At 56.9% G+C, this 57,003-nt stretch carries 59 protein-coding genes and 3 pseudogenes (1 of these 62 cut by a window edge); 22 read left to right on the top strand and 40 right to left on the bottom strand.

Features of this window, described 5'->3' with window-relative positions; genetic code table 11:
- On the bottom strand, window positions 1-556 hold the beginning of the coding sequence (locus IPM58_08275) for an efflux RND transporter periplasmic adaptor subunit (protein ID MBK9307068.1). Its footprint begins 656 nt before the window's first position; only the first 556 of its 1,212 coding nucleotides appear in the window; its start codon is at window positions 554-556; its stop codon lies beyond the left edge, outside the window.
- Window positions 557-796: 240 nt separating this feature from the next.
- Between IPM58_08275 and IPM58_08270 the strand changes: the two genes are divergently transcribed.
- Window positions 797-1,741 carry a glutathione S-transferase family protein gene (locus IPM58_08270; protein MBK9307067.1) on the top strand — a complete coding sequence of 315 codons (945 nt, stop codon included), beginning with the start codon at window positions 797-799 and terminating at the stop codon, window positions 1,739-1,741.
- A 574-nt stretch (window positions 1,742-2,315) separates the two neighbouring features.
- Here IPM58_08270 and IPM58_08265 read toward each other — a convergent pair.
- Complete coding sequence (locus IPM58_08265) at window positions 2,316-2,600, bottom strand: universal stress protein (protein MBK9307066.1); 285 nt, start codon at window positions 2,598-2,600, stop codon at window positions 2,316-2,318.
- Between the two features lie 361 nt (window positions 2,601-2,961).
- Here IPM58_08265 and IPM58_08260 point away from each other — a divergent pair, with 361 nt between their 5' ends.
- Window positions 2,962-3,822 carry a VacJ family lipoprotein gene (locus IPM58_08260; protein ID MBK9307065.1) on the top strand — a complete coding sequence of 287 codons (861 nt, stop codon included), beginning with the start codon at window positions 2,962-2,964 and terminating at the stop codon, window positions 3,820-3,822.
- Between the two features lie 681 nt (window positions 3,823-4,503).
- Here IPM58_08260 and IPM58_08255 read toward each other — a convergent pair.
- The 7 genes from IPM58_08255 to IPM58_08225 form a co-directional block, all read right to left on the bottom strand.
- Entirely contained in the window at window positions 4,504-4,764 is a 261-nt protein-coding gene (locus tag IPM58_08255) for a hypothetical protein (GenBank protein MBK9307064.1), read from the bottom strand.
- A gap of 214 nt (window positions 4,765-4,978) precedes the next feature.
- Window positions 4,979-5,632, bottom strand: a complete 654-nt coding sequence (locus IPM58_08250) for a response regulator transcription factor (GenBank protein ID MBK9307063.1) — start codon at window positions 5,630-5,632, stop codon at window positions 4,979-4,981.
- A complete protein-coding gene (locus IPM58_08245; protein ID MBK9307062.1) occupies window positions 5,629-8,709 on the bottom strand; it encodes a PAS domain S-box protein in 3,081 nt (1,026 codons plus the stop codon). Before IPM58_08245 ends, IPM58_08250 begins: the two co-directional genes overlap by 4 nt.
- A gap of 245 nt (window positions 8,710-8,954) precedes the next feature.
- Window positions 8,955-10,058 (bottom strand): molecular chaperone DnaJ, encoded by a 1,104-nt coding sequence (gene dnaJ / locus IPM58_08240; protein ID MBK9307061.1) that lies wholly within the window; start codon window positions 10,056-10,058, stop codon window positions 8,955-8,957.
- Between the two features lie 66 nt (window positions 10,059-10,124).
- Window positions 10,125-10,697, bottom strand: coding sequence for a Slp family lipoprotein (locus IPM58_08235; GenBank protein MBK9307060.1), 573 nt, complete (start codon window positions 10,695-10,697; stop codon window positions 10,125-10,127).
- 339 nt (window positions 10,698-11,036) lie between these two features.
- Window positions 11,037-11,273, bottom strand: coding sequence for a hypothetical protein (locus IPM58_08230; GenBank protein ID MBK9307059.1), 237 nt, complete (start codon window positions 11,271-11,273; stop codon window positions 11,037-11,039).
- A gap of 21 nt (window positions 11,274-11,294) precedes the next feature.
- Window positions 11,295-11,792 (bottom strand): Hsp20/alpha crystallin family protein, encoded by a 498-nt coding sequence (locus tag IPM58_08225; GenBank protein MBK9307058.1) that lies wholly within the window; start codon window positions 11,790-11,792, stop codon window positions 11,295-11,297.
- Window positions 11,793-12,123: 331 nt separating this feature from the next.
- Between IPM58_08225 and IPM58_08220 the strand changes: the two genes are divergently transcribed.
- Window positions 12,124-12,852 carry an ATP-binding cassette domain-containing protein gene (locus IPM58_08220; protein ID MBK9307057.1) on the top strand — a complete coding sequence of 243 codons (729 nt, stop codon included), beginning with the start codon at window positions 12,124-12,126 and terminating at the stop codon, window positions 12,850-12,852.
- Entirely contained in the window at window positions 12,839-13,774 is a 936-nt protein-coding gene (locus IPM58_08215) for a SufD family Fe-S cluster assembly protein (GenBank protein MBK9307056.1), read from the top strand. Before IPM58_08220 ends, IPM58_08215 begins: the two co-directional genes overlap by 14 nt.
- Before the next feature lie 62 nt (window positions 13,775-13,836).
- On the opposite strand, the gene IPM58_08210 is transcribed toward IPM58_08215, so the two are convergent.
- Window positions 13,837-14,943 (bottom strand): fructose 1,6-bisphosphatase, encoded by a 1,107-nt coding sequence (locus IPM58_08210; GenBank protein ID MBK9307055.1) that lies wholly within the window; start codon window positions 14,941-14,943, stop codon window positions 13,837-13,839.
- A gap of 368 nt (window positions 14,944-15,311) precedes the next feature.
- On the opposite strand from IPM58_08210, the gene IPM58_08205 reads away from it, so the two are divergent.
- The 3 genes from IPM58_08205 to IPM58_08195 all read left to right on the top strand — a co-directional run bounded on the left by IPM58_08205 (window position 15,312) and on the right by IPM58_08195 (window position 17,046).
- The gene (locus tag IPM58_08205; GenBank protein MBK9307054.1) at window positions 15,312-15,836 is read left to right on the top strand and encodes a hypothetical protein; all 525 of its coding nucleotides are present in this window, start codon (window positions 15,312-15,314) and stop codon (window positions 15,834-15,836) included.
- A 237-nt stretch (window positions 15,837-16,073) separates the two neighbouring features.
- Window positions 16,074-16,274: a dodecin domain-containing protein gene (locus IPM58_08200; protein ID MBK9307053.1), complete on the top strand. Its 201-nt coding sequence runs from the start codon at window positions 16,074-16,076 to the stop codon at window positions 16,272-16,274.
- A gap of 145 nt (window positions 16,275-16,419) precedes the next feature.
- Entirely contained in the window at window positions 16,420-17,046 is a 627-nt protein-coding gene (locus IPM58_08195; protein ID MBK9307052.1) for an ABC transporter substrate-binding protein, read from the top strand.
- A 63-nt stretch (window positions 17,047-17,109) separates the two neighbouring features.
- Here the strand turns inward: IPM58_08195 and IPM58_08190 are convergent, their stop codons facing one another.
- A complete protein-coding gene (locus IPM58_08190; protein ID MBK9307051.1) occupies window positions 17,110-17,388 on the bottom strand; it encodes a hypothetical protein in 279 nt (92 codons plus the stop codon).
- Window positions 17,327-17,626 (bottom strand): hypothetical protein, encoded by a 300-nt coding sequence (locus IPM58_08185; protein MBK9307050.1) that lies wholly within the window; start codon window positions 17,624-17,626, stop codon window positions 17,327-17,329. The genes IPM58_08190 and IPM58_08185 overlap by 62 nt, the downstream gene beginning before the upstream one ends.
- A gap of 303 nt (window positions 17,627-17,929) precedes the next feature.
- On the opposite strand from IPM58_08185, the gene IPM58_08180 reads away from it, so the two are divergent.
- The 6 genes and pseudogenes from IPM58_08180 (at window position 17,930) to IPM58_08155 (ending at window position 26,457) form a co-directional block, all read left to right on the top strand.
- Window positions 17,930-18,268, top strand: coding sequence for a hypothetical protein (locus IPM58_08180; protein ID MBK9307049.1), 339 nt, complete (start codon window positions 17,930-17,932; stop codon window positions 18,266-18,268).
- 52 nt (window positions 18,269-18,320) lie between these two features.
- Window positions 18,321-19,490: pseudogene (locus IPM58_08175) on the top strand (IS3 family transposase).
- Window positions 19,491-20,582: 1,092 nt separating this feature from the next.
- Window positions 20,583-21,695 carry a hypothetical protein gene (locus IPM58_08170; protein MBK9307048.1) on the top strand — a complete coding sequence of 371 codons (1,113 nt, stop codon included), beginning with the start codon at window positions 20,583-20,585 and terminating at the stop codon, window positions 21,693-21,695.
- Window positions 21,696-21,966: 271 nt separating this feature from the next.
- Window positions 21,967-23,758, top strand: a pseudogene (locus IPM58_08165) (type I secretion system permease/ATPase).
- 10 nt (window positions 23,759-23,768) lie between these two features.
- A complete protein-coding gene (locus IPM58_08160; protein ID MBK9307047.1) occupies window positions 23,769-25,100 on the top strand; it encodes an HlyD family type I secretion periplasmic adaptor subunit in 1,332 nt (443 codons plus the stop codon).
- Between the two features lie 13 nt (window positions 25,101-25,113).
- Window positions 25,114-26,457 (top strand): TolC family protein, encoded by a 1,344-nt coding sequence (locus tag IPM58_08155; GenBank protein MBK9307046.1) that lies wholly within the window; start codon window positions 25,114-25,116, stop codon window positions 26,455-26,457.
- Between the two features lie 68 nt (window positions 26,458-26,525).
- On the opposite strand, the gene IPM58_08150 is transcribed toward IPM58_08155, so the two are convergent.
- From IPM58_08150 to IPM58_08040, 23 genes and pseudogenes are all read right to left on the bottom strand, one after another.
- Window positions 26,526-27,167 carry a DUF2459 domain-containing protein gene (locus IPM58_08150; GenBank protein MBK9307045.1) on the bottom strand — a complete coding sequence of 214 codons (642 nt, stop codon included), beginning with the start codon at window positions 27,165-27,167 and terminating at the stop codon, window positions 26,526-26,528.
- Window positions 27,168-27,238: 71 nt separating this feature from the next.
- Window positions 27,239-28,096 (bottom strand): prohibitin family protein, encoded by an 858-nt coding sequence (locus IPM58_08145; protein ID MBK9307044.1) that lies wholly within the window; start codon window positions 28,094-28,096, stop codon window positions 27,239-27,241.
- 47 nt (window positions 28,097-28,143) lie between these two features.
- On the bottom strand, window positions 28,144-28,548 hold the full coding sequence (locus tag IPM58_08140; GenBank protein MBK9307043.1) for a hypothetical protein: 405 nt from the start codon (window positions 28,546-28,548) through the stop codon (window positions 28,144-28,146).
- Window positions 28,549-28,672: 124 nt separating this feature from the next.
- Entirely contained in the window at window positions 28,673-28,972 is a 300-nt protein-coding gene (locus tag IPM58_08135; protein ID MBK9307042.1) for a hypothetical protein, read from the bottom strand.
- 63 nt (window positions 28,973-29,035) lie between these two features.
- The gene (locus IPM58_08130; protein MBK9307041.1) at window positions 29,036-29,404 is read right to left on the bottom strand and encodes a cytochrome c; all 369 of its coding nucleotides are present in this window, start codon (window positions 29,402-29,404) and stop codon (window positions 29,036-29,038) included.
- A gap of 249 nt (window positions 29,405-29,653) precedes the next feature.
- Window positions 29,654-30,709 (bottom strand): hydrogenase expression/formation protein HypE, encoded by a 1,056-nt coding sequence (gene hypE / locus IPM58_08125; protein ID MBK9307040.1) that lies wholly within the window; start codon window positions 30,707-30,709, stop codon window positions 29,654-29,656.
- 133 nt (window positions 30,710-30,842) lie between these two features.
- On the bottom strand, window positions 30,843-31,952 hold the full coding sequence (gene hypD, locus IPM58_08120) for a hydrogenase formation protein HypD (GenBank protein ID MBK9307039.1): 1,110 nt from the start codon (window positions 31,950-31,952) through the stop codon (window positions 30,843-30,845).
- A gap of 1,600 nt (window positions 31,953-33,552) precedes the next feature.
- On the bottom strand, window positions 33,553-33,759 hold the full coding sequence (locus IPM58_08115; GenBank protein MBK9307038.1) for a type II toxin-antitoxin system HicA family toxin: 207 nt from the start codon (window positions 33,757-33,759) through the stop codon (window positions 33,553-33,555).
- On the bottom strand, window positions 33,759-33,965 hold the full coding sequence (locus IPM58_08110; GenBank protein MBK9307037.1) for a type II toxin-antitoxin system HicB family antitoxin: 207 nt from the start codon (window positions 33,963-33,965) through the stop codon (window positions 33,759-33,761). The genes IPM58_08115 and IPM58_08110 overlap by 1 nt, the downstream gene beginning before the upstream one ends.
- Before the next feature lie 93 nt (window positions 33,966-34,058).
- Window positions 34,059-34,208, bottom strand: a complete 150-nt coding sequence (locus IPM58_08105) for an addiction module protein (protein ID MBK9307036.1) — start codon at window positions 34,206-34,208, stop codon at window positions 34,059-34,061.
- Window positions 34,201-34,581 carry a cupin domain-containing protein gene (locus tag IPM58_08100; protein ID MBK9307035.1) on the bottom strand — a complete coding sequence of 127 codons (381 nt, stop codon included), beginning with the start codon at window positions 34,579-34,581 and terminating at the stop codon, window positions 34,201-34,203. Before IPM58_08100 ends, IPM58_08105 begins: the two co-directional genes overlap by 8 nt.
- Window positions 34,582-34,618: 37 nt before the next feature.
- Window positions 34,619-35,101 carry a thermonuclease family protein gene (locus IPM58_08095; protein MBK9307034.1) on the bottom strand — a complete coding sequence of 161 codons (483 nt, stop codon included), beginning with the start codon at window positions 35,099-35,101 and terminating at the stop codon, window positions 34,619-34,621.
- Window positions 35,102-35,297: 196 nt separating this feature from the next.
- On the bottom strand, window positions 35,298-35,546 hold the full coding sequence (locus IPM58_08090; protein MBK9307033.1) for a HypC/HybG/HupF family hydrogenase formation chaperone: 249 nt from the start codon (window positions 35,544-35,546) through the stop codon (window positions 35,298-35,300).
- A 123-nt stretch (window positions 35,547-35,669) separates the two neighbouring features.
- Entirely contained in the window at window positions 35,670-38,033 is a 2,364-nt protein-coding gene (gene hypF / locus IPM58_08085) for a carbamoyltransferase HypF (GenBank protein MBK9307032.1), read from the bottom strand.
- Complete coding sequence (locus IPM58_08080) at window positions 38,030-38,383, bottom strand: hydrogenase maturation nickel metallochaperone HypA (GenBank protein MBK9307031.1); 354 nt, start codon at window positions 38,381-38,383, stop codon at window positions 38,030-38,032. Before IPM58_08080 ends, hypF begins: the two co-directional genes overlap by 4 nt.
- Entirely contained in the window at window positions 38,376-38,801 is a 426-nt protein-coding gene (locus tag IPM58_08075; GenBank protein ID MBK9307030.1) for a hydrogenase maturation protease, read from the bottom strand. The genes IPM58_08080 and IPM58_08075 overlap by 8 nt, the downstream gene beginning before the upstream one ends.
- Before the next feature lie 50 nt (window positions 38,802-38,851).
- Window positions 38,852-40,162, bottom strand: coding sequence for a Ni/Fe hydrogenase subunit alpha (locus tag IPM58_08070; GenBank protein MBK9307029.1), 1,311 nt, complete (start codon window positions 40,160-40,162; stop codon window positions 38,852-38,854).
- Between the two features lie 30 nt (window positions 40,163-40,192).
- Window positions 40,193-41,017, bottom strand: coding sequence for a hypothetical protein (locus IPM58_08065; GenBank protein MBK9307028.1), 825 nt, complete (start codon window positions 41,015-41,017; stop codon window positions 40,193-40,195).
- A gap of 9 nt (window positions 41,018-41,026) precedes the next feature.
- On the bottom strand, window positions 41,027-41,860 hold the full coding sequence (locus IPM58_08060; protein ID MBK9307027.1) for an FAD/NAD(P)-binding protein: 834 nt from the start codon (window positions 41,858-41,860) through the stop codon (window positions 41,027-41,029).
- Window positions 41,861-41,883: 23 nt separating this feature from the next.
- Window positions 41,884-43,032, bottom strand: a complete 1,149-nt coding sequence (locus IPM58_08055) for a 4Fe-4S dicluster domain-containing protein (GenBank protein MBK9307026.1) — start codon at window positions 43,030-43,032, stop codon at window positions 41,884-41,886.
- 33 nt (window positions 43,033-43,065) lie between these two features.
- Window positions 43,066-44,495 (bottom strand): annotated as a pseudogene (locus tag IPM58_08050) (RtcB family protein).
- Window positions 44,496-44,568: 73 nt separating this feature from the next.
- Window positions 44,569-45,015 carry an archease gene (locus tag IPM58_08045; protein MBK9307025.1) on the bottom strand — a complete coding sequence of 149 codons (447 nt, stop codon included), beginning with the start codon at window positions 45,013-45,015 and terminating at the stop codon, window positions 44,569-44,571.
- A 160-nt stretch (window positions 45,016-45,175) separates the two neighbouring features.
- On the bottom strand, window positions 45,176-45,667 hold the full coding sequence (locus IPM58_08040; GenBank protein ID MBK9307024.1) for a PH domain-containing protein: 492 nt from the start codon (window positions 45,665-45,667) through the stop codon (window positions 45,176-45,178).
- Between the two features lie 471 nt (window positions 45,668-46,138).
- Between IPM58_08040 and IPM58_08035 the strand changes: the two genes are divergently transcribed.
- The 3 genes from IPM58_08035 to IPM58_08025 are packed head-to-tail and all read left to right on the top strand — an operon-like array spanning window position 46,139 to window position 47,333.
- Window positions 46,139-46,477 carry a hypothetical protein gene (locus tag IPM58_08035; protein MBK9307023.1) on the top strand — a complete coding sequence of 113 codons (339 nt, stop codon included), beginning with the start codon at window positions 46,139-46,141 and terminating at the stop codon, window positions 46,475-46,477.
- Between the two features lie 12 nt (window positions 46,478-46,489).
- Window positions 46,490-47,080, top strand: a complete 591-nt coding sequence (gene pal, locus IPM58_08030; protein MBK9307022.1) for a peptidoglycan-associated lipoprotein Pal — start codon at window positions 46,490-46,492, stop codon at window positions 47,078-47,080.
- Between the two features lie 58 nt (window positions 47,081-47,138).
- Complete coding sequence (locus IPM58_08025) at window positions 47,139-47,333, top strand: hypothetical protein (protein ID MBK9307021.1); 195 nt, start codon at window positions 47,139-47,141, stop codon at window positions 47,331-47,333.
- A gap of 219 nt (window positions 47,334-47,552) precedes the next feature.
- On the opposite strand, the gene IPM58_08020 is transcribed toward IPM58_08025, so the two are convergent.
- The 5 genes from IPM58_08020 to polX form a co-directional block, all read right to left on the bottom strand.
- A complete protein-coding gene (locus IPM58_08020; GenBank protein ID MBK9307020.1) occupies window positions 47,553-47,729 on the bottom strand; it encodes a hypothetical protein in 177 nt (58 codons plus the stop codon).
- A gap of 367 nt (window positions 47,730-48,096) precedes the next feature.
- Entirely contained in the window at window positions 48,097-48,588 is a 492-nt protein-coding gene (locus IPM58_08015; GenBank protein MBK9307019.1) for a hypothetical protein, read from the bottom strand.
- Window positions 48,589-49,456: 868 nt separating this feature from the next.
- Window positions 49,457-49,633: a hypothetical protein gene (locus IPM58_08010; GenBank protein MBK9307018.1), complete on the bottom strand. Its 177-nt coding sequence runs from the start codon at window positions 49,631-49,633 to the stop codon at window positions 49,457-49,459.
- Between the two features lie 183 nt (window positions 49,634-49,816).
- The gene (locus tag IPM58_08005; protein MBK9307017.1) at window positions 49,817-50,071 is read right to left on the bottom strand and encodes a hypothetical protein; all 255 of its coding nucleotides are present in this window, start codon (window positions 50,069-50,071) and stop codon (window positions 49,817-49,819) included.
- 167 nt (window positions 50,072-50,238) lie between these two features.
- On the bottom strand, window positions 50,239-51,972 hold the full coding sequence (gene polX / locus IPM58_08000; protein MBK9307016.1) for a DNA polymerase/3'-5' exonuclease PolX: 1,734 nt from the start codon (window positions 51,970-51,972) through the stop codon (window positions 50,239-50,241).
- 593 nt (window positions 51,973-52,565) lie between these two features.
- On the opposite strand from polX, the gene IPM58_07995 reads away from it, so the two are divergent.
- The 6 genes from IPM58_07995 to IPM58_07970 all read left to right on the top strand — a co-directional run bounded on the left by IPM58_07995 (window position 52,566) and on the right by IPM58_07970 (window position 56,731).
- Window positions 52,566-53,039 carry an Hsp20/alpha crystallin family protein gene (locus IPM58_07995; protein ID MBK9307015.1) on the top strand — a complete coding sequence of 158 codons (474 nt, stop codon included), beginning with the start codon at window positions 52,566-52,568 and terminating at the stop codon, window positions 53,037-53,039.
- 70 nt (window positions 53,040-53,109) lie between these two features.
- Window positions 53,110-53,763, top strand: a complete 654-nt coding sequence (locus tag IPM58_07990; protein ID MBK9307014.1) for a phosphoribosyltransferase — start codon at window positions 53,110-53,112, stop codon at window positions 53,761-53,763.
- Between the two features lie 12 nt (window positions 53,764-53,775).
- Window positions 53,776-54,321 (top strand): hypothetical protein, encoded by a 546-nt coding sequence (locus IPM58_07985; GenBank protein MBK9307013.1) that lies wholly within the window; start codon window positions 53,776-53,778, stop codon window positions 54,319-54,321.
- Window positions 54,322-54,345: 24 nt separating this feature from the next.
- Window positions 54,346-55,203 carry a universal stress protein gene (locus IPM58_07980; protein ID MBK9307012.1) on the top strand — a complete coding sequence of 286 codons (858 nt, stop codon included), beginning with the start codon at window positions 54,346-54,348 and terminating at the stop codon, window positions 55,201-55,203.
- 11 nt (window positions 55,204-55,214) lie between these two features.
- Window positions 55,215-55,571, top strand: coding sequence for a cytochrome c (locus tag IPM58_07975; protein ID MBK9307011.1), 357 nt, complete (start codon window positions 55,215-55,217; stop codon window positions 55,569-55,571).
- A 20-nt stretch (window positions 55,572-55,591) separates the two neighbouring features.
- Window positions 55,592-56,731, top strand: a complete 1,140-nt coding sequence (locus tag IPM58_07970) for an NrdH-redoxin (GenBank protein ID MBK9307010.1) — start codon at window positions 55,592-55,594, stop codon at window positions 56,729-56,731.
- Window positions 56,732-57,003: the final 272 nt, after the last annotated feature.

Here is a 57,003-nt window from a genome sequence, read left to right as displayed (position 1 = left end):
GCGCTTCCCGCACTTCAGCTCGCGCGGTCTTCATCGCGGCCTCACGGCGCTGAAGTTCAGCCAGACTCACCGCCTTGTTGTCATATAGTTCCTTGGCCCGTGCGTACGATCGTTCCGCCTCTTCCAGCCGAGCCTTAGCCTTCAAGTATTCCCCCTCAGCGACGCCAAGGTCCACGCTGTGGAGCATCGCCAAGAGAGTGCCCTTTTTCACATCCTGCCCGACATCGACGTGGACTTTTACAACCCGGCCACGGATCAACGTGGTGACCTCGGCCAATTCGTTTTGGTTGGCCTGGACGGTTGCGGGAAACTGACGGTGCGAACGAATCTGCCCTTCCGCCACCGATGCAAATTCCAGCTGGACTCTAGCTAACTCTTCTGGTGTCAGGCTCACTCGCCCTGATTGTGTAGGTGATAGCTTCTGCTTGGCGACCGCAGTATCGACTGGCTTGCTCTCGCAGGCCATGCTCACCACGACGACCACGCAGGCTGCCAGACTGCGCATCAATCGAACGAGCAATCCGGTTGCGTCTTGATTCAGCCGGCTGTATCTCACGAATCACAACCCCTTGGCATTACTCATCGAGTTCAGGGTGCATTCACCCTCTGTTGATCTCCTCGCACGGGGCATGCCCTCCCGATAACACCGTTTTCGTCGTGCAAGCCTGAATATTCGTTGCATTTTGCTACGATGCGGGTTTGATGGCGTGGCGAAATGCTACAGTCGCTCTCTACGACTTCCTCACACCATCGATTGTCGATATGAGATACTGATACCGTAACGGACCAGTTTTGTATGAAGATTCAGGCGCAGTTTCCGGACGAACAATCGCCGGCTGGTGAGTTTACCCGCCAGGCAGATGCATTCCGCAAATGGGTCACGGCCGACGGCAGCTCTGGCTATCCGGCCGAAACAGGTCGCTACCATCTCTACGTCTCATGGGCCTGCCCCTGGGCTCATCGTACGATCATCGTACGCAAGCTGAAAAAACTGGAGACGGTGATCGGTATGACCGTCGTGGACCCTGTTCGTGATGATCGGGGATGGGCCTTTCGCGAAGGTTCTGGCCATTCCCTCGACTTCATCAATGGATTTCAGTTTCTCCACCAAGCCTATGTGGCCACGAATCCGAACTATGTTGGCCGCGTCACGGTCCCGGTCTTATGGGATTGTGCCACGAAACGCATCGTCACCAATTCCGACGATGATCTGATGAGGATCTTCAACGTTGAGTTCAATCGATTCACTGATAGTCCGATTGATTTGTATCCGGCTCAGTTGAGGCAGGAGATCGACGAGCTCAATCGGTTCATCTATGAGAACGTGAACGACGGGGTCTATCGAACGGGATTTGCGACATCCCAACATGCGTATGAACGAGCGGCACGGGCCTTGTTTGCGGCACTGGATCAACTTGATGCGAGACTTGCAACCCGCCGTTATCTATACGGATCTGAGATCGTTGAAACCGACTGGAGGCTCTTTGTCACCTTGGTACGATTCGACGTCGTGTACTATGGGCATTTCAAATGTAACCTTCGACGAATCGCTGACTACCCCAACCTCTTCGGCTATCTCAAAGACCTCTACCAAACCGATGGAGTTGCCGACACTGTGAATTTTGACCATATCAAGCGGCACTACTACGTCACCCACGACGACATCAATCCTACTCGCATAGTCCCGATCGGACCTGAACAGGATTTGTCCACGCCCCATGGTCGGGAATGCCTGGGCTAGCGTCTAGGCCAAAGTCTTATCAAGAAGATGTTCTTTCTCCAAATTTGTCTAGTGAACTGGACGGCGATGGGGACATTCTCCACAATTCCCCAAACCATGCGTACCGGTACCGCTCAGACACACTTATTATCGCAACGTTATGGCTAGGCTCCCTCTCTTGTTGCTCGCACAGGAGTTGCTACTCCCTGTCCAGTAGTCACTATCATCGTTACTAGCCGAAAGGAGCGTTTTATGGATATGTTGTGGATGTTTGCGGGAGTGATGGGAGTGCTTCTCATCGCCGGGCTCGTCGTGTACAAAAAGAGTGCATAACACGCCATACGAGGAGCTACCAGACTTCGTCAAGGAAAGAGCCTCCAAATCTCGTAGGATTGCCTTTCTGCGGAAGCTGAAGACTCTAAGGCGAATGGTTCTTCCTCTGGTTGCTGGTGTTTTTCACCTATTCTTCGTCCCTCCGGTGAGTATGCTGCCTGCCTTGCGTGGCAGAGTCGCAACGCTGACGGCTGTAAGCACATACTGCGCTGGAGGGACTCCCTTTACCGAATAATGAGAGTCGAGCAGGCGCTCTGATGGATCAGTTTTGTTGAGACGCTTCCTGGAGAAAACGGGCCACCGCACTCCGTCCTTTTGCTCCGGTCACAATCAGATCAGGCCGCTCAAGGCTCACCACCCGCAAGATTTCTTTAGCCGCCGCTCCTACCCGTGGGATTTGCCTGACCAGATAGCGTATCCGAGCAGAATTCAAATCTATGGTATGAATCGCCATGACCTGAGGTGCGACACGAAAGGGAATCCGCCCCAGCCATCCCTGCGCCCACTCCGAATATTTTGAGCCATCGACTCCGATCACGGCATTCATCGGCATCCTCCTGGTCCAGTGTCATGAGGTGTTCCGGAGCTTACAGGCAATCCATGCAGATGCCTGGTTCCAGACGTCAGACTCGGCTGCGAACGTGGTCCGTGTTGTCCAACGCATGGTCGAGCCATCATCATGCCATGACGACAAAAGAGCGTGTGGCTTCTGTGTTCTTCTTCGGATCAAGGGATCAGAAATTTAGAGATTGGCGCACGACTTGACTTTTGGTACAGTGCGAGGCCGCACTGCTACAGTGAGTTAATTGATTCCTAGGAGGATCACGTTACGTATGCGAATACAGACTGGTTGTAGGCCGGCCCGGTCGATTGGAAGTAGAGGTGGACTTGTCCTTGGCGGTATATGCGTGCTACTTGCTGGTTGTGCGGTACAGACCGGTTCAACACGCTCCGAGGTTCCAGGCGTGGAGCACAACTCCTCGGCAGGTCTTATCGCGGATGCCTCCTCAACTTCTTCCTCCACCCCTCCACCCTTTGTAACCGCTGACGATCAATCTTCAGATGAGCCGTTTGATCCATTTGCCGAACCGGGTGAAGGGACGGTTGAGGAGTATGACCCTTGGGAACCTCTCAATACCAAGTTCTTTGAGTTCAACCGGCAGCTCGATCGTTGGGTGCTGAAGCCGGTTGCCAAGGGATACAACGTTGTCGTTCCGGATAGCATCCAGATTGGGGTCAGCAACGTCTTCTATAATAGTCGTGTAACGCCACGATTCCTGAACAATATATTTCAAGGTAAATTCAAGGGCGCAGGGATAGAGGCTGGGCGATTCCTCATTAATACGACCGTTGGGATCGGGGGGTTCTTCGATGTGGCAGGGCGCTTCAACCTCACCACACCGGAAGAGGATACGGGACAGACTCTAGGATTTTACGGAGTTAAACCAGGGCCCTATCTGATGGTGCCGCTATTGGGACCCTATACGGTTCGGGATCTTATCGGCTATGCCGGAGACATCGCCCTCAACCCGATTTACTGGCTGATCCTCCCGACCATGCATAGCATTGATTCGATCCCTACAGTAGTTGATATCGATGAGCGAGCAGCCACTTATGCGATTTCGATTGGTGCGCGTGCGCTAGAGATCGTCAACGATCGCTCTCTAAACTTGGAGAAGTTTCAGGGTGTTGAAGAATCAACCCTTGACCTCTACGCTGCGGTCCGTAATGCCTATCTTCAAAAGCGAGCCAAGGCAATCCGAGACTAGCGGATAAGAGCCTTCCTCTCTGTGATGTCTTTCTTGTGAATTTCTCTTGGTGTGCCTCGCGGACACACTCGTACGAGCGTGTCGAGCAGCTGGCCGGCATTCCTGCTCTTGGTGTGTTAACACAGAGACCGTGCCTGGCTCCCTCTGTGATCAGGCAGAAATGGAATTGGCGCACCGCTCAATTGACGCTCAACACACCCAATAGGCAACCGGCAAAGGGCATCAGGTGTTGAGCCACTGACGAACGACGGTACGTGGTAGAACGATGTCTAGACGCTCTTCTTGTACAGGATGATACCGCCGATGAAGATCACGAGCATCACGACCGCAAACATTATGAAGGTACTATCCATAGCTACTCCTTTCGTCCGGACCCCTCACGGAATGAAGTAGTACACCACAGCACACTTCCCAAGTCTGAGACCGATAGACATCCTCCCTGAAACACACTGCTGCATCTGACACCACAGCGTCGGATGCCAAACGCCAACCCGGCCCCATGGACGCCTGGGAACCAATATCGACCGTAAATTTAGTCTGAGGAAGAGGTACTGTCAACTGGCTTAGACACAGGGGCCAGCATGAGTCGCTTCGAATAGGTTGGTGCAGCCTGAACGGGATACGCTAACAAGAAAAAATATTCCCTTGCCGAACCGAGTCGGACGGAGTCTTGTACGATTGCTAGACAGTGGTCTGAACGCGACCTTGTCTCGAAGACACGTGGGATGGTTCGGTGGTGACTGGGTAAGCCTGGACTGAGTAGGTTCTATCCGGATCGAGTGTCACACGAACTCTTCCTGTCTTATTCAAATAATCGATGGCGAGATACACCTGATTCCAGGTCAATTCTGGACAAAGCCCAACAACGTCCTCCATCGAGCAACTGGCACCAAATTCTTCTAATGCACGATGGACACGGTCAATGATCGCTGAAACTCGCATGGAACCCTCTTCGGAACTGACTGGCTCTTCCTTTTCGATCATTCTCATTCCTTAACGGGCACGCCCCCTCCACTCAACTCTCTTCGCTAGGATCTTAGCGAGCAAGTACGATCTTTGTGAACTAGGGAAGTTTCTAGAAAGAGGAGGGTATCTTACTAGTGACGACGTGAGCTTCTCAATGACCCTACAGACCCGTCCAGCCTCCGGCCGATGCCTAGGTCGACACGCTCACGAGGCCTTCAGCGATGGCATACTTGATGAGCTCGGCGGTGGAATGCAGATTAAGCTCTCCCATGATTCGAAACTTGTGGAATTCCACGGTTTTCACGGAAATATTCAGAATGGAGGCGATCGTTTTGGTTCCCTTTCCCTCCGCCACAAGCTGGAGCACTTCACGTTGCCGCTGGGTCAGAGACGTCACGAGCGGCTTACTAGGTTGCCCATCCGGGGATTGCAGTGTGGCCGCCAACACATCCTTCGTGATCAGCGGCGTCATGTAGTGTTGACCTCGCATCACCGCCTGGATCGCTTGCTTCAGTTCTACCGCCGCTGAGCGCTTAATCAGATACCCGGCGGCTCCAGCCTTAAAGGCTTCCGTGGCATAGGTAGGGGTCGCATGCATGGTGAGAAAAATGAGCTTGCTTTCCGGCACCAGCTTGGTCAGCTGACGTGCCGCATCCAGCCCATTCAGCAATGGCATCGAGATATCGAGCAAGACAATGTCAGGGCGGAGCTGCTGCGCCATATCGACCAACGCCCGCCCGTCTTCCACCATCCCAACGACCTCGCCCTCGGCTTCAACCAGCTTCCGTAACCCGGCCAGAACAATGGCGTGATCGTCTGCCATCAAAATACGCGGCCGCTTCATGTGACCTCCACTTCAAAGGGTACCCACGCACAGACCTTCGTCCCTTGGGACGGTCTCGACTGAATTCTGAAAACCCCGTGCAATTGCCGCAATCGTTCCTCCATGCTGCTCAACCCTAGACCTTGTTCATGGACGCTCAAACCATCCACGTTAAACCCGTTCCCATTGTCTAGGACGGACAGCCCAAGCCCTTTAGAAGACCCACGAAGCCGGACGGTCGCCTGCGTAGCCTGCGCATGTTTGACGATGTTCTGGACACTCTCCTGCATCACCCGGAAGAGACAGGTGGCGTGATCGAGTGGCACAGCCGTTGGAACCCCGGCAATCTTGAGCCGGATCGGCAGGCCCGTGCGCCGAGCAACCTGCTCGATATGGTCTTCGACAGCCGGGCGCAGTCCGGCATGCTCCAAGAGCGAGGGATGGAGACGATAGGCCAGGCTGTGCACGTCGTCGGAAACCTGTTCTAATCCTTGCCGCAACGTTATCAACGCTTGCGTCAGTTGTGCCGGTACGATCGAAGAATGATTCTCGAACGACGCGACCTCCAGGACCAAAGCCGCCAGTCGCTGACTCACATCATCATGCAGATCCCGGGCGATTCGTCGCCGCTCCTGTTCTTGCGCTGTCAGGAGCTTCGACGTCAGCTCCTCCAGCTGCACTTGCTGGCGATGAAGCGCCTCTTCCGCCTGCTTACGTTCAGTGATGTCACGATTGGACTCCAGCGCGTATTCCTGGCCACCGTACATGACTCGCACATGCCGACTCTCGACCATCAACCGCCGACCATCCTTGGCGATGTGAGTAATCTCACCGTACCACCGACCCTCGTGCGCAAGGTGAGCTTCCATCTCTTTGGTCGTCGTCGAAGGGCTCGTATTGAGCAGCGCGTGACTACTGCGCCCAATCACCTCGTCCGATCGCCATCCATAGAGTTCTTCTGCCCCGCGGTTCCAGTACACGATGCCTCCTCCGATCTTCCATGCAAAAATGGCATCGTGGGATTGATTCAATAAGTCTGCTTGCTGCCGCAGCAACTCCTCCGCTTGCTGGCGCTCAGTGATATCGACCGCCACGCCACCCAACAGGGCAGGGGACCCTTTGTGATCAACAATGGGAAACTTGCTGACAAGCGCATGCCGAACCTCTCCATCTTGCAGGAACGGCGCCACCGTGTGCAGTGGCATCCGCGTCTCCCATACTTTCTCAAAAATTTGCTCGTGCTGCTCGGCAATCTCTTCCGGCCACAACTCACGGGCGGTTTTTTCTTTCCAATCTACTGCTCCCATCAGAGATTCTTGGAAGAGTCGATTGACGTACAGATATTTACCTTGACCGTCTTTGATCCACGCAAAGCCAGGCAAATTATCCATGAAGGAAGCAAATTGACGCTCGCTGAGCTTCAGTGCCTCCTCAGCTTGTTTGCGTTTCGTAATGTCGATCATCGCTCCCAGGGTTCGTGTGGGGCGACGATCTGTTCCCTCATCGTCAAACAGCGTCCATGATCGCAAGCTCAACCAACGGATACTACCGTCGGGCCGCACCACACGATGCTCCACCAAGTTCAGATCGTCACCGACTGAATGATTCGTCACCGTCATCGCCGTCACCACCGCTTCTCGGTCATCCGGATGGACGAGCGCGAGATACCCTTCGACGGAAGCCGGCTCATCGGGCCCAACTCCATACATTTCTCTCATCACCGGCGACCAGTAGACGGTCCCGGCGCGGTGGTCATGATCAAGAATCCCAAAGTTAGCCAGGCGAATGACCTGATCCGATCGTTCCTCGCTCTCGTGAAGGGCACGCTTCGCTTCCACACGGGCCGTCACGTCTTCGGTGGCAACCACGATACCGCCGACCGTATCCCCGCTGTACCACGGGCGAACACTCCAGGTGACCCACTGGATGGTGCCATCGGATCGGACGAAGCGGTCTTCATCCGAACTGAGGATTTCTCCCGTCAGACCTCGCCGATGGACTTCCTTCCACCATGACGGAAAATCGGGAGTCAGGTCATAGTGGGACCGACCCAGAATATCTCCGTAGAGCCCATAATCCTCCAACCAGCGCCGGCTCGCTCCCAAATAACGCATGTCCCGGTCAAACATAGCGATCGCAGCAGGGGCGTGTTCGATAAACAACCGAAATTGTTCTTCGCCTTCGCGCAGTGCTTCGTTCGCCCGTTTCTGGTCGGACACGTCGATCTGGAACCCGATGAGTTCGAGCGGCGTACCCGCCTCATCGCGGAGCAGGCGGACTTCATCGCGAAGCCAGCGATAGGCTCCATCCTTATGCAGGAACCGGTATTCGTGGATATGACGGCCATGTTTAAAGGTTCTCGAAAGGCCAGCCAACACATACGCACGATCATCGGGATGGATATGACTCATCCAAAAGTCCGAGTGACTCGTGAAGTCTTTCGGGCTATGCCCGAGCTGCGCCACCACGTTCTCACTGACGAATGTGGCGGCATAATCCCCGTCTGCCTTACAGGCGTAGAGCACCACCGGAGCGGACGTCAGCAGAAGTTGTTGCCTGGCTTGCACCGTCCTCAATGCCGTCGTGCGCTCGTCGACACGCTGTTCAAGCGTCTCGTTCAACCGGCGAAGCACCTCCTCGGCCTGCTTGCGTTCGGTGATGTCATTGCCGACCGTGAGGATGCACGCTTTCCCTGTGAGGGTGATCATGCTCGTGGAGATGAGGAACTGTCGGCATTCTCCGTTCCTCATCCGCATGGAGACTTCATGATTCCTGACCGCCCCTTCAGCACGAAGTCGATCGACGAGTCTTGCACGGTCGAGAGGGTCGGGCCAGATTCCCAACATCAAGGTGGTCTTTCCAATGACTTCGTCTCGACGAAACCCGAAGATCTCGAGACACGCGTCATTGATCTCCAGACAGCGTCCGGTCTCGAGTTCCGTGATACCGATCGGGTGAGGACTCAGGCGGAAGGCTTCGGCAAAGACCTCGTCCTTTGCTGATCTGGCCCAACGTTCCTGCCGATCTCCTGGGTGAAGGACCGGCGAAGGTGGCCTTGCCCTTACCCAACGCTTTTTCTTGATGGCCTTGGGTTTCATGGCGAGAGAATTTAATTCTAGTCTTCTTACGTAGGTCCCGCAAGCCCACAATTTTGATCGCGGACGTGTACCTTCAGGCACATGTGAGACCGATCGGAGATCAGCATGCCCCTATGAAACTGTACGGCTCGGCTATCCCAATGAGTTTCCCTGAGATCATCACTATGGGCAGTACGGACCAGAGAAAAGCGCAAGCGCGGTAAAGAGAGACTGGTTGCTTGATGGCTCGTCGATGCCTCCAGCCTTCAGAACATGGACGGACCGAGCTTCTTGACCTTGAGAGACTCATGGTGCGTCGAAGACTGTTGCAGCTCAGCCAATTGTTGCATGAGTGCGCGTTCACGATCCGACATCTCGGTAGGCGTCCGCACCTCCACCACGACAAAGAGATCGCCCTTGCCTTTCTCTACGACCTTGGGCATGCCTTTCCCATTCAGCCGAAGCGCAGTGCCGCTCTGAGTTCCAGCCGGAACCGCGACTTGCAGTGTCTCTCCTCCCAACCCCGTCACACACAACTTTCTGCCGAGCGCCGCATCAGGGAAGCTGATCGATTGAACCATATAGAGATCGTCGCCACGACGTTCGAACGAGGGATGGCGCCGGATATGAGGACTGATGAGAAGATCGCCTGGAGGCCCACCGTTGGCGTTCGCCTCACCTTGGCCAGGCAACCGAATGAGCATACCGTCGTCAATTCCAGGCGGAACCTTCACTTTCAACGTGTGTGGAAGAAATCGATAGCCGCTGCCCTGGCAGAGTGGACAGGGAGATTCGACGATCTGCCCCCGTCCTTGGCAATGCGCACATGTCGTCAGCGTCACCAGCCGCACATCTTTCCTTAGTTTCACATCTTGCTTCTGTCCGCTTCCTCGGCAATCGGGACAGGACAAGGGCTTCGTGCCGGCCTTGGCCCCACTGCCTCCACAATCCGTACATTTCTCTGAGCGCGTGAGATGGATCTCCCGCTCTCCTCCGCGGGCGGCCTCTTCCAACGTCAGTTCCACGTCGTAGCGAAGATCCGCCCCTCTCGCCGCATCCGGTCCGGGCCTCATGCGCCTTCCAAACAAATCCCCGAACTGGAAATCCCGCATGAGGTCGTCTGCCGACCACCGTTCACTGACGCCGGCATGGCCGGTCGTATCGTATTCATTTCGCTTCGTATCATCGGACAGCACGGCATAGGCTTCCGCAAGTTCACGGAACTTTGCCGCCGCGTCGGGATCCTTATTCTTGTCAGGATGGTATTGCAAGGCCAACTGCCGATAGGCATGCTTGATCTCATCGCGCGTCGCGGTTCGATTCACACCAAGCACTTCGTAATAATCCCTCTTCGTGTTGACCTCGGGCACTGGGATGGCTCCTCAACCTCTTAGATGAGATACACGATCGTCATGCCGTAGCCTCGTTCTTCAATGTCATCTTCTCCTTAATCCATAGGGACTCCAATGCGAAGGCCCCCAGTACGGTCCCCAATAGGCACCGAAGTATGGATAGGGATGGAACCAGAAGGCCTGCAGTTTGGGAGGCCAAATCGTCAACGAGGCAATATCGATCGTCGGGTAGGCATACTCGACCTCGTCTAACATCTGCGTCGTCGAACCGGTCACTTCGCCCACCACCGTGACTCGTGTCCCGGTAGGAATCGTCGCCGGATCGAGGAACTCTTTGTGGAACGCGAGGAAGCGCCCACCGGATTTCGTCAACGGACCATGGGGTTCGTCGTCACTCGAGAGCGGAAGCTGGAGAACCTGGATTTGCGTGCCGTTTTGTTTGAGCGGCTTGACGGAAAGCACGGTTCCTCCAACCACGACGAACTGACCTTTGTAGGAGAGCGGTGAGTCTTGTATCTGCTGAAATGACACATCTCGCTCGATTTTTTGCTGAAGATCGGGTGGCACAACCGGCACACCGCCGCATCCCACAACCCATAAGATCGAGAGAACAGCCGCAATTACTTTCGTGACGCTCGTCGCACGTCGAAGATCCATGCAACCTTAGTTCAGCAAGAGGAATGCCTGACCGAAACACGAGCGAGCTCGCAAGCGGAATCTCATGTGTCACCGGCAGAAGTTTGAGGGAACGCCGCTCGTACCATGATGGATGGCCTGGACGGGAATTGGGGGAGATTGCCCCAAGTTCAGACAACGACTGCGGCGCGATGGGGCAGGGTTCCCCGACTAGTTGGATTTCCCTCTGCACCAGAAAATCCAACACAGCACAATGGCGACCACGACCGCGAGAATCGTTTCAAACGAGTACTCAGACATTGAGTCACGCAGGAGGTGTGAGCCTAGTCCCTTGCGCCGTTCCGAGTGCTTGAGTCTGTGCTAGCGCAAGCGCCTCGAGAAGTTCGAAAGCCGGCCATCCAGATCTCGTACCTGGTCGGCTGACTTCGCGGATCCGAAGACGATGAGGATGTCCTCAGTTGTGGCATTGATGGACGACGCAACCACATCTGCGGGTCGTTCGCCTTCGGCAATTCTGGGGGTCGGCGGCTGACAGAGACTCACACTCAATACTCCTATCACCAACGCGCACAACCCAATCATGAATCGAAGATTCATACGCTCCGACCTCACACAGTACTAATCGATCTTCACTGAGACGGATTTCCTCTTCGCTTCTTCCGTCTTCGGCATCCGGATTTCCAATACACCGTCCTTGAAGGAAGCCTTGATTTCGTCGCTCTTCACTTCACCAGGCAAACCCACGCTCCGCAAGAACGACCCGTAAGACCGCTCACGGCGATAGTAATTGTCCTCTTTCACTTCTTTGTCATCTTTTTTCTCGCCTTTAATGGTCAAGGTTTCCCCTGCGAGATTGACTTCGACATCTTCCTTCTTCATCCCGGGAAGTTCGGTCTTGACCACCACGGAGTCTCCTTCCTCGTACACGTCGAGCGAAGGCATACGCACCGACGACGGACGGAGAGGCAACCAGCGGTCCCGTCCGCACAGATTGGGAAATGGACGCCGCCACATGTCGTCCATGAAGCGCTCCATCCAATGCTCGATGTCCTCCACTCGCGACGCGATTTCACCCGGTTTCTTAGTGGCGACAGCTTTTTCTTCTGCTTTGGCCATGACACATCCTCCTGGCTAGGGGTTCGTTGTGGTTTCTACCCTCAGGCGCACTGATGCGCGCTGGCTCTTTGCCCTTTGTCTGCCTCAGCAACGACGATGCCATCGTGATTCACGTTGCCAAGTTGTTGATGAATCGTGCTGAGCCCTAGTCGCACGTGCGGCCGCTGATCTCGATGGGGCGGGACAGTGGGGACTAATTCCCCACACAAGTTCGTTCCCTTGCTGCAGAACGCCACGTTTGTGTTGACTGACTCCTAGAGGAATCGCCTACTGACTGTGCCGCCTCACGGCACGCACGATGCACAAGAAATTAAGAGGCGTGGTGTAGACTATGACTCTTCCTCTCTTGGACATTCGCAATCTGACCTTCACCGCGGGCGATCAGAGGATTCTCGATCGACTCGGTCTTACCATCGACCCGGGAGAAATCCATGCTCTCCTTGGAGCGAACGGATCCGGCAAGACCACCCTTGCCTATCTCCTCATGGGTTGCGACGGGTATGTGCCGACGGCGGGAACCGCGATGTTCAAAGGCGCAGACCTTCTCTCACTTAAGATGTATGAACGGGCGAAGTTGGGCGTGACCCTCGCCTGGCAAGAGCCCGCTCGGTTCGAAGGCATCACAGTCCGCGAGTACCTGACCTTAGGCCGTGCCTCGCTCGATCCAGAACCGGCGCTGCTCCAAGTCGGCCTGGACCCCGATCGCTACCTGAATCGGCGAGTTGATAAAGCCCTCAGTGGAGGCGAGCGTCATCGAGTGGAGCTCGCCTCCGTCCTGTCGATGAAGCCGACGCTGGCCATCCTTGATGAGCCCACCGCCGGCATCGACATGCTCTCGATTAACCACATCATCGACATCATTCACGCACTGAAGGCAGCGGGGGGATCGGTCCTCGTGATCACCCACCAGGAAGAGGTTGCACTCATTGCCGACCGAGCCTCGCAGCTCTGCGCCGGACGCATCATCTTCTCCGGCAGTCCACGGAAAGCTGTCGATCATTTCCGCGGACGAACCTGCGTTCGTTGCGACGGGGAGGTATGTAACTATGTCCGACCTTGAGGACCTGAGACGCACCCTCCCGATGGTCGGAGCTGAGCCCTCGATTCTCGATGATACGAGCATCGCGCATGTCATCGGACACGGCCATCGCATCCTGAGCCGACGGTCTGTACCAGGTCTCCAACTGGATGTGGAAGAAACTCCAGACGCGCTCGTCGGGAAAATGACCATTCAAGCAGGCGTGACCATCGCGCAGCCCATCCACATGTGTTTCGGCCTGGCCCATCCGACGGGCCGTCAACGCATTCAGATCGACGTCTTCGTGGAAGAGAGGGCGACGGCGCACGTGCTCTCCCATTGCCTTTTCCCTGTCGCCACCGCTGCAGAGCATCGCATGCAGGCCACGATTGCCGTCGGCCCAGGCGCGTCGCTCACGTACACCGAAGGCCACTATCACGGCCCTCACGGCGGCATGCTGGTCATTCCCCACGCGACGGTGAAGATCGGGAAAGGGGCGCGGTATTTTTCTGACTTCTCATTGCTCTCTGGTTCAGTGGGTAGTCTCGACATCGATTATCTTGTCGAAGTGGAAGAAGACGGGATCGCCGAACTCACCGCAAAGATTTTTGCGCACAGGACCGATCAGATCATGCTCAAGGAAGCCGTCATACTTCGAGGGGAACGCTCACGGGGTCTGATCAAGACACGCGTGGTGCTCGAAGACGAAGCCCGTGCGGAAATCACCGGCATCACTGAAGCCCATGCACAAGGAGCCCGCGGTCACGTGGATTGCATGGAAGTCGTGCAGGGCCGGGCACAGGCCAGCGCGATCCCCATCGTGCGAGTGTTTCACCCGGAAGCCAAGGTCACCCACGAAGCAGCCATCGGGAGTGTGAACAAGAAAGAATTGGAAACGTTGATGGCGCGTGGGCTCACGCCGGAGCAAGCGGTGGAGATGATCGTGAGCGGAATTCTTCGCTGACAAGTCGTCTCACTCAACGCCATGATCTTGCTGGCGACGCAGAAAATGTCAGTCGTGTCTGATCACGAATCCGTTCGCACACGGAATCGTGGTTCCAATGCCTTCAGATTTTCCATGATGCCGGTATACTCCAGTTCCGCCATGGGCAGCATCGCAGCACCAAAGAAACCTTGGCGTCGCATGCCGATGGCTTTCTCAGACACGGTGTCCCGTACCCGGTTCCAGAACGGATGGGCGAACGCGTCCGCTGGTTCGGTGAACCGGCCTTCGTGCATGGCGAAGGCGGCACAGGTGATCACCGGAGGGCCATCGAAGTAGCTGATACCCGACTGAAGCGGGACCGGCATCAAGGGCATCTGGTGAGAGCCACGCATACCACCTGCCACATACGGACCGACGGCATAGGGCGCTAAGACCTCGCCCGTCGCCGGGAAATCCTTCTGAACCCGCACTAGCATCACCGGGTCGTCCTTGCCGGTATACTTCCCGGCAATGTTATGCAACCGTGAGGTGGATGCCACCACCGCTTGGTCGCCGCTGGCAACGGACCAAATCGATTCCACGACATACCGTTCGGTGTCCCGCAACAGCGCGGCAATCTTGTACAATTCTTTCGGGGCATCGAGCTCGATGAGCTTGTCACCTTCCGTATGATTCACGTCCATGATGACGAAGCGAAAGCCTTGCGCCATGTTGGGCGCCAGTATTAAACCCGGTGTGTTCATGGGGTCGGCGAAGGCCAGATAGAGCGGGAGATTAAAGGCCCCGGGATCTGTTTTGTCGGCCGCGAAGAACAGAAAAGGCTCATTCGGCCGCTCGTTGAATTCCATCTCCGCCACGGCCGGTCCCATCCCGCGCACATTGCCCGAAAAGGCGTCTTTCAACAAATCCTGACCGGCCCCGTACAGCCCCTGCTGTTTGGCCACTGCTGTCCCGGCGAGAAACGCGTCCCACGCCAGTTTATGGACGGCTTCATGTCCTGCGCCATGTTTGTGGCTCATCAAGATCGCGATATCATCACCAGTACTACTGACATAGTGGTCGATCAACAGAGCGGAGCCGTGTTTGGCGATATGATTCCGAACGCTTTCCAGCACTTGTCGCGAGGGACAGATATGGCCGCCGATAGAACCGATATCAGCTTTGATGATGCTGAGGGTGACTTTCATGGTGATACTCCTCTTCCGGAGGACAATGAGCGCAGTTCTTGCCTGAACATAAACTGAGCAATCCCGATGCCACAACGTTCATAGACGATTCGTTCACGGATTCCCATAATTGGTGTATGGAGATTCGAAGCACGGGCATCGAATAGTTGGGGTAGGCGTCTACAGGGAAGTAGGGTTCGATGGGGCAAGATGCAACAGTGGACAGGGTCCTTTCCTAATCATGAATGAGTATGAGGAAAGCTGTGAGAAGCAGAAGCACATGCCTGTGACTAATCGTTTCGATGACGAGAGACGATGGCACCCCCTTCCTAGCTCAGCTTGTCCGTTCCATCGGGCCTTTGTTACGATGTTGTATCCGCGAGATGTGCATGCCTCAGATTTTCGCTCCCGGCCTTCTTCTCGTTATTCTGCTCGCGCTCACCTCGTGCGGAGACTCTGGTTACCAGCTCCGTCAACCCCTGGGTTATGGCGTGATGCCTCCTGGAGAAGCCTGGGTGGCCGTTGACAGCGCCTACCAATCCCCGGCACGGAACATGGTGTATTTCGATCCAACGACGATTCGTCGAGACGGAGCGCTTGTCACACTGTGGCAGTTAACCGACTATAAGGTAATGCAAGGGAACGCGCCGTTTGGGCGGTTCATGATGGGTCCCCACCGGTTTTTCTCGACGAAGTCGCACAAAGAATTTGACTGCATCAATCAACGTGTTCAGCTGTTGGCGTCCTCTGAGCACTCTCAGCACATGGGCACCGGTGTGCAGCATTCGGTCGCGGTTGCCCAAGATTCCGGACTTCCCATCGAGTCAGGCAGCATCAACGAGGCGCTGTGGAACGTGGCCTGTGACAAAGAAGGAGAAGGTTCCGGTTATTCTTCTCCGGAGCGGTCTCGATAGGCATGCCAGCTTGCGACCTGTACCCTCTTGCTACAGGTCATCGTCGCTCCTTGTAGCAGAGTTCCCCAATCCTTGAGTCCGTCATTTCTCCCCTCCCGTCTAACCCTCCGAGATATGGCATAAAGATCAAGCTTCCTCCTGAACGAAACTGGCCTCGCCCTTGCTGAATGTCTAGTCAGATATCGGTTGAGGAACTATCATGAGCGCTTATGCGCATGACGAGAAGGGAGGAATCTTATGTCCGTTGCCAAAATCATCGAGATCAGCTCCGATTCGCCCACGAGTTTTGAGGATGCCATCGCCCAAGGAATCGCCCGAGCATCCAAGACCCTCCACGGGATCAAGTCGGCGTGGGTGGCAGAGCAACATGTCGTGGTCGAAAACAACAAGGTCACCTTGTATCGCGTCGATCTGAAGGTCACGTTCGTCATGGATTAACGACGAGCCGAAAGTTTATCGCCTCGCGTCACCGCCTGATCAGGAGACACTTCGACGGTGCCGTGGCGATATCGACAGACGAAGGGATGAGTGGAGAGGTTGTGTGCTTGGCGAGTGGCCACAACGAGAGGTAATCCGAGAGAGGGTGCGCGCAGTTGTGTGGGGCTTCGTCCTTCATACTGTAGTGCAGCTTGTTCTCGTCTGGCCCGTCGTCCTTGCGGCGGCACCCAGATCTGAATCACCCACCGAAGCTGTTCGTGGGACGATCACCCAGGTCATCCGAATCCTCGAAGACCCGGCACTGAAGGACCCGGCCAAACTCATACCGCGTCGCCACATGCTGGCGGAGGCTATCGCCAGCAGATTCGACTATGCGGAAATGTCAAGACGCGCGCTCGCCGTCGAGTGGAAACCTCTCACCACGGCCGAGCGTGCGGAGTTTGTCGAGGCCTTCAAAGGTTTTCTGATCGACCGGTACGCCGAGCGGATCGAAGGCTATAGCGGAGAGCAAGTGGAATATCTATCGGAACGGATCGAAGGAACCTATGCGGAAGTCAGAACGGAGCTCGTTTCTGACAAGACAACCGTTCCCGTCGACTACCGTCTCCTCATGAATGAAGGCCGGTGGCATGCCTACGACCTCGTCGTAGACGGAATAAGTCTGGTAAAGAATTATCGGAGTCAGTTCCAGAAGATCATTCGTGAGACTTCCTATCAGGAATTGATCAAGAAATTGCGCGAACGAACGGTAGTAGACGAACCGACTTCGTAAGACTGATGCGTGGCGTTCCCATGTCTCAATGTCATGCCTGTGCCGTCGGATTCCTTCCTTCTCTCAGTAGACCGGGTTGACACCCCGCGTCAATGCCTTGCAGAAGGATGTCATGGTCCTGAAAGCCCGCTGGACTTCGCGCTGAATTTGCGGGCGCACGGCCGCGAGCGTCGTCCCGCTTGCCGGAATGACCTCGACGACTACGGATTGCGGCAAGAAAATCGGATGGCCGATCTGGCTTGTCATCCATACGGTCACATCCAGCAGCCCGCGCACTTTCTTATGGATGTCCTCCGCCAACACCTGGGCCAGGACGGTATACATCTTCCCGACATGGGCCACGGGATTCTTCCCCGGTGCGGCCTCGGCGCTGGCCGGCCACCAGCATCCCCTTATCGGCATTAAAATGAAGGACGCGACCGCACCGCTTGAGAGAGGCCTGCGCTAGCTCGACGGCCACGGATTCCATCACGGCGTCGCAAATGGTATCGGGATGCCCTAGCCCCTTCCGCTCCACAATCTCCATCGGTTCTTGTGCGAGCCTAACTCTGGGCGATTCGATGATGAGCGGTTCAATCATGATCGATCGGGATGACACCATCCTCACGCTTGTCACCTGAAACGAAGTCAAGCGAGCAAGGCTGATGCCACTAGACAGATCGAGGAAAAGCTGAATCGCTCCGAAAGGTTGGAGTGGGAGCGCCGATCGAACTTACACGGAGCAGGGATACTGTGCCACAACACCGCAGTCATAGATGTCGTGGAACGCTACAGCTACGCCAACTCGCTATGACCTTCCGCGTTGTTTTCCGGCACAACAAGCATGGCATCGTGATTGCTCCTGTTTAACAGGATGACCTTGACTGCTTAGCGAGGGAAAGCCATGAGACGGTCCGATCAACGTCCCTTGTGCTGTACACTCACTTGCATCGCGCTCATCAGTCTGCTGGTCTGGATCTCCTCCTGTAGCCGAGCAACGGACTCTTCTTCCATGGATTCCAACCGCGAGACAGAACGCAACCGGATGGTCGATCAATACATTGTCCCTCGCGGCATTAAGAATCCTGCCGTCATTGCCGCGATGAGGCATGTGCCACGCCATCGCCTCGTGCCGGGGAAGTATGCTCTGTTTGCCTACCTCGACGGCCCCTTGTCCATAGGTCACGGCCAGACCATTTCGCAACCCTCTTTGGTCGCCGAGATGACGGATGTACTGAGCTAGGCTCGAAAAAGTGGACGCCTTCAACCTACAATCAGAGGTCTGGAGGTGTGAGATGGAACAGATACCGCGGCAGCAGTATACGAAGGAGTTCCGAGAGCAGGCCGTGCGGCTAGTCCTGGAACAGCAGGTGACGATTCCGGAGGCAGCCAGGCGCCTGAGCATGTCGGGCAAAACGCTCAAGAACTGGGTCGGGCGAGCTCGGCACGGCCAGCTTGCGACAGTGGGCGCGAGCCGACGGCCCGTGACGGAGCTAGAAGCAGAGCTGTCCCGGCTCAAACGTGATCTTGCGGAAGCACGGATGGAGCGCGACATCTTAAAAAAGCCACCGCGTACTTTGCGAAGGCGCAGCTGCCCGGTACGCGCTGATGAGGACGCTGCGTGCCCACTATCCGCTGAGTCTGTTGTGCCGGGTGCTGGAGGTGTCTCGAAGCGGCTACTATGCCTGGCAGTATCGGCGGCCGTCGAAACGCGATCAGGAGAATGCGCGGCTGGAAGTGGCGATCCGCCGCCCATGTGCGCACCCGTCAGACGTACGGCCCGGAACGGCTTCAAGCCGAATTGCATGCCGACGGGTTCCCCGCTGGGATCGGCCGCATCAAGCGACTGCGGAAGAAACTGGGCCTGCGCTGTACCCAGGTCCGCCGGTTCACGACGACCACGGATTCGACGCATGCGCGGCCGGTCGCGGACAACGTATTGGCGCAGACCGTTGCCGCCACACGACCGAACGAGACCTGGGTGACCGACATCACGTACGTGCCGACCGCGGAAGGCTGGCTGTATCCGCGGGCATCAAGGATTTGTTCACCTGCGAGGTCGTCGGACATGCGATGGGGGCTCGGATGACGACGGAGTTGGTGAGCCAGGCGCTGGGCGCGGCGGTATGGGCAAAGCGCCCACACCCGGGACTGATCCACCACTCGATCGTGGCTCACCGTATTGTGCCCAGGCCTATCAAGATCAGGTCCGCCAATGTGGTATGACCGCGTCCATGAGTCGGCGAGGCAACTGCTACGATAATGCTCCGATGGAAAGTTTTTGGGGCACGCTGAAGAACGAACTGGTGCATCACCGGCGCTACGAGACCCGTGAGCAAGCACGGCGCGAGATCGCGGAGTACATCGAGATCTTCTATAACCGACAGCGGCGGCACTCACGCCTCGGGAATCGCTCGCCAGTGGCGTTTGCCCAGCAGTGGGCCCGTCAACAACCGGCGGTGTGAGGCTGTCATTCATGGCGTCCACTATTGACAACCGAGGTCAGAGTTCTGTCGGGCAGCACCGATGGAGATGCGGCCCCGGAATTCCAGATTCAGCTGCTAGGCGCTCCACCGCTCGTCGTCAATCCGGCATCGGCCGGTAGCGACATTCTCCTGTAAGACTTGCGGCTCCATGGCGGGCGTCCCCATCCGGGGATGTCCGCCGTGGCCGATTCAGGAGTCACCGGGGAATCCTGTCTCGAAACGTCTCCCGCCCCTGTTTCTCGAACATGAACCTATGAGGAAATGTTAACTCCATTTTTAGCTCCATCACAACATTCATGTAACACCTTCCCATAACCATACACATCTCCTGGTACCCGCACCTTCACGGAGGAAGTGTGGGCTATGGTTCCACACGCATCTGAGGCTCAGCCCGGTCGCCCACCCATGTTCCTGGTTCCCTCAGCGGACCGGAGACGACCCGTGCGTGTCCGTAGCCTGCCCGTTGCGCCATCAGGCTATGAACACGGTCGCCCGGCTTGGATAGTGGAGATGATGCCCCACCGGACAGTCACCCCTGTATCTGATTGGATTCATCGCCGTATCTCTTCCGATACATTCGCCGCTCATCGGCAGAAGTATCCGCCTACGTATGACTTCATAGATTGCGTTCATATTGTAGTAATTACGTACGCTTGGCAGGCCATCTACCACCGTCCACGTCGTCCCCTGAGGTCGGCATCGAGCTTGCTCTACACACGCCCGAGCCTCTTGCCCCAACAGCGAACGTAACGTGTTGTGGCCGGCTCTGCAGAGGCAGCCTGAAGGCTGCACGAATCTCTCGGCGGAGGGATTCCCGACGAAAGCAGACGCTCGTGGCATAGCACGTAGGCTCGGTCGGGTGAGAGCGGTCAGTCGGCAGTGTCGTGCGCACAATTCGGAACCCCTCGGAAGGAAAGGAGGGCGGACGCCGAGGTGAGAGGGGCACAGCACCCCGCAGGGAAGTGAGTAGGAATCATGAGGGAGGGGCAGGCCTAGACGAAGACCGTTCTCCCTCATTCACCCTGACCCGGAAGATCCGGGCAGGAGACCACACCAACTTAGGAGGTTGTAATGGCGATCATATTCGGAAATAACTCAAATAATACTCTCATAGGCACAAACGTCGCTGACAGTATTTTTGGATTTGGTGGAAACGATCAATTGTTTGGGCGTGCTGGTAACGATATCCTCAACGGGGGTATCGGCAATGACACTCTCAACGGGGAAGCCGGTAATGACACGCTTAATGGTGAGGCCGGCAATGACACCCTCAACGGGGGCTCCGGCACTGACACCCTCAACGGGGGGCTCGGGACCGATACCGCCTCGTATATTGGTGCAGGTCCTGTCTCCGTCAACCTGAATCTGGCGGGGTTCCAGAACACGGGAGGGGCCGGCTTGGACCGTCTCGTGAGCATTGAGAATCTCACCGGCTCGAACTTCAACGATACCCTTACCGGCAATGGCCTGAACAACGTGCTCAACGGCCAGGCTGGCAATGACACCCTCAACGGCCTGGGAGGCAACGACCGCCTGGACGGCTGGACAGGCGACGATATTCTCAACGGTGGCGACGGCAATGACACACTCCTCGGGTGGACCGGCAACGACCGGCTCAACGGCGGCACCGGCAATGACACCCTCAACGGGGAGGCCGGCAACGACCGCCTGGACGGCTGGACGGGCGACGATATCCTCAACGGTGGATCTGGTAATGACACGCTCCTCGGGTTTACCGGCAACGACCGGCTCAACGGCGGCACCGGCAATGACACCCTCAACGGGGAGACCGGCAACGACCATCTGACCGGTGCGGCCGGTCGCGATGTCCTGACCGGAGGTGGTGGGACATTGGCGTTCGATACCTTCGATTACAATGCGGTCAACGAAAGCGGACCTGGTGTCCTAAGTCGGGATGTCATCACCGACTTTAACGGACGAGGAGTGCTTGCAGGCGACCGGATTGACCTCTCCACAATCGATGCCAATCCCTTCATAGCCGGCAACCAGGCTTTCATCTGGAACGGCGCAGCGCCAGGCGGGCTTGGTCGGGCCTGGTATTCGGGAGGGATCCTGCGGGTCAACACCGATCTGGATGCAGCGGCGGAAATGGAGATTCAGTTGACCGGTGCTCCGGCGCTTTTCGTCCAAGCGGGGCATCCTGGCAGCGACATTCTCCTCTAAGACTCGTGACACCACAAAGGGCGTTCCTGTCCGGGGCGCCCTGCGTGGGCCGAGGCGGGAACATGGAAATGTCTGTCAGGAGGGACGGCGTGCATGCCTGATCCAAATGGACCGACCAAAAGATCCGGCCATATGGCTTGAAAGCTCCAGTACGATGAGCTACATAGGTAGCCAAATTTGCGACGTTGTGACTAATGGATTTATGCGTCTTCATCAGACATGAGAGGTCATTGTTGCTTCTCCATAGCTTCATGCACCGGCGATAACCATGATGAAACCAAACACCGCCACACCAGCCATACCTGTAACGAGCGACTCCTCCGATCTACGCCAGGCCCTGGCGGCCTGTCGCGGGTCTTTTCTGAGTACCGCGTTCTTTAGCCTGTTCGTCAATCTCCTGATGCTCGTGCCGGCGATTTACATGCTGGCGGTGTACGACCGGGTGTTGCAGAGCGGGAGCGAGTCGACGCTGCTGATGCTCACCCTGATCACCGTCTTTCTCTTTCTCGTGCTGGGCGGACTCGAAATGGATCCGCTCCCGAATCATGGTGGCGACCAGTGCCCGGCTCGACGAACAGCTGGGGGAACGGGTGTTCGACGCCATCTTTGCCCAGTCGCTCACCAGCAGCCGGCAGGTGTCGACGGCCCAACCGCTGAGCGATGTCGTGCAACTCCGCCAATTCTTGACCGGCCCTGGGTTGCTGGCCTTTTTCGATGCCCCCTGGATCCCGATCTATGTGGGATTCATGTTCTTGTTTCATCCGTACTTTGGGATCGTGGCGGTCGTGTCCGTGCTCCTGTTACTGGGCTTGACGTTCTGGAACGAGCTGGCGACGCGCACCGATCTGGCGGAGGCGAACCGGGACGCGCTCGAGGCCACCCAGTTTACGCAGCGGAATCTTCGCAATGCCGAAGTGGTGGAGGCCATGGGGATGCTGCCCCGCTTGCGGGCTCGCTGGCACATGAAACAACGACAGGTGTTGGCGCTGCAGAGTCGGGCCAGCACCAAGGCGAGCTTGATCAACGCGTTGTCACGCACCTACCGGTTGACGATTCAATCCTTGGCGTTGGGCTTGGGGGCCTATCTCGCGATTCAGAAGCAGATCACGCCAGGGCTGGTCATCTCCGGGTCCATTCTTTTGGGGCGCGCGCTGGCGCCGTTGGACCAAATGATTGCGGGCTGGCGCGGATTCCTCGGGGCACGTGAGGCCTCGCAACGGCTCGAGACCCTGCTGCGCGCCATTCCAGCCGAAGAACCCCGCATGACACTCCCCCCGTTACGGGGACAGATCACACTGGATGATCTCGTCATCACGGTGCCGGGGCGGCAAGAGCCCATCCTCAACGGAGTCACCCTCACCATCGAGCCGGGAACGACCGTGGCGCTGATCGGGCCGAGCGCGGCCGGCAAATCCACCGTCGCGCGGGCGATGCTCGGCCTGTACCCTCCGGCGCGCGGGCGGGCCTGCCTAGATGGCGCCGACGTGCAGAACTGGGATCGGACCCAGCTCGGCCAGTCTATTGGGTACCTTCCCCAAGATGTGGAATTGCTCGACGGCACCGTGGCGGAGAACATCGCCCGCTTCGGGGTGGTCGACCCGACACAGGTCGTTGACGCGGCGCAGTTGGCAGGAATCCACGAGATGGTGCTGACCTTCCCGCAGGCCTATGACACGCCGTTGATCGGCGGAGGCGTAGCGCTGTCGGCGGGGCAACAACAACGGATCGGCATTGCCCGAGCGATCTACGGACGCCCGCGCCTGGTGGTGCTGGATGAACCCAATGCCAATCTCGACATGGCCGGGGAAGCCGCGCTCCAGATGACGTTACACCAATTACAGCAGCACGGGTGTACGGTGGTGGTGGTCACGCATCGGACGACGATCCTGAAGGCCGTGCATCGGATCGCGCTGATCACCCACGGCAAACTGGCCCTGTACGGGCCCCGAGACAAGGTGTTGGCGGCCATGACTCAACCACACGCCGTGGCGGCTTCGCCACGACCGACCGCAGTGGTACCGGAAGGCCAGGCCATGTCGGTTGTATCAGGACTGAACCCATAAGGAGTGTCCCATGGCTAAACTATTACTCGCTGCGCCACAGTCTGCCTTGAGTGATGATCGTGCGATCCGTCGGCAGGGACTGGTCCTCGTGCTGGTGGTCTTTGGCGGATTCGGCACCTGGGCTTCCCTCGCGCCGCTCCAGAGTGCCGCCTTGGCACCCGGTGTGATTGCGGTCGAACACTACCGGAAAACCGTGCAGCATTTGGAGGGGGGCATCATTCGAAGCCTGGCGGTGCATGATGGAGATGCCGTGCAAGCTGACCAGGTCATCGCGACACTGGACGATACCCAGTCTCGCGCCCAACTCGAAGTCTTCCGTGGGCAGCTCTATCTGCGACTCGCACAGGAAGCCCGCCTGGCGGCGCAACGCGACGGCCTCCCAAGCGTGCCTTACCCTCAGGACCTGCTCGCACAGCGGGACGACCCGCGCGTCCAAGACGCCATCCGGTTGCAGGATCAAACATTCAACGTGCGCCAGGCGGCGACCGACGGAGCACGTGCGGTGTATCGGCGACAGATCGAGCAACTGCACGCGAAAGTGACAGGCCTGCGCGCGCAGACGCGCAGTCGAAATCGACTCGTAGAATCCTACCGAGCCGACCTCCACGACTTCAAGAGCCTCTTACAAGAGGGGTTTACTGAGAAACAGAAGGTCGAGGAATTAGAGCGCGCCCTGGCGCAGAGTGAAGGCCAGCGCGGGCAACTCCTGTCCGATATGGCCGCGAGCGAGTTGCAGATCGCAGAGATCGAACTAAAAATTCTCCAACTGCACAAAGACCTCCAACGGGAAGTCGCCAAAGAGCTGAGCGACGTCCAGGCCGATTTGTTCCAACTCCGCGAGAAAGTACAATCAATTGAGAGCACGGTTAACCGCTCCGTCATCAAGGCTCCTGTCTCAGGGATGGTGTTGGGGTTGACCGTACATACCATCGGGGCCGTCATTCAACCAGGTGGACGGTTGCTCGACATTGTCCCGCAAGATCAGAACCTGATCATCGAAGCGCAAGTCGATCCCATCGACATTGATCGGGTCAAGGTCGGCCAGCGTGCGGAGGTGCGGTTCAGCGCGTTCAAGACCCGAGATCTCCCGACGATCGAGGGCACGCTGATCAGTGTGTCGGCGGATCGTCTTATCGGGGACCATCAAGACGGCGAGACCGCCTACTATCTGGCGAGAGTCGCGGTCTCTCCCGAAGGCCTTGAGGCCTTGAGTACGGCCGAGCTCGCACTGGTGCCGGGGATGCCGGCGGAGGTGCTCATCCAGACCGGGGCCCGGACGCTGGTCCAGTATGTGATGAAACCCCTGACCGATAGTTTCAAGCGTGCCTTAATCGAGGATTGAGCGGAGCACGACGATGCATACCCGAAGCGTGCTCATGGTGATCCTGATAGTCCTCAGCTCGGCTGTCGAAGCGGCCGAACGATCACCGGCCAATTTACTCCAACTCTACGATCTGGCCCTCACCACGAATCCGGTGGTCGAGAGCCGGAAGTATTCCATCATGCAGGCGGAGGCCCAGAAGGAGCAGGCGCGCAGCAAGCTCTTGCCCCAGGTGTCGGCCATCGGCAACGTCACGTGGAACGAATTCACCCAGGAAGTCCCTACCCGCTTCACGGGGCAGACGGTGGATATCACCACGCAATATCAGGGATTACGCGGCATCGTCCAGGCCCGGCAAGCGCTCTTCGATCTGGCGTCGTATCGCGCCTATGAAGGCGCCGGGTTGACGGTCAAACAGACGGAGCAGGACTTAGACGACGCCCGCATGGGGCTCGCCACAGACCTCGTCGATCGCTACTTGGAGTTCCTGGAAGCCCATGATGAAGCCGGGTACGTACGGAGCGAGCTCGACCTGACCGACCGGGATCTGCAGCGGATGCGTCGCCTGTACGAGCGTGCCATGGCGAAAATCACGGATCTCTACGAGGTGGACGCCTATTACCACACGCTCAAGACGCGCGAGCTCGAAATCGACAATGGCAAGGCCGTCGCCTTGGAGAAGGTCCGCGAGGTAGTCGGGGTGCCGGTGGCTGATCTGGCGCGGCTCACGCGAGAGGAACTGCCACCGGTGCCTGGAGAGTCCGACCAGTGGGTGGCCAACGCCGTGGCGCGTCATCCGGCGATCCGAGCCTTGCAGCACGCGATGGATGCCGCCGCCAAGACTATTGCCAGTCAGTGGGCCAACCATCTCCCCCAGTTGTCTCTGCAGATGGCCGGCATTTATGCCAAGAACGGCGGGTTTGACAACCGTCAGCTGGACCCCTATACCGTCGGCACATTAGGAGTGCAACTCACTGTGCCGTTGTATTCCGGAGGCAGCGTGAGGGCCGGAGAACGCGAAGCCCTCGCCCGCTTTGAAACGACCAAGTATCAGCACCTGCAGAAGCAACGGGAGATCGAACGAGAGACCCGAACCGCGTATCTGCGGGCCCAAACCGGGTACGCGCGGATGGCCTCAACCGCTCGCGAGGTGGAGGCCCGCGTCAAGGCCCGAGATGGGCAGCAACGAGGCTACGAATTGGGGGCGGCCACGATCGTGGCCCTGCTGGAAGCCAAGAAGAATCTCTTGAAATCCCGCTTCGCCCACGCCCGAGCCCGCTACGACTATATCCGGTCCTTGGTGGCGTTACGAGTCTGGGGCGGCACCCTCTCGCGAACAGACATGGAGGAACTCAACAGTTGGCTGGCACGGACCTGATGATCTCCTATCGAGAGAGGACACAGCGCACTGAGCCGTGAGGCAGATATTCATCTTTCTTCTATCCTTCACCCGCGACATTGCTGATGAGGAGGCGAACACGCCCGTGCTGCATGCCGCAGTTGCCACGCGAGGCTCGTTCGGCTGAAGGCCCAGAACGGGGAGACCGGCAAGCCTGCTTCGCGCAAGGCCTGCGCCGCATACTGATGACAGGTATAAAACAGATGGTAGGAACGTTTCGCGGGATAAAACACGGATTGATGGAACGAGGCCACTGGTTCCTCGTTCAACAAGGTTGCATGCAGATGCTGACGCAATCGCTGATGGCCTTCTTCGGTCAGTCGAAAGGTGAAGAGGTCGGAGGGCGGCTGGGGTGTACGCTCCGCCCAGACACGATCATGGAGCCCGACCTCGACGACGCCTTCGGTCGGCCAAAGGAGAGCCCGCACGACACCGCTCACACCCGTCTTTCCCTCCAGGTACCAAGCACGCTCGGCATAACCCCACTCCTCATATGCGTGAGGCGTGAAGCGTGAAACGTCAGGCGTGTCGACCCGAAAGGCGATCATCGCATGCCAGGTGTCGATCGACACGGAGACAGTGTGCTGGACGGGCTCCGGAGGGGGAGGCCACAAGCCATCGACCGGTGACGCGCAAGCCGACAACAGGGTAAGGACTATCGCGGCCCCAGAGCCACCGCAACGCGTCACGGTTCATCCCTGTATGTCTGGGGATGGAGTCACCTTCGCGGCTCCTTCCTGATTCGGTACAAAACCGACTCTCATCTCGCTTGATCGGTACCCGGATTGACAATGAGCGGAACGTTGAGCTTGTCGGGCACAATGATCGTTTTGGCATTGGGGCTATCATAGAGCTTGTACTTCAAATAGTCCGGCGTCAGTGTCTTGGTAATGGTTTCCTGGGCCTGCGACTGTCCCATCGCGCGAATCCTCATGCTGTCGGCCTCACCCTCCGCACGAATTTTCAAGGAATCACCCTCTCCCTTGGCTTGAATCCTCGCAATCTCAGCGTTGCGCTGAGCAATGACCACTTCAAAGTCCTTCTGCTCCTTCTCCTGCTCCTTGGCTTGCTTCTGTTCGATGGCCCGTAGGACCATCTGGGAGAATTCCATTTCGGAAAGCGCCACGTTATAGACATCCAAATGGCGACCTTTCAGGGTTTCGACGACGACGGCTTCGATCTTATTGCCGATTTCGCTGCTGCGCTCCGGAAGCGTTACCATCGAGTAGTTGGCGACGACCCCGCGCACAGCCGACAAGAGTTGAGGATGCACGAGTTGCTTGTACCACTCAGGCCCGACCTCCTGGGCCAGAAAGTAGATTTCATCGGGTATGGGGCGCATGGTAATCGTGGCATAGACGGTGACCGGCAGATCATCCGCAGTCAGCGCATCCACCTTTTCTCGGAAGCTTTTCCATCGCGTGTCGTAGACCAAGACGTCGTTCCACGGCGCCCGCCAGTAGATTCCTTCCTTGAGCGGCTCTTTCGCTAATCCGCTGGTCAGGGGAGACCACTTCAATCCTCGACTTCCTGGATAAACAGTACTACTGCAACTCTGAAGGGTCATCAGGAGCGGGATCAGCATAAGCAGGAGCCGAACGATCGAAGACTGTTTCATAGATCCCTCCTCTTTCTTGTCGTGTGCGTTCCGGCTAATCTCACCATTCACCGAACAGCCGCAGGCGTTCGCTTCTTACGATCAACAGCCTCATGCGCTTGCGCCACTCGTTCTAATTCCTGTGCGGTCTGCTCATAGTAGTGCGCCAATGACTTGGCACCGGAAACCAAGTCGGCCTCTGGTCCAAAGAGTGCTTCATAACGCACAGCAGCCGTCGCTTGTGCGTCGGCCTTCTCGCGCATTGCAAGGGCTTGATTGTGATAGTAATTGGCGATCTCCGTCTGATTGTGTGACGGGTCAAAAGAATCCAGGTCGATCGATTCAGTGGAGGCGCATCCGGTGAATACCCCTACGATGACGCAGCACAGCAGGAGTCCTCTGCGACTCGAGGCAATCGTTTGATCGCCATGACTCTTTCTCTTTTCACATCTATGGCTGGGCGTGTCGATCATCAGTGTCAGACGTTTCCATACTGAAACTGTGCGCTGAGGACCTGTGATGATTGTACTACGCGGAATTCTCCCAATAAGTGGGCTTGGGAGGCTGCTATTAGCAACACGAAGGGTGTCTGTCCCCTTAGTAGATGACCGGGGGCCGTTTCTGATCGATGATCAACATGAGTCGGCGATGTTTCAATGGCCGCTCGGGGTCTCGCGTGTAGTGTCCCAGATCCTCGGAAAGCTCTGTGAGCCTGAGCGGAACTGAAACTCGCTGCTTGATATGCGGCGCCTTGGTTTCAATCGAGAGGTCGACTAATTCTTCCGTCGTCCCCGTCACCTCGGCGTTGAGGTCCTTCTCGTCCAGAAAATGCACGGTCACACGCTCCTCCGGAGCAATCCATGGAATGATTTTCTTTCGCTTCTCATGATTGGTCATATCAGTGACTCCACGTCTTGAACCAAAACTCCATCAGAGCAATCGTTCATTAGCGGCTTTCGATCATCGAGCCAGCCGCCGGATATAGAGCAAGACATTCTGCTTGTCCTTTTCCGATAGCTCCCATTTCCAGGACCCCATCGCCGTACCCCGCTCACCTTCATGAATCGTCCGAGTCAACTCGGCATCGGACTTCTGCTGGACAGCAGCACTGGTGAGATCCGCCGGTGGAGGCGTCACGTCAAAGGCCTTCCCTTTCCCCTGGTCTCCATGGCAAAACCGGCAATATTGCTCATAGAGCCGCTTGCCTTCTTGTAGCTCGTAATGTTCGCGCAACGCGTTCCCACTGCTCTTGTCGCCTGCTACGGCGTACAAAGCGGTCACACCGGAGAGAGCCAAGAACAGGAATAACACCCTAGATAGTGCCAGCATAGCCTCGCCTTTACCTCCTCTAAGACAACCAATGGGGCAACCATTATGCCATCGGATTAGATCGTGAGTTTCTTTCTGAGAAGCAGAACCTTGTTGAAAAAATGAGGGTTTCGCAAAGCGTGCAGAGAAATCGCATCGTGGAGAGCGGGAAAAACTCCACGGGTGAGCGTCAGCCACTGTTGCAGAATGCTACAGCTGAAGAGAAATGACCCAACTTGTGCGAAGAAGTTCCTCAGCTTGATTCGCGACTTAACAAATTCGCGGCAGTTGCTCACCCGATAACAGATCGAGAACACGATGCGTCCCCACAACAGTCCGTAGGACAACCATGAGAGGATCGCTGTCCGTCACAATACCGATGTGAGCCGATTGATTCCCCGCCTTATGTCGCCGCATCACGGCAAGCGCGGCCTCAGCCTGCGGTGCCGGCACCATGGCGACGAAACGTCCTTCATTTGCCACATAGAGTGGATCAAGCCCTAAGAGCTCGCAGGCTCCACGGACCGGCTCGTTCACAGGAATGGCCGTCTCGTCTACGGTCATGCCGATCTTCGCCGCAGCCGCCAGTTCATTCAGCACGCTGGCGAGCCCGCCACGGGTGAGGTCGCGCAGGCAATGGATGTCGATACCACTGTCGATCAGGTCGGCGACGACATGATGCAATGGCGTCGTATCGCTTTCGACATGGCCGTCGAATGTCAGTCCTTCCCGCACGCTGAGCACCGCCACGCCATGGGAGCCAAGATCGCCGCTCACAAGAATCGCATCACCAGGCTGGATCAACGTCGGCAGCACACGAACACCACTCGGGACCAGTCCGACCCCGGACGTATTGATGAAAATCCCATCGCCTTTGCCGCGATCCACAACTTTCGTGTCGCCCGTCACAATCGGCACGCCCGCCGTTCGTGCGGCCTCGGCCATGGAGTTCACGACTCGCTGCAGCACCTCCATGCTGAGCCCCTCTTCCAAGATAAATCCCGCACTCAGATAGAGCGGCTTCGCGCCGCACATGGCTAGATCGTTGATCGTACCATTGACCGCCAGACTCCCGATGTCACCCCCAGGGAAAAACAGCGGGCGCACCACATAGGAATCGGTGGTGAAGGCAAGCGTACCTTTCTCCACTGGCCACGTTGCGCCGTCGTGCAGAGGCGCCAGCATAGGATTATGAAAGGCCCGCACGAAGACGTCTTGAATCAACTCCTGCATGAGCCGACCACCACCGCCATGGGCAAGCTGAATAATGTTCTTCGTTGAGTGCGGCAGTGGGCAAGTCGGCTCGAAGGCTTTATTGCTGGTCATCATCATTCTCTCGTCGTTCGTGAAGCGTCGTTCATATCTCGATTCTGAGTTTCAGGTTTCAAGTTCAAAGTTTCAAGTCGTGCAGAAGCCAAAAACCTCAAACATGAAACTTGAAACCGTAGACCGATACGCTTCACCCTTCACCCTTCACGTTCCGTCGGTACCGATAATACGCGGCGCAGGCCCCTTCGCTCGATACCATCGGCGCGCCCAACGGTCGCTCCGGAGTGCAACGAACTCCGAAGGCTGAACAGTCCATCGGCTTGAGCAAGCCCTGGAGAACCAGCCCACTTTGGCACTCTGGATCCTCTTTCCCTTCAGCAAGCTGTGCAAGTTCGCGGTGAAACTTCAGCTCGGCGTCGTAGTCACTGTAGGTAGACTTGAGGCGTAAGCCACTCGAAGGAATTTCGCCGATTCCTCGCCAAGTTCGTGGCGCCGGTTCAAAGACTTCACTGACGATGCTCCTCGCCTGTCGGTTCCCCTCCCGGCTGACGGATCGTGCATACTGATTCTCGACCTTGACTCGTCCCTCTTCCAACTGACTGACCAACATGGCCACACCTTCAAGCACATCGAGCGGTTCAAACCCGGTCACGACGATTGGTACGCGATACTTCTGTGCGATCGCCTCGTACTCCTCATAGCCCATCACCGTGCAGACATGGCCGGCAGCCAGAAACCCTTGGATCCGATTCTGTGGAGAAGACAAGATTGCTTCCATCGCCGGCGGCACCAATACATGAGCGATCAGCAGACTGAAGTTCGTGATGCCCGACTGCTTTGCTTGCGCGACCGCCATGGCCCAGGCGGGGGCAGTGGTCTCGAATCCCACAGCGAAACAGACGACTTCGCGATCAGGATTCTTGCGAGCCAGTTCGAGCGCATCCAATGGTGAATAGATGATCCGCACATCTCCGTCCGCCGCCTTCACGCCGAACAGATCTCCATGGGAACCAGGCACACGCAACATATCGCCAAATGAGCAGAAGATCACGCCTGGCGCTGAGGCGAGACAGACGGCTTGGTCAATCAGCGACACCGACGTCACACAGACCGGACAGCCTGGTCCATGAACAAGCTCAAGGTTTTTCGGCAACAGGCTATCGAGACCGAACCGGACGATCGCATGGGTCTGCCCTCCGCAGACCTCCATGATCGTCCAAGGCCGTTGCGCCGTTTTCTTGATCCGCTCCGTTAACGCCGCCGCCACGGCACGATCGCGAAACTCATCCACGTACTTCATGACCGAGATCCCCGTTGCTCCACAACCTTCCCACGATGACTAGAGCCCTTGCTCTGCTTCCAGTCTTATAACTCTCTCACGGCGTAATAGAAACAGGTTGCCACATCGACCGTTCTCACCGGTTGCTTGACATGACCATTATAAATGACTGCACCGGGCAGGTTGGCGGAAGCTCTGGTTTTCGAAGATGGTATTGTGGCGCCGCTCGGCGAAGTCGAGTGGAACGTCTACCAGCGCTCACCCATGAACCAGTGTAAAGTCTATCGGTAACCAGCTATCGAGTTTGTAAGGTTGGAGAAAGCGGATAGGGATTTCTGATCCAGAGGTTTGTGTCGCACTCGAGATGCCCAAGCTCCGGCTCGTGCCCCTCACCCCCACGCTCAGCTACCGATCGTCCTCCGCCGCACGGGGATCCCTGATCCGATCTGCCACCGCGCGATCGCGAAACTCATCTACGTACTTCATAGCCGTGATTTCCCGCACTACGTTGTTCCGCGTCATCCTCACGGTTCGCCAAGACCGCCAAGGCTGTGTCTTCTTGGAACTCTCCGCTCCAAGAAGTGGTGCGGCATCTCGCGATTCACTGAGACCATTTTGGGTGAATCGCCGATCCAAGGAATTTTGATGATCTACGCTCCAGCTCGAGCTCAACCTCAAGTTCCCGGTTTTAGGTGGACAATCGCCGGTAGGGCCTTCGTATCAGCCGTGCGTCGCGATATTGTTGGGCAGGAAATCAAGTTGCAACCGGACGTTGGCTCACAAACGGTTGACAGCAATTAGTTGCATTACCTAAAACCGCTCGCGTACCGCCCTAACCTCGTTGAGAAAGAGTCCCGAAAATCGTTTCCAGTCAACGATGGTCTTGAGCCCCAGCCGATGAACCAGGCAGCTGAGTCCGATTAGTAAGAGATGAGCACACCATGTGCTGACCAACTGCTGACCGTGCGCGTCGAGAAATCAAACATCTTGGCAATATCTCTTGGAGTTCTCTCTGACACTAGAATGAATCCTAAAGGGAATGCGACACCCGAAAGGTTCGTTGGCATTTCCGTGCAGAAGAACCACCATTCCTGCCTCCGACCTTGAAAAGAATTTCGTCAAGAAGTTCAGCCTCCCACAATATCATCACCGAACTGCGACTACCTGCGTTGTCGATGCCAGAGCAAGATAGGTCTTGCGCCAACTCGATATGATAAATTTTCTGGAACTTCTCGACTCAGCCAATGAACCCGTTTTGATAAACACACATCGGCTCGAATCAATAACAGCAAGAATGCTGTATCCAATAATAACTACATTCAGAACAGCTTGGAACCGAGAAAGATGGCTGGAAGGTCGATGGGACTGGAAGTCTTCATATAGGTCAGGCAGGAGTGCTTTTAGTTTGTCAATGATGCCCGCGAAACGTAGACGACAAGCACGATGAAGAATTGGAATACCATTGCCGCGCTTACGTCTCTTCCATAACGTCACCTGGCACAGAACGCTTTGCCAGGATGGGCAGCTAATCCACGCATAAGGTGGCCGGATCCGTGCCCTTTTTCTGGGTCAACGCGCCATCGAATGTTCCGAGCATAACGCCAGAATCGTTGGCTCTGGCCTACTTCGAGGCTTCGAGGAACTGTTCGATTGTCAGTCCCGCCTTTGCAATTAGGCTGCGCAATGTGCCTCGCGCAACTTCCGAGTGGCTTGGTATGGAGAGAGTGGTCATGATGATATGGCTGCCTTTCTGGCGAACAACTTGCCAGCCATGGCGCTGAAACATCTTGATAACGTCGGAAGGGGAAAGAAGGGGAACCGGCGGCATTATGCGATGACTTCCACTTGGCGAGTGAGGACGGTCAGCGGCATCCCCATCTCGGCACGTACTTCAAGGCACTGCTTGATGGCGTCCTGCACGTTGGCTTGTGCCTCCGCTTCCGTCTTGCCTTGGCTAACACATCCCGGAATAGCCGGGCATTCAGCGATATATACTCCGTCCTCATCACGCGTGATGGTAATCGTAAACTTCATAGCGGCTCCCCTTGATTCCAGTGTGTCCAAGCAAGTCTACTGAAATGTCACCTGTTTATCTACCATTTGGCATCATTCGTCACATGACGCGCATCATTTATCCTTAAATACTTCCTCCATCGGAACACCTTCGAGATTTCCACCACGATACGCCTCAAGTCGTCTTTCCGCTTCTTCCGCCCATATATCATCGAGTTTCTTATCTGGTTGGGTAATCCCGCTATCCCACATCTCATCAGCCATTCTTTGAACCCACCACCCTATTCGGGAATGACACCTCGAGCACCACACATCCGACCTCGGTCTTAAACGGACCATGACGTTCGCCGGGAGGGCGGCTTGCGTACTCTCCCGCTTCAAGCCAGCGATTGAAAGCCTGGTCGTACAGCCGCCCGCTGACAATAAAAATCTCTTCAGGGTACGAATGGGTCTTGCCCCCGAACGCCGACGTATCCGCGCCAGGCAAGAAGCGAGTCAGTCTGGTGTATTCGCCCGTCACGGGATCGATGCTCAGTGTGATTTCCTCGGCCATCCCTTCCAGGCCCTTGATGGGAGTCCAGCGGGTCTGCTGGTCAGGAGCTAACGGGTTCCAGTACGTGGCGGTCGTTTTCGACATTCCCGTCTCGGCACAATGGGTGGGTTAGTTTGATACGCTAGGGGGATCGTCTCCGTTTGGCCTTCCTGAACTCCCATGGGGGGATCGGTTCTGGGTCTTCCCACAGCCCCACCTTCGCCTCTCTGGCTTCCAGCTCAAGCCGTTCCAGTTCAGCGTTGTTCGGTGCAAACTTCCGAGACCACCAGCATCGACCTTCCTTTACCAAGGTGTGATTCACATTGGTCCCGTCCGCAAGTAGCACCTCGGCTAGGATTCGCCCGGACTTGTCCTTCCCGCGTGGCTCGACCGTGACTTCCATAGCGAAGACAAGGGCCGAGAGCGCTGGTTTCACCTCATCGCCGTAGGGTTGGTCCTTCTCGGGACAGTCGAGGCCATGTAAGTGGATGCGTTGCGCCTTCCCGAGGCGCATCACTTCGATGGTGCTCCCTTCAAGAACTCCAACCACTTCGCCACCGAAGGGAAATGCTTCGGCTGTGCTCAAGAAAAAGACCAGCGCCAGGGGAAGAACTCGTGACGTCATGAGACGTGCCGCTCCAATGGTAAGAGGTCCGTAAGACATGGTTGAACACCGGGCTCGAAGAACGAGCCATATTGTAGGAGGGCTGTTGTCGGAGGTGCAAGCAGCTTTGACTGGGTTTCTTAGGCAACGACTCGGTCAACCGGCAGCGATGCCCACTCTAAACCGTGTTGATCCACCAACACACCGTGTCTCGCCTTTAATCATTGGTTGTATCTGACGACCCAAGAGCCGCCATCTCTGCATAAGTCTCCAATGTTCGTCTGGCTGCCTCCTCGTCCAGTTTGCTGATGGCAAAGCCGACATGGACGATCACGTAGTCGCCAACGCCGGCTTCCGGCACGAGAGCCAACGAAACCGATTTCGTCACTCCGCCGAACGACACCGTTGCGGTGCGGAGCACATCCTCATCGATGCTCAGGACTTGCCCTGGAACTGCGAGACACATCTTCGCTCCTAACGCTCACGTTTCACGTTGCGAGTTCCATGTCTCAGGTTTCTGATCTCCATCTCCATATCGTGAAACATGAAACCCGAAACTAGAAACGTTCACCCCCGAACGGTTCACGCTTCACGAGATACGTGCGGCAATCACTGCTTGCCCCAGCGACAGCCCTCCATCGTTGGGTGGAACCAGGCTGTGACTATAGACCTCGAACCCCGCCTCTTCCAATCGTCTCCGGACGAGCGACAAAAGCAGCCGATTCTGAAAACAGCCTCCGGTCAACACGACTCGAGGCAACCCGGCTGCTTGGGCCACGCGAACGGTCACCGCAGCAAGTCCGGCATGAAACCGGGCGGCAATCTGTTCAAGCCGATGGCCTCTGTGAAGATCTTCCAGCATGGCGCTCACCATAGATCGCCAATCGATCAGCCACTTGATATCTGGATTATTGCTAGCTACCAGATCCATCGGATAGCCTTCTCCCATGACTCCGCTTACCCCCGCTTCTTGCTCCGCGGCGAACTGAACCGCCATAGCCGCTTGCCCTTCAAACGAGCTTTCACGGCAGAGCCCTGAGAGAGATGCAACCGCGTCGAACAGTCGCCCCATGCTTGTCGTCCAAGGCGATGCGACGCCGAACTTCAGTAGGCTAGCGAACTTCTCACGCTGGCCCTGTGATACCTGCCAATAGGGAAGCCGATGCCCCAGCATCTCTTCGCCCATGAGCTCCCATAACAGCGCAGCGGCAGATCGGCCCGGTTCTTTCATGGCTGCTTCTCCACCCAATAGCCGAAAGGGTGTGAGGGAGGCAAACCGCATGAACTGCCGATAGCTCGTGATCAAGAATTCTCCGCCCCAGACCTGACCACTTCCTCCGTAGCCGGCCCCGTCCCAGGCAATGCCTAACACGTCACCGACGAGTTTGTGTTCCGCCATGCAGGAGGCCACATGCGCATGGTGATGCTGCACCGGAATAAACGGGACAGACAGAGTCGCAGCGAGTTCACGTGCGAAACCAGTCGAGCGATAGTCCGGGTGCAGGTCACAAGCGATGGCCTTCGGTGTGACCTGAAGCAGCTGTTGGAGATCGCTGATAGCCTGTCGGAAGGCTTTATCCGCTTCCACAGTGGAAAGATTGCCGAGATGTTGGCTCAGTACGACACGGTCGCCGGTGAGAATGGCGACGGTGTTCTTGAGATGTCCGCCCACGGCAAGGATCGGACCCTGCCCTCCATCTGCCGGACCATCACTCCAGCGAATAGCTTGCGGCACATGGCCTCGCGCCCGGCGAAGGATCATCACATCGCCCTTGGGTTTTCCCGTCTCGCCCCTGTCGTTGCGATCCGGGATACCATCAATCGCCAACACCACCGAATCATCAACTGACCTCGCGATCGACCGATCATGCACGAGGAATGCATCGGCAATGCCCTTGAGACGAACCAGCGCCTCTCGTTCGTCTGTCACGATCGGTTCCTCGGAGCGGTTGCCGCTCGTGGCCACCATGGGCCTCTGGAGCAACGCCATCAAGAGATGGTGGAGCGGCGTTGTCGGCAACATTACACCGAGATAGGGATTGTACGGTGCCACGGCATCGGCGATATCTGTTTCTTGGCGCTTGCATGTCAGGACGATCGGTGCTTGCGGTGAGCAGAGCAGCGCCTCCTCGTCGGAAGACACCACACAGTAGCCTCTAACCATGTCCATGGCAGGAAACAACACGGCAAAGGGCTTCTCCGGCCGTCGCTTTCGATCGCGTAACCGCCGGACGGCCTCATCAGATATTGCGTCCACCCAAAGCTGAAACCCACCCAGCCCTTTGACGGCAACGACGAGTCCCTGCTTCAGCCAAGCTGCCGCCCGCTGTAAGGCGTCCTCTCCGACTGCCATTTCCTGACCCTGCTCATTCCACAACGACACTCGTGGACCGCAGGTAGAACAGGCGATCGGTTCTGCGTGGAAACGCCGATCCGACTCGGCAGAATATTCGGCGTGACAAGCTGCACACAGTTCGAACTCTGCCATGGTCGTGTTGGACCGTTCGTAGGGTACCGCTGTGATCACGCTGTAGCGCGGTCCGCATTGAGTGCAGGTGATGAAGGGATATCGAAAGCGACGGTCCCCTGGATCGGCGAGTTCGCGACGGCAGTCGGAGCAGGTGGTCAGGTCCGGTGGGATCACAAGAGCCCGCTGACCGATCTCCGTACCTGGAGCGATGGAGAAGTACTTTTCGTCGATTACTGGAATTATGCTCGTGCTCATCGCCTCGATCGTGGCTGAAGCCGGTGCCTCCTGCTTCAGCCGCCCGAGAAACGACTCGATATCTCCGGTGTCTCCTTCTACCTCGATCAGGACACCACTCCCTGTGTTCGCCACCCACCCGGCCAGCTCAAGCTCCCGTGCAAGCCGATAGGCGAATGGGCGAAACCCGACGCCTTGCACCGTTCCTTCCACCGTAATCTGCACACGCTGCAGAGCAGACTCGTTCATGGCTGTACTACCAGTTCGTGGACGACCACCTCCGGCTCTTCTGAACCTACGACCGTCGAGGCTCCGCAAGCAGAGCACACATCGTCCGGTCCTGTAACCGTCGTCTCTCGTGTACAACCGGGACACCAGGCATGCCCTGGGATAGGAATAATCTCCAACGTCGCGCCTTCGGCCTGTGTGCCGCGAGCAACCATGTCAAACATCATCTGTAATGCGACCTGGTCATGGGTCATCACGTGCGACAGCGCGCTGACCTTCAGTCGCACGGCGGAGAGCCTCGCGCTTCCTGTTCCACCCAACCGCGTTTCCACGACCTTCACGACTTGCGTCATCAATTGGAGTTCATGCATGGCACGCATCACATTCTTGGATAACCAACTCGACGACCTTGTCCAATGCTTTGGCGACCTGAGGGGACAACGGCTGTCCTGCTTCCGTGTGCCCAACTTCGATGCCGTAGACCATCACCGTCTCAGGGAGCACACCGAGGACACGAGCCAACTCCAGTGCCTCCGATACCCCGAGCGCATGACTCGAAGATGGGAACATCCCCACCGCGATCGGCCTCGTCGAGGCATCGAGGCGATGAATGGTCCCAGGACGCTGCCCGCTTCTGGCTGCGTCGATCAGGATCGCAACACGCACCCCTTTCATCAACTCCACGATGTCGACTCCGACCATCTCCGCCTCGATTACCTCGGCGCGGTCTCCTAGGTCCTGGCGGAGTCGGCTGGCCGCCAGGAGACCGACTGCATCATCTCCTCTCATGAGGTTCCCGAGGCCGATGATCCGAATGGAGGAGCAAGAGCAGTCGTTCTTCACGTACCGCTCTCTCGCTTGATCTCTAGATTCAGGAAATGTGTTGCGCAGGAGATACAGGGATCATAGCAGCGAATGACTCGCTCGCACCCACGTGCCGCTTCCTTATCGGGAAGATGCAAGAGACGCGGCAGAAAGAGACGCAAATCCTGTTCGATGCGAGATTGATTCTGTGAAGTCGGTGGAACAATCTTGGCCTCTCGGACTACGCCGTCGTCGTCCACATGGTACCTATGATAGAGAATCCCTCTGGGTGCTTCCGTACAGGCCATGCCGGTCCCCGCTCGAACGACGACGGGCGCTATCGAGACCGCCGGAAGTTCGTACCGCTCGATGAGTCGTAACGATTCTTCCAGTGCGTAGAGGATTTCGACCGAACGCGCGATGATCCCGTGGAACGGATTCCGCAAGGGTAGCACGATCCCCTGGTCAGCCAAGATCTGCTTGATCAACGGTGTCAACTGCTCCTGATTCAGGTTTAGACGAGCCAGCGGACCGACCAGATAGGGCAATCCATGCAGCGCACAGTGGAGGGCGGTGGAATAGCTGACTTGGTGTTCGGTGAAATGTTCCTCGAACTCGGTCACCGCGAGTTGCAGACCACTGGAGGCGACGATCTGCCCTTCATTGAACGGATACTCATCCGGGTGACGGAGCGCCACGTAATTGTAGTCGGGCGTAAACTCCGGATAGTCGAACCCTGCGACCCATCGCATGGTCTCGACCGCCGCATCGCGGGCCCACAAGAGTTCGTCTTTCAGCCCCTCCAGCTCGCGTCGCAACGGCACGCGCGAAAAGCCGCCGACCTTCACGGAGACCGGATGCACTGAGCGCCCGCCGAGCAACGTCATGATCGCGTTGCCGGCCTTCTTGAGCCGCAAGCCTCGAGACACCACCGCCCCATGGTCCTTCGCCATGGCGATGCCGCTCTCGTAGCCGAGGAAATCCGGAGCCTGCAGCAGATACACATGCAGCGCGTGGCTTTCGATCCACTCGCCGCAATAGATAAGGCGCCGCAGATCGCGCAACGCACCTTCGACACGCAGGCCGAAAATCTGCTCAAGTGCATGGACCGCACTCATCTGGTACGCAATCGGGCAGATCCCGCAAATGCGGGCGACGATATCCGGCACTTCCTCGTAATGCCGCCCCCGCAAGAAGGCTTCAAAAAACCGGGGGGGCTCGAAGATCTTGAGCGCTACATCCTCGACCGCATCGCCCTTCACCGTGACATGAAGCGCACCCTCACCCTCCACGCGGGCGACCATGTCGACGGCAATCGTCCTCGTTTGTGTTGTTTCTTCAGGCATTCATTCCTCTATGTTCGCTGGAGAGGAACCTCACGTCTTTTCTTCCCAGATCTCGCTCTCCTCGCGAAAGGGCGACACAGACCCGTTGATGCCGCGAAAACGGCGCATCACCTCGACCGGAATCAGTTGCAGCTCATGATGAAACCGCGTGGCGAGCGAGGCCGTGTTGGGTGGAAGGCCTGGTCCTTTCCGTTCCCCCTCGCATGGCCCAAAACAGCCATAGCAATCACGACCCATGCCGGGACAGATGGCCCCACAACCGGTCCTGGTCACAGGCCCGAGGCACGGTATCCCTTTCGCCACCAACACGCAGATATTTCCTCGCCGCTTACACTCCAGGCACACACTATCACCCGGCAGACGAGGCTGGACTCCGATCACGAGATCGGTAATGACACGAAGCAGCTGATGCTTATCGATCGGACAGCCCCATAGCTCGAAATCCACATGGACATGTTCCGAAATGGGCGTGGATGTGCTGAGGCTCTGAATATATTCCGGGCTGGGGTACACGGCCTGCTTGAACGATTCGACATCGGCCCAGTTGCGCAGGGCTTGAATCCCACCGGCCGTTGCACAGGCCCCGATCGTGATCAACACCTTCGTCTGTTGCCGCAACTCAAGAATTCGATGGGCATCCTCTGCAGTGGTGATCGACCCTTCAACCAGCGTGATGTCATACGGGCCAGGCTTCATGTCGCTGGAGGCTTCGGGGAAATAGGCAAGATCGAGCGCCTGTCCTATAGCAAGGAGGTCCTCCTCAAGATTCAGGATGCTGAGCTGACACCCGTCGCAGGAGGCGAACTTGACAACGGCCAACCTTGGCCGTTGTCGCTGCGCGTCCGGCTTAGACATGGTTGCCCCTCACACTCCTGTTCGGCCCAACCACGGTTCGACTCGATCGTAGCGCATAACCGGACCGTCTTTGCACAGGAAGTACGGACCCATCTGACAATGACCGCACAGACCGATACCGCATTCCATATGCCGTTCGAGCGACACATAGACGGCCGTCGCCGGAATCCCGCGCCTCATCAGAATCGGCACGCCAAGGCGCATCATGATTTCAGGCCCGCACATCAGGACGATGCTCTTCGCTGGATCGATCGTGACGCCCTCGAACAACTCGGTCACCACACCGATGTGATAGCTCCAGGTCTTGCCCGGCTGGTCGCTGGTCAGCAGCACTTCCGTATCGGGAGCGCGGCGCCAGTGATCGAACCGTTCACGGTACAGGAGATCGTGCGGTGTCTTCACACCGTGAAGGATCTTGACCGAACCATACTCCTCGCGCCGTCGGAAGATGTACTCAATCGCCCCGACGACCGGTGCACAGCCCAGACCACCGGTGACGATCACGACGTTCCGCCCCTTCGCCTCTTCCAGCGGCCACCCTTCTCCAAACGGACCACGGATGCCTAGGGTATCACCAGGCTGAAGAGCGGCGATCGCCTTCGTGGTTCGGCCCACGGCACGGATAGTATGGTCGAGTAACTCCGGTGCATCCGGGTCGGACACGATGGAAATCGCCACCTCGCCGACTCCAAACTGATAAACCATATTGAACTGTCCGGCCTGGAATCGAAATAGGCGTCGGGTGCCCTCATCGACAAGCTGCAAACGGTACGTATTGATGTCATCGGATTCTCGGATCTTCTCCACGATCGTCGCCGGATGGATCAGATACGGATTGATCATTGAACACGCCTTTGCCACCACAGCTACGGACGCATCGCTTGTTGACTTGCGATTGACGACTGGACGCCCGACGTCAGCAACGCCGGCAATTCCTCGGTTAAGTCGATCCCCACCGGGCACCAGGTGATGCATCGACCGCAACCGACGCAGCCGGACGTGCCGAATTGGTCGATCCACGATGCGAGCTTATGCGTCAACCACATCCGGTACCGATCCTTGATCGTCGGACGGATGTTTTTTCCGTGGATATATCCATGCTGTTGCGTGAAGCAGGAATCCCACAATCGGACATGAGCGCTGTGTTGATCCAAAAGGTCCGGCGTTTCCTCGACCGTATGACAGAAGCAGGTCGGGCAGACCATCGTGCAATTGGTACAGGCAAGACAGCGCCCCGCAACCTCGTCCCATCGAGGATGTTCGTGGGCATCGTAGAGGGCTTGCGGCAAGCGCGCGCGATCTAATCGTCGGACTTGGCTCCGAGCACAGGCTTCGATACGCCCACCGGCTTCACCAGTGAGGTCTTCGGAAGCAGGGGGCAGCGAGAGGCCTGACAGAAGATCACGGCCCGCCTCGCTGCCTGCTTCAACCAAGAAGCTGTCGTCCACCTGCGTCAACACAAGATCAAAGCCACTGTGGGCTCGAGGGCCGGTTTCCATCGATGCGCAGAAGCACGTCTGTAGCGACCTGGTACAGTTCACGGCAACCAGGAAGAGTCCCTCACGGCGGGCCGCGTAGTAGGGATCGCGATACGCATTTTCCAGAAAGATTCGATCCTGAATAGCTAGTCCAGCGAGATCACAGGCACGGGCGCCGATGACAGCCACTTTCTCTGATTGAGGAGGCGTCGGATGAGCGGTGAATCCGTCCTTGCTCCGTTCGATCTGCAAAAGCGGCTCACGCGGTGCGAAGACCAACGGCTTCAGCGATTGCGGTCCATGGACGACGCCGAAGATCTCGTCGGAACCGCTCTGCTCCAGCCGGTAGCGTCCCGGTTCCTGCTGATCACGCCAGCCGATCGGCAGGTCCGACACCAGCCGGATCGTCTCCCAGACAACGGCCCCTTCTCGCACCGTGGGCCCGACCACTCGATACCCCTTCGCGCTCAACCCTTCGAGCAATCGTTGGAAGCCAGTTGCCGGTAGGACCGCGCCCGTTTCCGAGACAGTTCCCATGTCCGCCTTTCGTTCCGCTCGATGCATACCCTGTCACCCCTTGACGCAGACGAGCGGTTCCAGCCTTGCCACTTTCTTTGCCAGCTTCGCATCATCCGCCGCGTCGACTACTTCGCGCACATCTTTGTAGGCACCAGGTGCTTCTTCAGCAATCCCGCGCATCGATGGACTACGAATCAGGATGCCGCGGCTTTCCAAGTCCTTGACCACGTCACGCCCCTGCCACCGTCGAAGCGCTTGGTGGCGACTCATGCTTCGACCGGCTCCATGACAGGCCGACCCATAGGCCAGCGCCATGCTCTCCTCCGTACCCACAAGCACATACGATGCGGTTCCCATCGTGCCACCGATCAGGACCGGCTGTCCCACGGCTCTCAGAGAAGGGGGAAGCTCGAGGTGGCCGGGACCGAATGCACGCGTCGCCCCCTTGCGATGGACGAACAGGCGAGTCGGTGTCCCATCCACAACATGATCCTCGACCTTGCAGGTGTTGTGGGAGACATCATACAGCAACGAGAGCTGGGACTGCGGCAGCAGGTCTGCAAACACTTCTCTAACGAGATGCGTGAGGATCTGCCGGTTGGCCAGCGCACAGTTGATCGCCGCTCGCATTGCCCCGAGATATTCCTGCCCTACGTCAGAATTAATTGGAGCGCAGGCTAGCTCACGATCAGGCAGTTCGATGTGGTGCCGCGCCGCGCTCGTGACCATGCTCTTCAGAAACTCGGTGCCGATCTGATGGCCAAGTCCTCGCGAGCCGCAATGGATGCTCACGACAACATCGCCTTCGCGCACTCCGAAGGCCGCGCCAACCTCTGCGTCATGCACCGTCACGACCTGTTGCACTTCGAGATAGTGATTCCCGGAACCGAGCGTCCCCATTTCATCCTGCTGACGCCTCTTGGCATGGTCTGAGACATGCTCAGGTTCGGCGCCGGCCATGCAGCCGTGTTCTTCGATGAACTCCAGATCTTCATGCGCCCCATAGCCCTTTCCCACGGCCCACCGGGCGCCCCCGGCCAGCATGGCATCCATGTCATTCGTATCCAAACGAACTTTTCCCGTGCTTCCCACGCCGGCCGGAATGCGGTGATACAAGAAGTCCGCCAAGCGGTCTTTCACCGGCTGGACCTCTTCGACCGTCAACCCGGTTCGGAGCAGACGGACTCCGCAGGAAATGTCGAAGCCCACGCCGCCCGCTGACACGACGCCTCCGAGATCGGGATCGAACGCGGCGACCCCGCCGATGGGAAACCCATAACCCCAATGGGCATCCGGCATCGCATAGGACGCTTGACGATGCCGGGCAACGTGGCTACGTTGGTCACTTGTTCGTACACCTTCTCGTCCATATCGCGAATCAACGCTTCGGTGGCGTAGATCACGCCCGGCACACGCATCTTGCCATGCGGAGAGATGTGCCATTCGTCACGCCCACGTTGTTGCAAGCGATTGAGATCCATCACCACCTCATGTCCGCATTGGACTGCCTCGCTGCAAGAAACAACGGAACGTCCCAGGATTGCCGACAGGCTGCTACACGTCTACCACACATTGGACGATCCATCGCCTCTGCTTATCTCGCGTTACGGCCAACTCTGTATAGGTTGCACCTTTGACTTCGACGGCCGGTTGATGTCTTGCTACCTCGATGAGCTCTCCCCAGACCGTCGCGTGCAATGAATGGTCGTTGAAGCGGACGGTGAATCGACTAAACAGCATCTTCCTCGTCGCCATTTCGTAGATAAGCGCATTCAGCCAATCGACAAGCAGCAGCTCCTCATCAGGCGCTTGGCAAATGATAGCCACGGCCTGCCTGGGAGCAACAGAAGCCGGATCTGTGATGACCGCGGTCAGTGCCAGTCCTGCGTTTTCGAACGCTGCCTCTTTGGTCGAACCAATCCCCCGCACACCGATATCGGCCTCATGCGGGAAATGTTCCCAACATGTGTCCGGACCGACATCGGAACCAGGGGACTGCATAATCGGCCCTCTCTCAAGTTCAGCAGGAATACTGGCTTATGAGAAGACTTGTTCTTCTCGCCTGTCTACATCACGTGACGGCAACTATTCCTATACGATACTTGAACGCAATCTCTACTCCAAATGCGTTGCCTGTGAGTCCGATGACGTCACCACCCGATCATGTGTCATCAGGCTGTGAGTTCTCGGTCGTTCGCTGATGCTTCCACGCCAGGGCTTCGATACGAATTTTCACTTGCTCGGGATCGTACACTCCCCGTAATGAGAGAGTTTGATCGGGAGTGCGCGAATGAATGACCAGCGTCGCGATTCCGAAGTATTGTGCGACGAGACCTTGCCGCATCGTCACACCGCGAAGATTACTCAGAGGAATGGATTGAATCACCCGACCCGTATAGCCGTTCCGCACCAGGACCTGCTCCCTCGTGAGTTCATAGTGCACCCAGTGTCTCACGATTGCAGCGCAGGCAAGCAGGATCACGGCCCCTATCACCCACATCTCCCATCCCCCCACGCCGAATCTATAAAACAATCCCCCGCGCAGAGCGGCGAGAGCGCTCATGAGGTAGAGCCAACTGAACTGTGCCCAGGAGGGAAACGTTTCCCAAACTACCAATCGATCCTGTTTCTGTCCGTCCATGACGGAATCCATCTTCGCTTCACCTTGTTGACCCACTTACGCCGAAAGTACCGAAAGGGAGCTCCGGAAACGAGTGCGCACCAGAGCCAAGATCCGACAACGCGTGCCGCAATGTGAAAGAGCAAGTGAGGTGCCAGCAGCGCCATCATCTTCCTCGTGAGCTTGAGCGGTACTCTACAGAACAAACCAGCCGACTTCGAGGGACCGCCAAGACCTGGAACTCGGAGAGGCGAGACTTACTGAGCTTTCGCTGGTCTAAGCATCCATGTGCCATTTCGCAACATCTGGCCTGGAGCGTTGTAGCGGATTTCCTCAGCGAGATTCACGTCCGATATCACCAATTCCTTTCGACCGTTGGTGTTTTCAACAAGTTACGTACAATTCCTCTTCGTCGCATTCCGTGGCGCTCTTCTTGCCAAGGTTTCATACGCGATTGGGAGATGCCGTACCGAATCGTCGGTACGGAAGCGAAGGTGGTTTCTTATGAACACGAACGCGTGTCTGCTTGCCGTGGCGTTAGCCTGTGGATTGGCCGGTACCTCAATGACCGTCGCGAGTTCTTTGACAGAGGAAATCCAGCGAACGGTCCAGGGGACAGTGGTCGCCGTGAATGTCGACGCGGATCCTCAGATCATCGTAGTAGAAGTCGTGCTCCCTAATGAGGTAGAACTCATTGTCGGAGCCCGTGTATCGGCTGATACAACGATTATGAAGGGGAAAGAGGCCGCTCTATTAGCCGATGTCCAAGTCGGTGAAACGGCGAATATCACCTATCTGAAGACGTCTGTCGGTTTGATCGCCCAATCCATTCAGGTTCGATAAGGAGGAGGAACGATGTCACCACAGGTTCGGCGTCACGGTCATGGTTTTGTGCTCTGGTTGATTCTGGTCATGATCGTATCCGGGTGTAGTGGGCGAACAATTGTGACCTCTGGAGAGGATCAAGGGGTCCAGGCCAGTCCTCCCCCTGCACCTGTCGCAGAGGAGACGAAAATCGTACCCTTAACAAAACCGGAAGAACCGGAATTGCGTGTGGAAGAAGAACCGATTGCGCCGGTTCCGGAAACACCGTTACCTCCACCCGTCGACCCACTGGTCGAGCTCTCGGATGTGTATTTTGATTTCGATCAATATGCGATCCGCGGTGATGCGCGATCGACGTTGAACCGTCTTGCGGATCTGTTTAAATCGGAATCGAATCAAGAACTTATCATTGAGGGCCACTGCGACGAGCGGGGCACGAGTGCATACAACCTCGTCCTGGGGGAACGGCGCGCTCAGGCCGCCAAACAATATCTGGAGAAACATGGTATGGCCTCGTCTCAAATCCACACCGCGAGTTACGGGAAAGAACGCCCCTTTTGCAACGAACATACCGAAGCCTGCTGGCAATCAAACCGGCGCGTGCATTTCAGGAAGCCGTAAGCGATAGGGTGAAGAAGCGGCACGCATTGGATATCGTGACTCACCATAGTGAGCGGCGATGCGAACACGGGTATCAGCGCGCAGTCTAACGGCTGGCCTCACGCTCCGGCGAACGTTGGCCCCGCCGCAGCAACTCCGGCAGAGTCGCCGCTTCACCAAGGGGCGTGATGTGGGGGAAGATGTGACTTACCTGTTCAGCGGGATCGCCGTGCATAAACTGTACGCCACTGCCTCCCTTCGGGAAGTAAGTTGATTCCTCACGAAAAGCGGTTATCTGATAGTTGAGCGGAGGCCTCGGTGAGAGGAACACTCAAGAGAATCGAGGTCGAGCGCTGGGGCGGTGAGCAGGCCCGCCGGTAGTAAGCGGGAAGCCTAAAGCCCCTCCAAGACTTCCACACAAGTGAGAAAGAGCTCTCTAGACCAGCCTCCGCTCTCGTTTTTTATCCTCTTCGCCTATAAGGGGAAGCATCGCCTAGGGAACTATCTGAATCTGGTTTCGGAAGGTCTCTTCACCCTTATGTAGCGGACAGAAGAACGGGTAGGTTTGCGCTTCCGACACATCCGCTTCTGGCACACGGTTCAATTCTTCTATGCTGACCTGCACAAGCACGGTCTCTTCAGGGGCGGCGTAGACTCGCATCGGTTTCACGGTCCTATTTTCACTCCCTTCCACTCTAATCTGCTCGAAGCGGTCTGGGGCCTCGAACATAATGGGTGCGAGGCGTCGGGTTCTCCAGTACGAAGATCAGCCCTCCCTCGAGATCCGTGCTCTTGTGAATGACCACCTCGCGCGGAGACCAGGCTGCCACATCGCCTTCCACATCCGTGCTTCCCCCCCTTAGCATTGCCGAAACTACAGGGCTTGGCGCAGGCACGTTCTATGCTCTATGGGCCTTTCCCCTTCTTGTGCATCTCAGTACTACGATGGAACAACACCTCCTAAGGGAACCGTACAGCCCACTTCCCTTCGAACTCTTGTACTAAGCAAGGTACTCTTCCGCTCCAGCGGCAACTCCTTAGCCACCACCAACCTCTCCCCTCGTTTCGATGACGTAGATCTCCCCTTTTACTTCGGGATGAATGTCACACCAGATGGCATGGCGCATACTCTCGGCCCCGCCATAGGGCCCGAATTTCGTCGGCGCAGTTGAAAACTCCAGGGTCATGGTGTGTCCTGGTTCGACATGGAACGACCGAAAGTTTTTCCCCTTCACCTCTTTCCCATTCTCCACACGAACCGGCAAGTCCTTGAACAAGGTTGAGGCAAATCCATGTGTCACACTGTTCTCGTTACGAACCACGACGATCGTCTTCTGTGAGGGCATCGTGATCCCTACCGTCTCATACCCATGTTGGCGATCTCGAATAGTGATCTCCACCTTCGACGGCGGAGCTCCCATTCCCTCTGCTTGGGCATACGCGGTGTCCGTTCCCGCGCTCCACAACATGGCTCCGGCGGCGGCAACGCATGTGGTTACTCCGATGACTGAATACCATCTGTGCCTCATGATCTACCTCCATCTTCAACACAGAAATCGATTGATCCTTCTCTTGCCCGAACGTTCTTGGTGAACAGAGACAACCTCATCCCAACATCTCGATATACACGTCACCCTCTTTCGCTTATCCGGCCAACGACCATTGCCGTCTACAGCCAACGACGACCTTTCTTGTGCCTGATTTTCAACAGGGATACGGTCGCCGTTCGGGTCGTTGGTCGACAGTCTTAGCTATACGCAACCGGCGTGCCTCTCCATCGTGCAACCTCTTCGAATAAGAAATACGCACAGAAACAGATCTACTTCGGTCACTCGACCGCACGAGCGAAGAATTGTGGTGTGGTGAGAGCTGCTACGGTTTGAAGTAGCGCATGGGGCAAAAGAGGGCACAGAAGCAACTTTCTAGACCCGCCCTCCGCTCCGGTTTTTGATGTACCCCCGACTACCCTTTGGTGAGCGCTGATCGGGGTGACTTTCGTCAAACCTATTCGCCGTGAGCATTGATGGCTTGTTTGTGAGGTGTCACTTCATAGTGAGAATACACAAGAAACAGCCCGCTCTTATGTGGAACCACAGGGGCTGTCATCTGGCCAGGATCACGTTCGACAATCCTTCAGTCGCATAAGGCTGATTGCCCCGCGCCTCACTCTTCGATCAGGCCGACTCGACGGCCGTGCCTAGTGGCACCGACAATCGATAGCGCGTCCCTTGAACCCTAACCCTGCGACGGAAACAGCGCCCGCAGCCCTTTGCCTGCTAGCTGCATAAGAACGGGTCAAACACCTGAGACTACCGACCGCCCTAGATCCACGCCACCTCCTTTAATTGTTAGATAACCACAGTCCTTTCAGAATCAACGATGGCAAGATACCCCACATTATCCAGGTGGTGCCCCAATGCCCCCTTCCTTCATCACCAGCCGAACTGTTTCCCTGACCTGTCTGATTCTTTCAGTCGCGTCCTCCATCAGCTGCACTTTTGTCCCGCACTGTTGAGCCAACCCCTGCTCTTGCGCCTTGAGAAACCGATAGGCGGGCACATAGGCCGCGCCCATGCCCAACACCCTCGTCCCATCTGAATTAGGAGGCGCTCCGATGGATGATAGAGCATGGTCCGCATGACGGGGCCATCCTCCGGGACAACAGACTGTCTGTTGATAGGCTGCCTGTGTATGGAGACCGGCGTTCGGTGTGAATTGGATGGGGGCTGTGACGCCCCCGGTTCCAAGAAGGAAAGTTTAGTTCAGACGGTGCTTACCGTGACCGACAAACAGCTTCTCAGCTTCTTCGCGCGCAACATCTGTCAGCCCTTGTGCCTGACGATGGGCGAGAATGACAGGATCGATCCGCTCGCCGCAGCTTACACAATGCCAATCGATCGACCCAATTTCGAACACTTTCTCCGGAACCATGAAGCCGCCGCATCGATGGCAGCGGTCGGCTCGCCTCCGCTCTTGGGTGATAAATGATGTTGAGACGTTGACCATATGCATACACCTCCTCATTGATGAATTGTGGGATGACTCTTATGAGCCTGAATCTTGGGAAAGGATTCACCCACAATCTCCAACAGTAGAGGCCGAACTGCGCTTATCCTTGTCCATACATAGCTGGGCGGGCCACCGCCTCACGCCTGGCATCTCACCCGTCGAGGGACTCTTCACGCTTTCACCATCGTGCGCTTGAGCAGCGGTCGCAGCGCCTGTAGAGACCGAGCATTCAACACATCCTTCTTCTCCAGCCACCCTCGGCGCGCCTGCCCGACACCATACTGAAGGTTCCCAAGATCCGGGGTACTGTGGGCATCGGAATTGATGCTGAGCATGACGCCTTCCTCTTTCGCCATCCGGCAATCGGTGTCCGTCAAATCAAGCCGGATTGGATGTGCATTCACCTCCAAGAAGCAGCCTCGCTCTCGGGCATGGTGGATGACACACGCCATGTCCACGTCATAAGGCGCTCGTTCATCGATGAGCCGGCCGCTGGGGTGAGCCAAGATCGTGAAACAGGGATGGTCCATGGCGCGCAGGATCCGTTCAGTCTGCTTTTCTCGGGAAAGTCGGAAGTGGCTATGCACGGCCCCAACCACCAGGTCGAGTCGGCAGAGATCTTCATCGGGAAGATCCAGGCTGCCATCTTCAAGGATATCGACCTCGATCCCCTTCAATAGGGTGATGCCGCTCAGCATCTTGTTCAGCCGATCGATCTCTTCGAGCTGTTCGAACAGCCGTTTCGAGTCGAGGCCCTTGGCCATCGTCAGACGCCTCGAATGGTCGGTGATCGCCAGATACTCAAGACCGTTCGCTCGGCCCGCTTCCGCCATTTCTCTCATGGAGTTGTGACCATCGGTCGCTTTAGTGTGGGCATGCAAATCGCCCTTCAGATCGGCAACCTCCACAAGCACCGGCAAGCGCCCAGCTCGTGCCCTGTCGATCTCCCCACGATTCTCCCGGAGTTCCGGTGGAATCCAAGGCAGCCCAACTGCGGCATAGACTGATTCTTCGGTGGCCCCAGCCACCGCTCTGTCGCCTCTGAACACTCCGTACTCGTTGATCTTGAGCCCCCGCTGCTGTGCCAATTGACGAAGCGCGACATTATGCGCCTTGCTTCCAGTGAAGTACTGCAACGCGGCTCCGTAACTGTCATCGGGAACGACTCGCACATCCACTTGCAACTTGCAGGCGAGCCGGACGCTCGCTTTGGTTGCCCCATGTGCCAGAATCTCTTCGACTTCCGGATTGGACACGAATCGATCCATTACGGGACTGCCGGAGGCGGCGGTGATGAGGATATCGAGATCCCCGATCGTTTCTCTGGCTCTCCTATAGCTTCCCGCCGCCACGACCTGTTTCACTCCGGGAGATTCCCTCAGGTAGGTGACCAAGGCTTCGGCATACTGATTTGCAACCGCCAATTGAACACGCTTCTCCTCCCCGACCCGCTTTTTCAGTTGATCCAGGATATATCGTTCGGTCTTCTCTCCGAAACCCTGGAGCGATCTCACCAACCCATCCTGCGCGGCCTTCTGCAGCTGATCGAGCGTCCGAATGCCGAGATCGTGGTACAGCGCTTTCACTCGTTTTGGTCCGATGCCAGGAATTCGGAGCAACTCGGTAAGAGTCTTTGGAACTTTCTTGCGATGCGCTTCGAGCGCAGCGGCCGTACCGGTCTGGACGACCTCCTTGATCTTTGCCGCGAGGTCTTCCCCTATACCAGGCAATTCGGTCAGATCCTCTCCCTCGTCGAGCATTGCACCGACTTCACGTGGGAGATCCCGGAGCATGCGAGCCGCATTGCGATAGGCACGAATGCGGAATGGGTTGGATCCTTCGATCTCAAGAAGATCTGCTATCTCTTCAAAGACCGCCGCGACATCGGCATTATGTGCCGGCATGTGGCTCCGCATTCTTCTCCTAAGCACCGGCAGGAGACCTCGACACCTGGCTTTCAGTCTCCTCTACTTGGAGACCGTTTCTCGGCCAACCTAACTCTTATTCACTTAACTCGCTCTCGTTCCTTCTCCAGCCTCAGCTTCTTGAACCGCGTTGCCTGGATCTTAGGCAGATTCTTAAACGACAACCGCTGTTTCATCGTCCTTTCGCCTCTCAAAGCCAATCACGGCTCTCCTTTGCCTATGACGCAGTGGACAGGCATTGCACGACCTATGCTTAGGTCTCATTCCTGCCATGGGCCCTTAATGTCGACCTAATGAACCTTGCGAGGGGCTAGAGGTTTCCCTATGAATAGGTCTCGCCTCAAGGCCCCTCACCTTATCTATCAATGTCGAAAGAGGCCACAGCCCCTTCGGTGTCACTGTCCCGTATTGCCACAGACTCTTTCTCATCTCTGATGAACCCAGCCCGTCTGGTTATCTAGAACCGCGCATTTTCTTGCAGATCCTTCACACCTTGGATGTTGGCACCGTCAATGCACAAGCTGGCAGTAGAGGGTCCAACCCCTCATCAATCACATAAGGAGGCACTGGCCATGAGTTCACTGACACGATGGGAACCGACGACGCGATGGAATCCGTTCAAGGAGCTCGAAGAAATGGAGAAACGACTCTCGACCCTATTCGGCCGCACACCGGTTCCGACCGGCGGCGATAAGAAGGAAGCCCTCACCGTCTCCGAATGGTCACCGCTCGTGGATATCTCGGAAGACGAGAAGGAATATGTCATCAACGCTGAAGTGCCCGAAATGAAGAAAGAGGAGATCAAGATCAACGTTCATGACGATGTCCTCTCGATTAGTGGTGAACGGAAATACGAGAAGGAAGAAAAGGGCAAAAAGTATCACCGCGTGGAGCGAGCTTATGGGAGTTTCATACGAAGCTTTACCCTTCCTGAAAATGCCGATGGATCGAAGGTCAACGCCGAGTATAAGGATGGCGTCTTGAAAGTTCATCTTCCAAAGTCTGAGAAGGCAAAGCCAAAGGCGATCGAAGTGAAAATTTCGTGAAGCTGGGCGTCGAGCGAGCGAAGGGACGAGTGTGATGTTCAGAAATCGTGAAGAGGCTGGGCGTCGACTCATGGAACGACTACTCCAGTACCGCGATGACCCAACAGCCATTATCTTGGCACTCCCGCGCGGAGGAGTCGCCGTCGGTTATCAACTGAGCCTGGGGCTCCATCTTCCGCTGGACGTCTTTATCACCCGCAAGCTGGGGGCACCGGATAACCCTGAGTATGCACTCGGCGCGGTGGGTGAAACAGGAACGGTCTATCTGAACCCAGGGGCAATGGCCGCCTATGGTTTTTCTCGGACCGATATCGACGGGATGGTTCAGATGCAGCAACACGAGATCGCTCGACGACAAAGTATGTACCGCCAAGGTCGGCAGATGCTCACGCTTGCCGACCACAGCGTCATTCTCGTAGACGACGGGATCGCCACCGGCTCCACGTTCTTCGCAGCTGTCCAGTCCATCAGACACTTCAAGCCTCGCCGCCTGATCGGAGCTATTCCGGTCGGCCCTGTCGACACCGTACAGGAGGCACGCGTCCAGGCGGATGAGCTGGTCGTCCTCGCCACACCGGATCCATTCTGGGCTGTGGGTCATCACTATATCGACTTCGCCGAAGTCAGCGATCACGATGTGGTGGAGTATTTAAACCTGGCGGAAGAGTCGCAGTTGGAATGGAAAGAGCGGACACATTCTTCGACAGCGTCTCCGCCACAATAATTGGAGGCTTCCTTGAGTAGACCAGATCGCGCAGCCTCGACAGTTGTCTCACTCGTACTCCTGATTGCAAGTGTCATCGGACTCGGCACGGCATCGGCGAACATTGTCGTTCCATCCGGGTCGGTGATCGAGGTCGACGAGGCGACGGTTAATAGCGTCGTCAAAGCCTTTGAGCGGGCGGAACAAGCGATCAAAGCCCATGACCTGGAACAGGTCATGGGCATCTATTCCTCCCGGTACAACTACCATGGGTTTAAGAAGGACGATATCCGCAAGATCTGGAATGATCTCTTTGATGAGTACGAGGAAATCGCCAGTACCCATCTCTTCACGAAGATGACCAAGCTCGGAGCAGGGAAGGATGCCGTTCTGGAGGTCACGTGCACAGGGCACTTGTGGGCCAGATCGAAGACCACCGGCCTCTATGTCCCCATCGACAGTTGGCATGAAGAAGTACACTATCTTGTCCCGGAAAACGGCTCGTGGCGTCTTCGCGGCCATCTTGGTGAATCACCGCTGGTGCTTCCGTTCGGCACCGCACCACATCCGCTGTTTTGACGATCGGATGGGAAGGGTCATGAAATGAGAGTCGTCATCGGTGTCGATTGGTCCGATCAGGCGTTCGCGGCAGTCACCCAAACGTTCCACCTCTATCATCCATCGGACGTCACGCTGGTCCATGGTGTCGACTTGGGAATTCTTCACAATCCGGTCGTGGCCCAAGCGGGCAACGTGCAAGGGTACGAGGATTTCCGCCACGCGATGGTCGATGCCGGGCGCAAAGCTCTGGATCACGCCGCGACTATGGTTCCGCCGGAGATCCAGTCCATCAGGAAGGTCAACGAAGTCGCCAATCCCGCACAGCTCATCCTCGACAGCGCGGACACCTTCTCAACCGATCTCGTCGTCGTCGGTGTGCGTGGACGAAGCCGGCTCTCGGAGATGGTCCTCGGAAGCGTATCCCATCGGGTGCTCTTGCACGGCTCACGCCCAATCTTGATCGTCAAGGGTGCAGCGCGCAAAGTTCAACGGGTGCTTGTCGCCATCGAGGATCGCGAGGATGCTGACCGAATCGTGGCATGGCTTACGAAGCATCCCTTCGCCGACCCTGCTGAACTCTGCGTACTCCACGCCGTCGTTCCGATCGGAGTGGATGATCCGTACGATGCCATGGGAACTAGAACATGGTGGGAGGGAGCTGAGCGGTATGCGGAGGAACTCGTCAAGTCGACCGCCAGCAAACTCATGACCCCCCGATACTCGGTCAGCACGAAAGTCGCCACCGGTCATGCCGTCTCGGTGATCGAAGAAGAGGCAAAGCCTGTGGACCTCGTCGTCATCACCTCACATGGGCGTAAGGGACTGTCTCGCTTTCTCTTAGGGAGTGTATCCCATGCCGTTGTTCATCATGTGACGTGTCCGGTGCTCGTACTGCGGTGAAAGGAGCGAAGATGAAACCGACGATTCTCACACTACTCTTCATTGCCCTCTCAATATCTGTGATCTTCGCTCAAGGAATTCGAGGAGATTCGAAAGCCGGACAGGGCGTGTATGAGCGACAGTGCCTCCGTTGCCATGGGGTTCAACTGGACGGGAATGGGCCGGACAGCCAAGATTTGATCGTCCAACCGGTCGATCTTCGATCTCAGATCAGTCGCTCGAAGACGGATTGGGAACTGCTCGTGGCGATTTCGAACGGCGTCTTATTCAGCCCGATGCATGGGTTTCGTGGCAAGCTGACGGATGAGCAAATGCTGGATGTGTTGTCGTACATCAGATTCATGTCGCCACCGGATATCACCAGTTAGCAGAAGTGTCGTTTCAGCGCATAGCTTGGCACATATTCTTCCGCCGACTTGCCATCCACGTCTTCGCCATCGTGCTCTCTCTCCCGGGCAGCGCTTGGGCGGGGGAGGCCATTCCGGACATTGAGGTTTTTGTCAGAGCGGGCTGTCCCCATTGCGCAGCGGCAAAGGTTTTCCTCGACGACCTTCGACGCGAGCGGCCTTCGCTTCATATTACCCTCTATGACATCGTTGAGGACTCCGCGGCACGACAGCGACTCGAGGTATGGGCCAAGGATCGAGGCATCACCACCCTTGGTGTTCCCGCATTTCTCATCGGCACAGAGTTGATCCTGGGATTTCAGTCGTCCGACACGACCGGAGCTAAGATCCGCGCCATGCTCGACCGGAACGCCCCGGGCATCGAACCAGGTTCATCAATCGAGACCATCGAGACGGGGTGGTTCGGCCCACTTCGTGTCCAGGATCTTGGCCTTCCGTTGTTCACCGTGGTCATTGGTTTGTTGGATGGATTCAATCCTTGTGCGATGTGGGTCCTACTCTTTCTCCTGTCGCTGCTGGTCAATCTACAAGATCGGCGGAAGATGGCGCTCATCGCGGGAACCTTCGTCATCGTCAGTGGATTGCTCTATTTTGCCTTCATGGCGGCATGGCTCAACCTGTTTCTCGTGGTAGGGCTGTCGCGCGCTGTTCAGATCGGGCTCGGCGGCATCGCGCTCTTCATCGGGCTGGTGAATGTGAAAGATTTCTTTGCTCTCCATCACGGTCTGTCCTTGAGCATTCCCGAGTCTGCAAAGCCCGGCCTGTACGCCCGCATCCGCCGCATCATCCAGGCCGACAACCTTGCCGGAGCCTTGGTGGGCGTCATCATTCTGGCCGGGCTGGTGAATACAATTGAATTGCTCTGCACGGCTGGATTCCCGGCGGTCTACACACAAATCCTGACGATGCAGCAGTTGCCGACATGGACCTACTACGGGTACCTTGGCCTCTATAACCTGGCCTATATTCTTGACGACGGCCTCATGGTGACGATCGCGGTCGTCACGCTGAGTCGGAGGAAATTACAAGAAGGGGCTGGACGCTGGCTGAAGCTGGCCAGCGGCCTGGTGATGGCCGGTCTAGGAACCATCTTGCTTCTCACACCCGAGTGGCTTATCTGATCATCGGCCCGTTGAGCAAACCTGACGCTTCCTAATTAGGGAAAGCGACAATGACTGGAGCAGTACGGGAAAAATCGCGGGCAGTCAGCCGTCAACCCGAAGGCAACGCAAAGTGTCCTGCTACGCGGATCCCACCTCGCGGAGGCGGCCCAGAGATCAGTGAAGTGGATCTGAATCCGATCTTCGCACTGCCGGAAGGCCAAGGCTGCCGGATCGTTGATGCGAGGGATCGAGTGATGAGGTAAACTCGATGCTCACAGCGACCTACGAAC

Origin of the sequence: Nitrospira sp. (assembly GCA_016715825.1) — a bacterium.
Lineage (GTDB): Bacteria > Nitrospirota > Nitrospiria > Nitrospirales > Nitrospiraceae > Nitrospira_D.
The sequence above is the reverse complement of the archived record's forward strand: the minus strand, read 5'-3'. Positions and strand labels throughout refer to the sequence as shown.

Bases quoted from the DNA above. Each gene is read 5' to 3' on its own strand.
- IPM58_08270 (MBK9307067.1), top strand. From the start codon at position 797: ATGAAGATTCAGGCGCAGTTTCCGGACGAACAATCGCCGGCTGGTGAG.
- IPM58_08265 (MBK9307066.1), bottom strand. From the start codon at position 2,600: ATGAATGCCGTGATCGGAGTCGATGGCTCAAAATATTCGGAGTGGGCG.
- IPM58_08255 (MBK9307064.1), bottom strand. From the start codon at position 4,764: ATGCGAGTTTCAGCGATCATTGACCGTGTCCATCGTGCATTAGAAGAA.
- IPM58_08250 (MBK9307063.1), bottom strand. From the start codon at position 5,632: ATGAAGCGGCCGCGTATTTTGATGGCAGACGATCACGCCATTGTTCTG.
- IPM58_08245 (MBK9307062.1), bottom strand. From the start codon at position 8,709: ATGAAACCCAAGGCCATCAAGAAAAAGCGTTGGGTAAGGGCAAGGCCA.
- IPM58_08235 (MBK9307060.1), bottom strand. From the start codon at position 10,697: ATGGATCTTCGACGTGCGACGAGCGTCACGAAAGTAATTGCGGCTGTT.
- IPM58_08230 (MBK9307059.1), bottom strand. From the start codon at position 11,273: ATGAATCTTCGATTCATGATTGGGTTGTGCGCGTTGGTGATAGGAGTA.
- IPM58_08225 (MBK9307058.1), bottom strand. From the start codon at position 11,792: ATGGCCAAAGCAGAAGAAAAAGCTGTCGCCACTAAGAAACCGGGTGAA.
- IPM58_08220 (MBK9307057.1), top strand. From the start codon at position 12,124: ATGACTCTTCCTCTCTTGGACATTCGCAATCTGACCTTCACCGCGGGC.
- IPM58_08215 (MBK9307056.1), top strand. From the start codon at position 12,839: ATGTCCGACCTTGAGGACCTGAGACGCACCCTCCCGATGGTCGGAGCT.
- IPM58_08210 (MBK9307055.1), bottom strand. From the start codon at position 14,943: ATGAAAGTCACCCTCAGCATCATCAAAGCTGATATCGGTTCTATCGGC.
- IPM58_08205 (MBK9307054.1), top strand. From the start codon at position 15,312: ATGCCTCAGATTTTCGCTCCCGGCCTTCTTCTCGTTATTCTGCTCGCG.
- IPM58_08200 (MBK9307053.1), top strand. From the start codon at position 16,074: ATGTCCGTTGCCAAAATCATCGAGATCAGCTCCGATTCGCCCACGAGT.
- IPM58_08185 (MBK9307050.1), bottom strand. From the start codon at position 17,626: ATGATTGAACCGCTCATCATCGAATCGCCCAGAGTTAGGCTCGCACAA.
- IPM58_08180 (MBK9307049.1), top strand. From the start codon at position 17,930: ATGAGACGGTCCGATCAACGTCCCTTGTGCTGTACACTCACTTGCATC.
- IPM58_08170 (MBK9307048.1), top strand. From the start codon at position 20,583: ATGGCGATCATATTCGGAAATAACTCAAATAATACTCTCATAGGCACA.
- IPM58_08160 (MBK9307047.1), top strand. From the start codon at position 23,769: ATGGCTAAACTATTACTCGCTGCGCCACAGTCTGCCTTGAGTGATGAT.
- IPM58_08155 (MBK9307046.1), top strand. From the start codon at position 25,114: ATGCATACCCGAAGCGTGCTCATGGTGATCCTGATAGTCCTCAGCTCG.
- IPM58_08145 (MBK9307044.1), bottom strand. From the start codon at position 28,096: ATGAAACAGTCTTCGATCGTTCGGCTCCTGCTTATGCTGATCCCGCTC.
- IPM58_08140 (MBK9307043.1), bottom strand. From the start codon at position 28,548: ATGATCGACACGCCCAGCCATAGATGTGAAAAGAGAAAGAGTCATGGC.
- IPM58_08135 (MBK9307042.1), bottom strand. From the start codon at position 28,972: ATGACCAATCATGAGAAGCGAAAGAAAATCATTCCATGGATTGCTCCG.
- IPM58_08130 (MBK9307041.1), bottom strand. From the start codon at position 29,404: ATGCTGGCACTATCTAGGGTGTTATTCCTGTTCTTGGCTCTCTCCGGT.
- hypE (MBK9307040.1), bottom strand. From the start codon at position 30,709: ATGACCAGCAATAAAGCCTTCGAGCCGACTTGCCCACTGCCGCACTCA.
- hypD (MBK9307039.1), bottom strand. From the start codon at position 31,952: ATGAAGTACGTGGATGAGTTTCGCGATCGTGCCGTGGCGGCGGCGTTA.
- IPM58_08115 (MBK9307038.1), bottom strand. From the start codon at position 33,759: ATGCCGCCGGTTCCCCTTCTTTCCCCTTCCGACGTTATCAAGATGTTT.
- IPM58_08110 (MBK9307037.1), bottom strand. From the start codon at position 33,965: ATGAAGTTTACGATTACCATCACGCGTGATGAGGACGGAGTATATATC.
- IPM58_08105 (MBK9307036.1), bottom strand. From the start codon at position 34,208: ATGGCTGATGAGATGTGGGATAGCGGGATTACCCAACCAGATAAGAAA.
- IPM58_08100 (MBK9307035.1), bottom strand. From the start codon at position 34,581: ATGTCGAAAACGACCGCCACGTACTGGAACCCGTTAGCTCCTGACCAG.
- IPM58_08095 (MBK9307034.1), bottom strand. From the start codon at position 35,101: ATGACGTCACGAGTTCTTCCCCTGGCGCTGGTCTTTTTCTTGAGCACA.
- IPM58_08090 (MBK9307033.1), bottom strand. From the start codon at position 35,546: ATGTGTCTCGCAGTTCCAGGGCAAGTCCTGAGCATCGATGAGGATGTG.
- hypF (MBK9307032.1), bottom strand. From the start codon at position 38,033: ATGAACGAGTCTGCTCTGCAGCGTGTGCAGATTACGGTGGAAGGAACG.
- IPM58_08080 (MBK9307031.1), bottom strand. From the start codon at position 38,383: ATGCATGAACTCCAATTGATGACGCAAGTCGTGAAGGTCGTGGAAACG.
- IPM58_08075 (MBK9307030.1), bottom strand. From the start codon at position 38,801: ATGAGAGGAGATGATGCAGTCGGTCTCCTGGCGGCCAGCCGACTCCGC.
- IPM58_08070 (MBK9307029.1), bottom strand. From the start codon at position 40,162: ATGCCTGAAGAAACAACACAAACGAGGACGATTGCCGTCGACATGGTC.
- IPM58_08065 (MBK9307028.1), bottom strand. From the start codon at position 41,017: ATGTCTAAGCCGGACGCGCAGCGACAACGGCCAAGGTTGGCCGTTGTC.
- IPM58_08060 (MBK9307027.1), bottom strand. From the start codon at position 41,860: ATGATCAATCCGTATCTGATCCATCCGGCGACGATCGTGGAGAAGATC.
- IPM58_08055 (MBK9307026.1), bottom strand. From the start codon at position 43,032: ATGGGAACTGTCTCGGAAACGGGCGCGGTCCTACCGGCAACTGGCTTC.
- IPM58_08045 (MBK9307025.1), bottom strand. From the start codon at position 45,015: ATGCAGTCCCCTGGTTCCGATGTCGGTCCGGACACATGTTGGGAACAT.
- IPM58_08040 (MBK9307024.1), bottom strand. From the start codon at position 45,667: ATGGATTCCGTCATGGACGGACAGAAACAGGATCGATTGGTAGTTTGG.
- IPM58_08035 (MBK9307023.1), top strand. From the start codon at position 46,139: ATGAACACGAACGCGTGTCTGCTTGCCGTGGCGTTAGCCTGTGGATTG.
- pal (MBK9307022.1), top strand. From the start codon at position 46,490: ATGTCACCACAGGTTCGGCGTCACGGTCATGGTTTTGTGCTCTGGTTG.
- IPM58_08025 (MBK9307021.1), top strand. From the start codon at position 47,139: ATGCGAACACGGGTATCAGCGCGCAGTCTAACGGCTGGCCTCACGCTC.
- IPM58_08015 (MBK9307019.1), bottom strand. From the start codon at position 48,588: ATGAGGCACAGATGGTATTCAGTCATCGGAGTAACCACATGCGTTGCC.
- IPM58_08010 (MBK9307018.1), bottom strand. From the start codon at position 49,633: ATGGGCGCGGCCTATGTGCCCGCCTATCGGTTTCTCAAGGCGCAAGAG.
- IPM58_08005 (MBK9307017.1), bottom strand. From the start codon at position 50,071: ATGCATATGGTCAACGTCTCAACATCATTTATCACCCAAGAGCGGAGG.
- polX (MBK9307016.1), bottom strand. From the start codon at position 51,972: ATGCCGGCACATAATGCCGATGTCGCGGCGGTCTTTGAAGAGATAGCA.
- IPM58_07995 (MBK9307015.1), top strand. From the start codon at position 52,566: ATGAGTTCACTGACACGATGGGAACCGACGACGCGATGGAATCCGTTC.
- IPM58_07990 (MBK9307014.1), top strand. From the start codon at position 53,110: ATGGAACGACTACTCCAGTACCGCGATGACCCAACAGCCATTATCTTG.
- IPM58_07980 (MBK9307012.1), top strand. From the start codon at position 54,346: ATGAGAGTCGTCATCGGTGTCGATTGGTCCGATCAGGCGTTCGCGGCA.
- IPM58_07975 (MBK9307011.1), top strand. From the start codon at position 55,215: ATGAAACCGACGATTCTCACACTACTCTTCATTGCCCTCTCAATATCT.